At 69.3% G+C, this 43,111-nt stretch carries 35 protein-coding genes and 2 pseudogenes; 18 read left to right on the forward strand and 19 right to left on the reverse strand.

Features of this window, described 5'->3' with window-relative positions:
- Positions 1-32: 32 nt before the first annotated feature.
- A complete protein-coding gene (locus STRIP9103_RS39240; RefSeq protein WP_009337249.1) occupies positions 33-6,299 on the reverse strand; it encodes a DNRLRE domain-containing protein in 6,267 nt (2,088 codons plus the stop codon).
- 239 nt (positions 6,300-6,538) lie between these two features.
- On the opposite strand from STRIP9103_RS39240, the pseudogene STRIP9103_RS52440 reads away from it, so the two are divergent.
- Positions 6,539-6,750: pseudogene (locus STRIP9103_RS52440) on the forward strand (FmdB family zinc ribbon protein).
- A gap of 193 nt (positions 6,751-6,943) precedes the next feature.
- On the opposite strand, the gene STRIP9103_RS39245 reads toward STRIP9103_RS52440, so the two are convergent.
- Positions 6,944-8,278 carry a hypothetical protein gene (locus tag STRIP9103_RS39245; protein ID WP_009337278.1) on the reverse strand — a complete coding sequence of 445 codons (1,335 nt, stop codon included), beginning with the start codon at positions 8,276-8,278 and terminating at the stop codon, positions 6,944-6,946.
- Between the two features lie 26 nt (positions 8,279-8,304).
- Complete coding sequence (locus tag STRIP9103_RS39250) at positions 8,305-8,784, reverse strand: LOG family protein (RefSeq protein WP_048821806.1); 480 nt, start codon at positions 8,782-8,784, stop codon at positions 8,305-8,307.
- A 529-nt stretch (positions 8,785-9,313) separates the two neighbouring features.
- On the opposite strand from STRIP9103_RS39250, the gene STRIP9103_RS50365 reads away from it, so the two are divergent.
- Genes STRIP9103_RS50365 through STRIP9103_RS39260 form a run of 3 tightly spaced genes read left to right on the forward strand, consistent with a single transcriptional unit; the run spans position 9,314 to position 10,298 of the window.
- Positions 9,314-9,580: a hypothetical protein gene (locus tag STRIP9103_RS50365; RefSeq protein WP_141595519.1), complete on the forward strand. Its 267-nt coding sequence runs from the start codon at positions 9,314-9,316 to the stop codon at positions 9,578-9,580.
- A 2-nt stretch (positions 9,581-9,582) separates the two neighbouring features.
- The gene (locus STRIP9103_RS39255; RefSeq protein WP_086019380.1) at positions 9,583-9,807 is read left to right on the forward strand and encodes a hypothetical protein; all 225 of its coding nucleotides are present in this window, start codon (positions 9,583-9,585) and stop codon (positions 9,805-9,807) included.
- A gap of 23 nt (positions 9,808-9,830) precedes the next feature.
- The gene (locus STRIP9103_RS39260; protein WP_048821807.1) at positions 9,831-10,298 is read left to right on the forward strand and encodes a DUF6415 family natural product biosynthesis protein; all 468 of its coding nucleotides are present in this window, start codon (positions 9,831-9,833) and stop codon (positions 10,296-10,298) included.
- Positions 10,299-10,845: 547 nt separating this feature from the next.
- Here the strand turns inward: STRIP9103_RS39260 and STRIP9103_RS39270 are convergent.
- The 3 genes from STRIP9103_RS39270 to STRIP9103_RS39280 all read right to left on the reverse strand — a co-directional run bounded on the left by STRIP9103_RS39270 (position 10,846) and on the right by STRIP9103_RS39280 (position 15,501).
- Positions 10,846-11,664 carry an HAD family hydrolase gene (locus STRIP9103_RS39270; protein ID WP_009337210.1) on the reverse strand — a complete coding sequence of 273 codons (819 nt, stop codon included), beginning with the start codon at positions 11,662-11,664 and terminating at the stop codon, positions 10,846-10,848.
- A complete protein-coding gene (locus STRIP9103_RS39275) occupies positions 11,664-14,201 on the reverse strand; it encodes a phosphoribosyltransferase (protein WP_048821810.1) in 2,538 nt (845 codons plus the stop codon). The genes STRIP9103_RS39270 and STRIP9103_RS39275 overlap by 1 nt, the downstream gene beginning before the upstream one ends.
- A 133-nt stretch (positions 14,202-14,334) precedes the next feature.
- Positions 14,335-15,501: an HpcH/HpaI aldolase/citrate lyase family protein gene (locus tag STRIP9103_RS39280; protein WP_009337244.1), complete on the reverse strand. Its 1,167-nt coding sequence runs from the start codon at positions 15,499-15,501 to the stop codon at positions 14,335-14,337.
- A gap of 200 nt (positions 15,502-15,701) precedes the next feature.
- Here STRIP9103_RS39280 and STRIP9103_RS39285 point away from each other — a divergent pair, with 200 nt between their 5' ends.
- Positions 15,702-16,523 carry a TerD family protein gene (locus tag STRIP9103_RS39285; protein ID WP_009337274.1) on the forward strand — a complete coding sequence of 274 codons (822 nt, stop codon included), beginning with the start codon at positions 15,702-15,704 and terminating at the stop codon, positions 16,521-16,523.
- 57 nt (positions 16,524-16,580) lie between these two features.
- Here the strand turns inward: STRIP9103_RS39285 and STRIP9103_RS39290 are convergent, their stop codons facing one another.
- The 8 genes from STRIP9103_RS39290 to STRIP9103_RS39325 all read right to left on the reverse strand — a co-directional run bounded on the left by STRIP9103_RS39290 (position 16,581) and on the right by STRIP9103_RS39325 (position 22,996).
- The gene (locus tag STRIP9103_RS39290) at positions 16,581-17,318 is read right to left on the reverse strand and encodes a TerD family protein (RefSeq protein ID WP_009337267.1); all 738 of its coding nucleotides are present in this window, start codon (positions 17,316-17,318) and stop codon (positions 16,581-16,583) included.
- A 162-nt stretch (positions 17,319-17,480) separates the two neighbouring features.
- Positions 17,481-18,626, reverse strand: a complete 1,146-nt coding sequence (locus STRIP9103_RS39295; protein ID WP_009337283.1) for a DUF475 domain-containing protein — start codon at positions 18,624-18,626, stop codon at positions 17,481-17,483.
- Between the two features lie 137 nt (positions 18,627-18,763).
- A complete protein-coding gene (locus tag STRIP9103_RS39300) occupies positions 18,764-19,339 on the reverse strand; it encodes a TerD family protein (RefSeq protein WP_009337240.1) in 576 nt (191 codons plus the stop codon).
- A gap of 204 nt (positions 19,340-19,543) precedes the next feature.
- Positions 19,544-20,419: an SgcJ/EcaC family oxidoreductase gene (locus tag STRIP9103_RS39305; RefSeq protein ID WP_009337247.1), complete on the reverse strand. Its 876-nt coding sequence runs from the start codon at positions 20,417-20,419 to the stop codon at positions 19,544-19,546.
- A gap of 5 nt (positions 20,420-20,424) precedes the next feature.
- A complete protein-coding gene (locus STRIP9103_RS39310; RefSeq protein WP_100244103.1) occupies positions 20,425-21,048 on the reverse strand; it encodes an MPN domain-containing protein in 624 nt (207 codons plus the stop codon).
- Positions 21,049-21,263: 215 nt separating this feature from the next.
- Positions 21,264-21,839 carry a TerD family protein gene (locus STRIP9103_RS39315; RefSeq protein ID WP_009337254.1) on the reverse strand — a complete coding sequence of 192 codons (576 nt, stop codon included), beginning with the start codon at positions 21,837-21,839 and terminating at the stop codon, positions 21,264-21,266.
- A gap of 112 nt (positions 21,840-21,951) precedes the next feature.
- Positions 21,952-22,410, reverse strand: coding sequence for a peroxiredoxin (locus STRIP9103_RS39320; RefSeq protein ID WP_009337272.1), 459 nt, complete (start codon positions 22,408-22,410; stop codon positions 21,952-21,954).
- Positions 22,411-22,549: 139 nt separating this feature from the next.
- The gene (locus STRIP9103_RS39325) at positions 22,550-22,996 is read right to left on the reverse strand and encodes a DUF3052 domain-containing protein (RefSeq protein ID WP_009337216.1); all 447 of its coding nucleotides are present in this window, start codon (positions 22,994-22,996) and stop codon (positions 22,550-22,552) included.
- A gap of 401 nt (positions 22,997-23,397) precedes the next feature.
- On the opposite strand from STRIP9103_RS39325, the gene aceE reads away from it, so the two are divergent.
- Positions 23,398-26,145: a pyruvate dehydrogenase (acetyl-transferring), homodimeric type gene (aceE, locus tag STRIP9103_RS39330; protein WP_009337220.1), complete on the forward strand. Its 2,748-nt coding sequence runs from the start codon at positions 23,398-23,400 to the stop codon at positions 26,143-26,145.
- 123 nt (positions 26,146-26,268) lie between these two features.
- Positions 26,269-27,027: a potassium channel family protein gene (locus STRIP9103_RS39335; protein WP_048821813.1), complete on the forward strand. Its 759-nt coding sequence runs from the start codon at positions 26,269-26,271 to the stop codon at positions 27,025-27,027.
- A 13-nt stretch (positions 27,028-27,040) separates the two neighbouring features.
- Here the strand turns inward: STRIP9103_RS39335 and STRIP9103_RS39340 are convergent, their stop codons facing one another.
- Positions 27,041-27,346: a hypothetical protein gene (locus STRIP9103_RS39340; RefSeq protein ID WP_009337253.1), complete on the reverse strand. Its 306-nt coding sequence runs from the start codon at positions 27,344-27,346 to the stop codon at positions 27,041-27,043.
- Between the two features lie 269 nt (positions 27,347-27,615).
- Positions 27,616-29,245: pseudogene (locus tag STRIP9103_RS39345) on the reverse strand (MFS transporter).
- A gap of 100 nt (positions 29,246-29,345) precedes the next feature.
- Between STRIP9103_RS39345 and STRIP9103_RS39350 the strand changes: the two are divergent.
- From STRIP9103_RS39350 to STRIP9103_RS39360, 3 genes are all read left to right on the forward strand, one after another.
- Positions 29,346-30,005, forward strand: coding sequence for a TetR/AcrR family transcriptional regulator (locus STRIP9103_RS39350; RefSeq protein ID WP_009337208.1), 660 nt, complete (start codon positions 29,346-29,348; stop codon positions 30,003-30,005).
- Between the two features lie 122 nt (positions 30,006-30,127).
- Entirely contained in the window at positions 30,128-31,336 is a 1,209-nt protein-coding gene (locus STRIP9103_RS39355; protein ID WP_009337271.1) for an alpha/beta hydrolase, read from the forward strand.
- 75 nt (positions 31,337-31,411) lie between these two features.
- On the forward strand, positions 31,412-32,263 hold the full coding sequence (locus STRIP9103_RS39360; RefSeq protein ID WP_009337214.1) for a DUF4429 domain-containing protein: 852 nt from the start codon (positions 31,412-31,414) through the stop codon (positions 32,261-32,263).
- 34 nt (positions 32,264-32,297) lie between these two features.
- Here STRIP9103_RS39360 and STRIP9103_RS39365 read toward each other — a convergent pair whose 3' ends face one another.
- Both STRIP9103_RS39365 and STRIP9103_RS39370 read right to left on the reverse strand, forming a co-directional pair.
- Positions 32,298-33,311, reverse strand: a complete 1,014-nt coding sequence (locus tag STRIP9103_RS39365; RefSeq protein WP_009337281.1) for an aldo/keto reductase — start codon at positions 33,309-33,311, stop codon at positions 32,298-32,300.
- The gene (locus tag STRIP9103_RS39370) at positions 33,308-33,784 is read right to left on the reverse strand and encodes a MerR family transcriptional regulator (protein ID WP_048821815.1); all 477 of its coding nucleotides are present in this window, start codon (positions 33,782-33,784) and stop codon (positions 33,308-33,310) included. The genes STRIP9103_RS39365 and STRIP9103_RS39370 overlap by 4 nt, the downstream gene beginning before the upstream one ends.
- Before the next feature lie 98 nt (positions 33,785-33,882).
- On the opposite strand from STRIP9103_RS39370, the gene STRIP9103_RS39375 reads away from it, so the two are divergent.
- From STRIP9103_RS39375 to STRIP9103_RS39385, 3 genes are all read left to right on the forward strand, one after another.
- Entirely contained in the window at positions 33,883-34,353 is a 471-nt protein-coding gene (locus tag STRIP9103_RS39375; protein WP_009337212.1) for a GNAT family N-acetyltransferase, read from the forward strand.
- A 19-nt stretch (positions 34,354-34,372) separates the two neighbouring features.
- Positions 34,373-35,194, forward strand: a complete 822-nt coding sequence (locus STRIP9103_RS39380; protein ID WP_048821817.1) for a serine hydrolase domain-containing protein — start codon at positions 34,373-34,375, stop codon at positions 35,192-35,194.
- 88 nt (positions 35,195-35,282) lie between these two features.
- Positions 35,283-37,151 (forward strand): serine/threonine-protein kinase, encoded by a 1,869-nt coding sequence (locus STRIP9103_RS39385; protein WP_009337227.1) that lies wholly within the window; start codon positions 35,283-35,285, stop codon positions 37,149-37,151.
- 7 nt (positions 37,152-37,158) lie between these two features.
- Here STRIP9103_RS39385 and STRIP9103_RS39390 read toward each other — a convergent pair whose 3' ends face one another.
- The gene (locus STRIP9103_RS39390; RefSeq protein ID WP_086019381.1) at positions 37,159-37,818 is read right to left on the reverse strand and encodes a pirin family protein; all 660 of its coding nucleotides are present in this window, start codon (positions 37,816-37,818) and stop codon (positions 37,159-37,161) included.
- A 244-nt stretch (positions 37,819-38,062) separates the two neighbouring features.
- Here STRIP9103_RS39390 and STRIP9103_RS39395 point away from each other — a divergent pair, with 244 nt between their 5' ends.
- From STRIP9103_RS39395 to STRIP9103_RS39415, 5 genes are all read left to right on the forward strand, one after another.
- Positions 38,063-39,265 (forward strand): PucR family transcriptional regulator, encoded by a 1,203-nt coding sequence (locus STRIP9103_RS39395; protein ID WP_048821818.1) that lies wholly within the window; start codon positions 38,063-38,065, stop codon positions 39,263-39,265.
- Between the two features lie 89 nt (positions 39,266-39,354).
- On the forward strand, positions 39,355-40,293 hold the full coding sequence (locus STRIP9103_RS39400; protein ID WP_009337288.1) for an ACP S-malonyltransferase: 939 nt from the start codon (positions 39,355-39,357) through the stop codon (positions 40,291-40,293).
- Positions 40,294-40,313: 20 nt separating this feature from the next.
- Positions 40,314-41,345 carry a ketoacyl-ACP synthase III gene (locus tag STRIP9103_RS39405; RefSeq protein WP_009337206.1) on the forward strand — a complete coding sequence of 344 codons (1,032 nt, stop codon included), beginning with the start codon at positions 40,314-40,316 and terminating at the stop codon, positions 41,343-41,345.
- A gap of 100 nt (positions 41,346-41,445) precedes the next feature.
- Positions 41,446-41,694, forward strand: a complete 249-nt coding sequence (locus tag STRIP9103_RS39410; protein WP_007381745.1) for an acyl carrier protein — start codon at positions 41,446-41,448, stop codon at positions 41,692-41,694.
- Between the two features lie 135 nt (positions 41,695-41,829).
- Positions 41,830-43,101 carry a beta-ketoacyl-[acyl-carrier-protein] synthase family protein gene (locus tag STRIP9103_RS39415; protein WP_048821819.1) on the forward strand — a complete coding sequence of 424 codons (1,272 nt, stop codon included), beginning with the start codon at positions 41,830-41,832 and terminating at the stop codon, positions 43,099-43,101.
- Positions 43,102-43,111: the final 10 nt, after the last annotated feature.

Here is a 43,111-nt window from a genome sequence, read left to right on the forward strand (position 1 = left end):
ACCGTGCACTCACCGGTTATGTTCGTGACCGGTTACTTCTTCTTGCAGTTCTTGTTCTTCTTGCTCACATTGCCCGGATAGGCATACCAGGTGATGCCCAGGCCGACGTTGGCTCCGACGGTGAAGACGAAGCAACCACCGCGTTCCACCGCGCTGTTGACGTGGTGCACGGACCACCAGGTGTAGGACCAGGCGAGCAAGGTGCAGCCGACCTTCGCGACCGCGTACGGGATCTGCGAGCACGCGTATGCCTCGGCGATCGCGACACCCGCGCCGCCCATGGTGGAGATGTCCTCCTTGATGATCTTCGTCTTCTGCCTGGTGAAGTAGAACTTGCACTCGAACCTGTAGCCGCTCCAGGTCCAGCCCCGGCTGCACTTACGGACCCACGAAGCCTGCCCGGACAAGTCGTACTGGTTCCCGGGGTCCTGGTTCGCGTAGTCGTACGCGGTGGCCGAGCCACCGTACACCGGGTCCGTCTGGAGGAACCGGCCGGTCGATGGGGTGTACATGCGCACGCCCATCAGGACGGCGTCCCCGCCCGCGGTCTCGGCAGAGCGCTGCTTGGCGCCGAGCCACCCGTACCGCTCGGTCGACTGACCGGCCCGGGGGTTGCCGTACTCGTCGGCGTCCAGGGCGGTCGGTGCGACTGAGGTGTCCAGCGGGAGAAGCAGCGCCACGTCACCGTGGATGGTGGTGAACTGGAGCGTCACATCGCCCGTCGCGCTCGTGGTGGCCGCGAGGTCACCGGTGAGCGAGCTGACGTTGCGGGAGACAGCGCCGGTGGCGGTGTCCTCCACGATCCAGCGTGGGTTGTCGTCGTCCCCGCCGTAGTGGTTGACCTTGGACGCGGTCTGCGTCCAAGTGCTGCCGTCGCCGGACTCGACCGTCCAAGAGCTGAACCGCTGGGCGGGGTCGAGCTGCCAGGTCTGGCGGGTGCTCCCGGTGGTCTGCCGGTGGACCAGGTCGTTGGTGTAGTAGTCGAGCGTGCTGCCCGGCTCGGTGGTGGTCCGGCCGAACTCGTCGTAGGCGTACCCGGAGTCGACGAGGCGGTCGGCGCTGTCGTAGGAGTGGTTCGCGGTAGTGGCTCCCGAGGTGGAGCACGCGGCGCCGGGCGTGCCGACGGCGGTGCTCAGGGAGGTGCGGTTGCTGCGCTTGTCGAAGGTGTAGTCGCGACGGGTGCAGACCGTGCCGACGGTGTCCTCGACGCTGGTCAGCCGGCCGGCGTCGTCGTAGGCGTAGGTCTGGTCGGACCAGCCGGCGTGGGTGACGACCTGGCCGTGCACGGACTCGCTGACGGTGTCGCTGTAGACGAGTGTGCCGTCGCTGTCGCGGGTGTACGTGCGGTTGGTGATCTCCCCGTCCGGGTTCTCGGACTGAGTGAGGGTGTAACCGCCAGGCAGCTTCTGGCTGCTCAGCGAACCGTTGGCGTCGTAGGTGCCCGTCATGGCGCCCGCCACCGAGTCGGTGACCTTGACCGCCAGGCCGCGCGGCTCGGCGGAGTGGTCGTAGGTGTAGGTGACGGTGGACGGGACGCTGTCGCTGACCTTCACGAGCCGGTTGAACAGGTCGTACTCGTAGGTGGTGGTGCCACCCTCGGCGTCCTTGTACGAGATCAGACGGCCGAGCTTGTCGTACGCCTTGGTGATCTCACCCGCACTGGAGCTGATCTTCGTGACCTGTCCAGTCGCCGGGTCGTACTCGGTGGTGGTCGCGGGGACCGCCTTGCCGATGCCGTCCGTCGTCGTCACGGTCTTCGGCCGTCCGGCCGCGTCGTACGAGGTCGTGGTGGTGCGGGCCGCGCCGTTCGCGGTGTCGGTGGCCTTCGTGACCTGGCCGTAGTAGCCGTACTCGTAGGTGGTGTCACGCAGTTCGGAGGGGTTGGAGCCGCCGCCGGTGATGGCACCGGCCGGGCCGGTCCAGCACACCAGGCCGGCCCATTCGGGCCTGCCTTCGCACGAGCCGGTTCCGTCGGCCTTCCAGTACTCGGTGATCCGGGTGGCGGCGTCGTTTCCGGTGCCGTCGGGGAGGACCTGGGAGACCACTCGGCCCTGGGCGTCGTAGTCGGTGGAGGTGGTCAGGTTCAGTCCGCCGGAGTCCTGGATGTGGAGGGTCGGCAGGCCCTTGGCCCAGTCGTACTGGGTCTCGATGACCCGCTTCTCCGCCATGATCGAGTAGTAGTCGCGGATCCGGGCACCGGTGATCTCCAGGGTCACCTGGTTCTTGACGCTCGCGCTGCCGTCGGTGGGCCGCCCTTCGTCGTACTCCTTGACGGTCCACGACCGGGCCGGAACCGAGGTGCCCGCCTCGACCAGGACGGTGTCGCCGTCCTTGAAGTCCTCGGTGAGGGTCGCCCGGTGGATGGGGCCGAACTCCTCCGTCTGGCGGGTGCCCGACTCGTTGAACAGCCAGCGGGTGGAGAGCAGTTCGGCGCGCTCGGCGCTGTCGAGGTGGGAGATGCCCAGCTCGGCCAGCTCGGCCTTGTCCTCGTCCGTCTTGCCGAGGGCGAGGATCCGGTTCGACGCGCTGAGCTCCCGGACGGTGTTGCCGAACCGGTCGTACTCCGTGGCGGTGATGTGTCCGCCCGGGGCGGCGGTGTTGGTCCGCTCCCCCGACACACCGAGGTAGTGCACGCCGGCCCGACGGTAGTCGGCAGCGGCGAGACCGCTCCCGGAGTGCGACGACGGGGCGCTGTCGGTCGGGAAGAGGGCGGTCGCGTCCATGGGCGCGTCCGCCTGACCCCATGCGGCGACATCGCTGTTGCCCATGGCGTAGGGCGCCTTGTCACCGGTCAGCGGCACGTCGTAGACCACGTACGAGGTCGCGGTGCCCTCCTCGGTGTCCGCGGTGCCCTGCTTCAGCCCGCTGCGGGCCATCTTCAGCAGCATGCCCTCGCCGGCCGCGGCCGAGTCACCGGCCGAACCGTAGGTGAAGGTGTACGGAAGCTGCCCCGACGGCTGCAGCCAGGTGATCCGGCCCTCGTGGTAGGCGTACTGGGTCTCCGTCTGCTGGCCGACCCGCGGGTCCCAGGCCTGACGCAGCCGGCCCTGAGAGTCGTAGCGGTAAGTGGCCACGGTGGTCGGGGTCGCGACAGCCGCGCCGGGCTCGGTGGCCCACACGCGGATCTCCTGCACCTGACCGGCGAAGTAGCCGAACTCGGCGTCGGACTGCGTGCCGGTGGCCGTGGTGGTCGTGGCGTAGATGTACTGCAGCACCCGGCAGCCCTTGGTGGCCGGTGTCTCGCCACACGTGGCCGCTGACACCGCCGACGTCGGGGCGATGACCAGGGTCGGACGGGCGAGCTGCTTGCCGTCCACCTCGACGGTCTCGGAGACGACCGTGTTCGTGGACTGGGAGACGCCGTCCACCTTGGTGGTGGCGACCTGCCAGGTGGTGGCCTGCGGGTCGGGCTTGACGAACTTCGTGCTGGTGCCCTCGGTGTCCGTCAGGGTGAAGGTGCCGCTGAAGGCGCCGATGAGGGTCAGGCTCTCCGAGCCGGGCTCGGGGATCCAGCCGTCCTGCGCGGCGTTCGCGGTGAAGTGGATGGCGTCGCCCTGAGCCGTCACCACGTCGACGGCCGTGTCGGTGACCTTGCGGAGGTGGTTGTAGGCGGAGTCGGTCGCCTCCGCGACCGTGCCGGATGCCCACTCCTTGCCGAAGATGGGCGCCTGTCCCTCCTGCTGGGCAGCCTGGTCGGGAACCCTCGACGAGGCGCTGCGCGTGACCGAGAGGCCGAAGGCCGAGGCGTCGGTGGCGGAGAGCGTGTAGTCGCCGGTCAGCAGGTTGAGCTCACCGGGGCCGACCTGGTCGGTGGCGGCTCCCTCCGCGTCGCGGTCGACGACGACGGTCAGCGGCTCGCTGCTGCCGGAGGCGCTGCCGGGGCCGGTGAAGTCGGCCTTGATCTGGATCGTGCCGTCGGGGTCGACGGTGTCGGTGGCCTTCCACACCAGTGCGGAGTTCTTGCCGTTGGTCAGCGGCACCGGCCACGCGGCCAGCGGGTCGCCGCCGGAGGTGACGTGGGCCTTGGGGATCTCCGCCCAGTCGTCGGCCGCGGAGCGGCGCCAGAAGAAGGAGACGCTGTCGTACTTCTGTCCGTCCGTCTCGACGGCCAGCTGCAGCCGTCGCGCGGTGTACTCCCCCTCGGTGGGGGTGATGAACCCGCCGGGACCGGCGTGGAAGGTGTACTCGAGCGGCTCGGACTTGTTGTCCGCCTTGTCCACCGACCGCACCTGGAGGGTGTGGGTGCCGTTCTGCGGCGGGGTCACGCTGATGTCCTTGTCGGCGGCGGCGCCGTCCGTGGTGACCTTGGTCCAGGTTGCTCCATCATCCAGGGACCACTCCAACCACTGGTGGTCCGAGCCGGAGGGCAGGGTGACCGTGAAGGTGCCGGCCTCGCCCTCGCCCTTGACCCACTGGCCGCTCGGATAGTCACTGGAGACGATCTTCGCCGGGGCGGAGGGGGCGCTGGTGTCGACGGTGAACGTCTTCCACGCCGACCAGTCGAGGTTGTAGTGCACCCCGTCGTACGGCGAGGTACGGAACTTGTAGGTCTTGCCGTTGGTCAGCAGACCCGAGGGAACCTTCACCGACGCCGGCAAGCCGGAGGCCACGAAGTCGGAGGTCAGGATGTCGCCGACCTGTGAACCGCTGGTGAAGTCGGCGACCTGGAAGGCACCGAGGACCGTGTCACCGTTGACGTCGACGAAGGTGTCCCGCAGCGTCGGCGTCGTGGTGTTGACGACGTAGTCGCCGCCGTAGGAGAAGAACGGCGGACCGGCTTCCCGGTTGGTGCCCGTCTTCGGACGGAAGTTGTACGTCACCGTCAGCTTCGGCGGGTTCGTCGCCGCGTTGGCGGAGTTGACCTGCTTCCACTGCGCCTGGGCCGCCGAGATCGAGCGCAGACCCATGTGCGAGCGGGTGTTCTTCGCCGAGGCCCAGTCCTGGACCAGCGTGGTCACGTTCGCGTTGATCCAGCCGTCGCCGCCACAGGCGTCCCGGCCGGCGGTCTCGGTGGACTCCGCGTACTGCTGGATCCACTCCGGCTGAGCGGTCCACCGGGAGGAGGTGGACGCCGCGCCGGTCGCCCATACCGTCCACGGCGCCGCGGCGCAGTCCGTGTTGCCGGAGTGGAAGTTGTACAGGCTCAGCTTCGCGTCCGACACGAGCGCGTCACGGACGGGGGTGGTGTCCCAGGTGATGAAGGAACGCGCGTAACGGGGTGAGCCGTCGGCGTTGACCGTGCCCGGGTTGCCCAGGTCGAGTTCGGTGTCGCTGGACCAGTCGACGGTCTCGCCCTGCTGGACGTAGGTGTCGAAGACGTTGGACAGCGAGGAGGTGGACGGGTCGACGGTGACCGGGTACTGGGTCTTGGGGTCCGCGAGGAACTTCGCGTCCGGGGTGACCAGCAGGTCGACCGCGCCGCCCTTCTTCTTCACCACCTTCATCTTCACCGGCACCCGGCGGGTGTGCTCGCCGGAGCGCTCGTCGACGGTGGAGTCCCACATCACTGGCGCGGGCATGACAGCCCGTTTCTTGTTCTTCTTCCCGCTGGTGAACAGCACGCTGCCGTCCTTCAGCTGCTTCACCTTCAGGCCCTCGGCCTGCAGCGGGAGGGTGTACGAGAAGCCGTCCGTCGAGGGCTTCTCCTTGATCTCAACGTACTGCTCAAAGCCGGTACGCGTGGCCTCGACCACCACGTCCGCGCCGGGTACGGCGTTGACGTACTCCGCGCGTGTCCCCTTGACCTTCGGCGCGGGCAGTCCGCCCTTCCACTGCAGGGTGATCTGCTCGTCACCCTCGCCGAGCGTCACCAGATCGACGGCCTTGGCGTCCTGCGCCGCCTCCAGCGACTTCGCCGGAGTCCCCGTCTTCCCCGCCAACGCCAGCCCGTTGGGGTGCGCCACGGGCTCGACCCCACCGCCGGACTCACGCAGCTTCACGTCGACGTCGACCCACTTGCCGTCCCGCTCGAAACGGACCGGCCCGGCCGACAGCTCCGTGGTGAGACTGCCGTCCTTGTTGACCCACGTCGTCGACGTCTCGGTGCGCTCCGACAGCGCCTCGACACGTTTGCCCGACAGTCGGGCCGCCACTTTCGCCGACGCGATGTCGGCTGCCTGGGGCGCCGCCGCCTTCTTCTTGGGCGCCTCAGGCACCTCAGGTGGTGCCGCTACCGCGTTACTTGTCGCGTTGACCAGGCTGATCGCCGTTGCGAGCGCGAGACCACCGGCGAGGGAGCGAAGTCCCGCGCCTTGTCTGGGCCTTTTGCGCTGCCGTGCCAGAGATATCCGAGGTTTCATAGCCCTCAGCCCCCTACAGATCTAAAAGGATCACTTATGTGATCTTCATGTGAAGGTATCGCGTAAGTAAAGACGCGAAATCCCCCCTTGTCAGACCAAGATCGACTTCACGAAAAGTAAACATCTTGTGATCTATTTCACTCGCTCGCGGCGTACCTCTGAAGGGACCGGGAAGCGTGCCTGACCAGCTGAAACTTCCCGTGATTCTGCTGTGCCCTCGGCGGCGTTAGCCTGTCGCCATGCCTCGCTGTGAGTGCCGTTGTCGGACCTGCGGCGACACCTTCGAACGAGCCGTCAGATTGCCGAGTGTCCGCCCCCGCAGACTGTCCGTCGTGCCACTCAGCTACCGTCACTCCTGTCGACAGTCGCTGTGGGCTGCTCCGCCACGGCGCCCACGACCGCGCCTCGGACAGGCGGCGGTGGCGGATGCAGCGGCAGCTGGTGCGGTTGACCAACACACTGCCAACAACAGCTCCCGAGCCGTGCGTGTTCACCCCGCTCTCGTCGACATGGCTCCAGCCGCCGTCCACGCACACCTGCCTGTGACAACGCGGGAGGCACCACTGAGGAGGAAGGCGACCGTCGGCCACCGGCTTTTGGGCGCTGCGGTGTCGATGGCCTTGAAACGGCCTCAGCCGGGCTTGTCAGGACCCCAGCACATCCATGAGGTGATCATCAAGATCCGCCACCCAGTCCTCCCGCCGCCACGGCCGCAACTCGTGCCGAACCCGTCGCAGTCGCAGCGCCGGCACGCGGCCTCCCGTACTCGACGCCTCAGCCACGCACTCGTGCAGCAGGTCCGCCGCGGCGTGGGGTTCACCGAGCCGGATCCGAGCCAGCGCCTGGTCGGTCGTGACGATCGCCCGCTGCACCTGCTCGCGGGGCGCCGACAGCGCCACCGCTGACCGGGCGAACCGGTCATGCGCCGCCGACGGGTCCCCGACGTACAGCTCGCACACACCCTCGAAGCCACGCAGGTGGGCCGGTGAGAAGCTGGCCGGAGCGGGGTCGTCAACGTGGTCCGCTTCCATGTCGTACCAGGCGAGACCGAGCGCGGCCTGTGCCTGCCGCTCATGCCCCGCCCGTGCTGCCAGCTCCGCCTGGAGGGCGTGCGCCCGAGCCCGCACCAGCGTGCTTTCTCCCGTGCGCGCGGCACGCACGGCTTCGTCGACCAGGCGCCGCGCGCTATCCAGGCCTTGCTTGGAGTAGAGGGTCGTCAGCGCCTGACTCATGTGCACGATGGCCTGCCGCCACGGCTGTGCGAGACACTCCGCCTCCCGCGATGCCTCGGCGTACAGGGCACGCGACACGGCATCGTCCCTCGTCTCGAAGGCCAGCCGGGCTGCCAGCGTCATTCCCGCGACCGCCACGCTCCGCAACTGCGGCACGAGAGGCTCCGGAACCGGCCCCGCGAGGAGGCACCGCGCGGCCTCCACCCCCGGCGCAAGCAGCAGTTGGAGCCGCACCATCGGCAGCGAGCCGACCTGGGCGTTGACATCTGCCACGACCGAGGCGAGCCCGGCCAGGGTCTGCTCGTCCGTGCACGTCGGATTCGTCAGGGCGGCGGCGAGGCCGACATGGGCGCCAGGTGCGAGGAGTGCGAGCATGCCGCCACCGGCGTCGGTGGCGGCGCGCAGCACGGTGGTGCGGAGTTCGGCGGTGCGGCGCTCGCTCTCACCGAGCAGCCCGAGCGCGTGGAGGTACTCGGCGAAGTCACTGCCGGAGCCGAGAACAAGGCCGCCTGCCGGGGTTCGGGCGTAGAGGTGGGCGAGGAGGAGCTGATAGCGCTCGTCGGGCATCGTGGGCCGCGCAGCCTCCCATCGGGACACCGACCTCTGGACGCTGGTCACGGCGGGGAGGGCGGGCTGGTGCAGTTCGTCGGCCAGCGTGATGAGGGCGCGAGCGAGCGCGGCAAGGGACAGGCCGCGACGCTTCCGCAACGCCTTGAGTGCTGCCGCCCCTACGGCTCTGTCCTCCATACCGCCCATCGTGCAGCAACAGACTGCTACACGGGGACAACGAGGTGTGGTTTCCCCCGATCGCGTGTGTAGTTGAGGGTCTGCCAGGTGCCGGACGTGAGTTGTCCAGCTCGGGGGAAACCGATGGTCATCTCGGTGCGGTCGACCATCCACCTGTTCCGGGCGTGAAAGGCGGCGGTGCACAATTCGTCGGCGCCGAGCTCCACGATCTCCTTGATGCGGTCGCGAACTCGGGCGATCGTCTGCCGGGCTTCGGCAGGCTGCTGGTCGACCGTGCCTGGGACGACGACCGTGAGATCGGCCGCGGTGTTTCCAGCGAGCCACAGCAGCGACAGGGAGTCGATGCCCTTGGCGCCCCCGACGTAGAAGTGGTCCCCTTTGGCGAAGGGGCAGAGATAGTCGGCGAAGAGCTGGGCGTACTCGTCGAGGCTCCTGTGGCTGGTGTTTCGGGTGCCTGTGATCGTCACCGCACGAGTCAAGATCCACTCCGTGTCATAGGTTGTCATATCCCGCCCTTGGGTTCACTGCTGGGATCGTCTGCGTGTGGACACCAGCGCCCTGCGACAACTAACCGGTCGCCTGGAGAGAATCGGTCTCCGGGTCGCCATGGACGAGGCCGGGCCACGGCTGAACGTCATGAATCCCTCAACAGCCGCCTCGCCGAAGAGATTGTCGCTGCCGACGGCCGATACGTCACCTCGTTCGACTACGAGATCGGCATACGCGGAGACGAAGCGGCATGCGCGGAGCACATCGCGCGCATCCTCACCGCCAGCGCCACACCTGGAGCACTGGCGTGAGCGTGAGCACCAGCCGCTGCCGCACGGCCAGGACCTCCGCCTCCACTTGCACGACGCCCCTCGCGTCATGCCGCACGAGGCGGCCACCACCGCCGTACAGCCGAAGTGACAAGTAACAGACCCGCCGCACAGAAGAACCCTGGCGACCGCTAGCGACGGTCCCAGGGCGCGGCCTGAACGGAGCAGATCGACAATGCACCTTCTATCACACGCCCTCGCTTGGGCGAGAGCACTCTTGTTCGGACCGCCCAAGTCCGGCCGTACCTCCCGCAGCACGGTCCCGGAGGCTAACCGCACCGCCCACGACACCTACCCGTCGCCAGGAATGTGGGGCGCGATCCTGGCCGGGGCACGCCGTCGCCGGGCCCCGCACCTGTGGCCGTCCCCCGAACTACCCGCCGTCGAGGACGACGCGATCACCAGCGTCCTGGTTCGCGCCTACGTGCTGCAGGAGGACGAGCGGACCCGGCGTCTGGCCTCCCCGCTGAGGGGGGCACGGTGACGATGCCCGGGTACGAACCGAAGCTCGGCGACACCGTCGAGGACACCGGCTGCAAGAGGGTCGGCAAGGTCATGGGCTTCGAGGGCCCGTACGTGCAGCTCCGGCCGATCGCGGGCGGCATCGAGTGGGACGCGTGCGCGGAGAAGCTGAGGCCGCTCACCGTCGTCGAGGCCCTTGGCGCGGGCATGGCGGTGGTCAACGCCCGGTCGAGGGGTGAGCGGCTGTGAGCAACTTTCAGAGAACTGGTTCGATGGCGCTCACGGGCCAGCGCTGGGAGGGCTTTTTGGCCTATACCTTCAAATGCAAGCGCTGCGCCACGATGCCGGTCGGCCAGGGCTGCGTGGAGGGGGACAGGGTGCGCCGCGGTCTTCCGGCGGATGCGGCGCGCCAGGTCGAGGGCGCCCCTGTGGAGTCCCTGCCCGTGGACACCGAGACGATGCGCGCTACCACAGCCCGTCTGCTCGCCGAGGACGCCGAACTGCCCACCACCGGGGAGCTGGACGACCCGGCACTGCTGATCCCCGAGGTCGAGCGGGCCGCCTGCGCACTGCCGAACGACAACAGGCCGAGGGCGCGTGCGCTGGGCAGGGTGAGTGAGGCCCGCGCGCGCCTGGGCATCAAGCCGGGCCGGACCCCGGCGGGCCAGATGGTCCATGCCGAGCGCCTCGCCCGCTCGGTGATCTGCCTGCTCGGCCATCTGGAGAAGCTGGGGGGGTGAGTGCTCGTGAGCGTGGAGTTGTCGGCGGAATGCGCGCTCGGGCAGAAGCTCGACTACGCGGACGTGTACAAGGAGTGCGCCCAGGGAGTGGTGCCTCTTTCCCATGGGATGGGCATTCTCCTTCAGTGGCAGTGCGGTTGCCCGTGTCACCCGGCGAAGAGGCCTCAGAAGGTGAGGCGGCCATGATCTGCGTACGCTGCCAGCAGCCCATCCAGGACGGCGAGGACTACGAGTCACACATCCCGCACGTGGCGACAGGCGCCGCGCCAACCGTGTACCTGCACATAGGCCCGTGCAAGCGGGTGCCGTCTCAGACGTACCCGTCCCGGGCGCCCAAGCGCCGCTGAGAGCCCCTGCTGTCGGAACCCGGAGCTCGGCGCCGGTGGCAGGACGGGCCGCCCCACGTCCCCATCCGGGGTGGCCTGGGCCCGCCGCCGGTTACCCCTGTGCGGACGGCGGGCTTCACGGCCTTCAGCCGTAGGCGGCAGGTGCCGGGGAGCACCTACAGGAACGAGTCACGTCCGCGGACGTGACCACGAAACCCCGCTCAATACTCCCGCGCAGCCTTCAGGAACTCCCTGAGAATCCGCTCCCCCGCCATGACCCCCCGCTCGGGAAGAGCGGTGACCTCCGGCCCGACCCACCCCGCGTCGGCCAACTCCCCATGCCCGGGCCGCCAGCCCCGATCCGCCGCCAGCAACAGATCCGCGTCCAACAGGGAGTCCCCCGCGGCCACGGTCAACGCGGCCCCGGTCCGCCGCGCGACCTCCCGCATCGCCGCCGACTTGGTGAGCGGCTTCGGCACGGCGTACAACTTGCGCCCCTGAAGGGACACGGTCCAGCCCCGGTTCTCGGCCCACACCGCCAGCTCCTTCACCCAGTCCTCGGGCAGCAGCTCCCGCTCGACGACGAGATAGGCGAACAACTCCTCCGCGACCCGCTGCTTGCGCACCCAGGCCGGATCGGAAGTGGCCATCAGACGATCCCGCACCTCGTCCAACGGCGCACACTCATCGGCGAGCCGAGCCGTCACGCTCTCGTACCAGGCGACGTCGGTGACGCCGTCCACCAGCAGATGCCCGCCATTCGCACAGATCGCGTACTTCGGCGTGGGCCCCGGCAGATTGATCCGCTGGTACTGCTTGCGCGTCCGGGTGGTCGTCGGCACGAACACCGCCGCGTCACTCAGATCGGCGAGCAGCTGAGCGGCGGTCTCGGTCATGTAGGACAGCGGCTTGCTCTCATGGACCTCCACCGTGAGCAGCCGGGGCGCCCGCGCGTCCGGCATGGTCAACGCGAGAGCGGCGGACGAATAGATGAGCGTACGGTCGAGATCGCTGGCGACAAGCACCTGGGGCCCGGACATCAGACGGCCACCGCCTTGCCGTCGGCACCGGTCGCTCCGCGCGTGAACCTGGGATGGATCAAGCCCACGCAGGTGTACGGCAGTTCCGCCACCTCTTCCACCGGTACCCCTCTCTGTTCGGCGAGCAGACGTACGTGGTCGAGGTCCGCGCCCGCCCCGGCCCGCGCGAGGATCTTCCACGGTACCCGGCGCAACAGCACGCGAGTGGTCTCACCGACACCGGGCTTGACCAGGTTGACGTCATGGATCCCGTACTCCTCGCTGATCCGCTCGACGGCCGCCCACCCCTCCCAGTTCGGCGTGCGATCGGCGGCCAGCAGCTCCTTGGTACGGGCGTCGACGGCGTCCACGACGTCACCGAAGGACGCGGATATGACGTCCAGGAAGTCCACGGAGACATCGGCGCCGGCCAGCTCCCGATAGAACTTGGCGCCGTGGAAGTCGTTCGGCCCGACCAGGTCCGACCGCAGCACGGTCCGTGAAATCAGCCCGGAGACGGTCGAGTTGAGACAGGCGGACGGAATCAGGAAGTCGTCGCGAGTGCCGTACGTCCGCACACACGACCCGGGGTCGGCCAGCACGGCGATCTCCGGATCGAACCCGGTGATCCCGTCCGACTCCTCGAACTCCAGCAGCGCGGCCGCGAGTTCACGTGTGATGGCGCCCTTGCCGGTCCACCCGTCGACGAAGACGACATCCGCCGGGTCATGGTGCGCCGCCAACCACCGAAGCGCGTTGGCGTCGATCCCGCGCCCCCGCACGATGGAAACGGCGTAATGCGGCAGTTCGATCCCGTGCCGACGCGACGCCCAGCGCCGCATGAGCACCCCCACGGGCGTACCCGCACGCGCCAACGACACGATGACGGGCCGCGACGACCGCTCGGCGAGCACCGTCTCGGTCACCACCCCCACAGCCACCGCGATCCGCTCCGCGGACTCCTCGAGCGCGCTGCGGAAGAGGGCCTGGTACTGCTCGCTCGGCTGGTACTCGACCGGCAACGACTCGGCGTAGTGGGCCCCACCGCTCTGGATGGCCTCCTCCCGCTCCTCGGTGGGCGCCTCCAACGTCACATCCGACAGATCCTGCAACAGCCACCCCACCTCGTCCGGCGCATAGGAGGAGAACTCGGGGCCACGGAGGGGCTCGGGGAGCATGGGGGACCTTTCGGAGTGGTGCGGGGTGGAGTGCGTTCCCACCAGGGGGTACCTTCCTTCCGCCGCGACGGCGCTCGACCGGGACGGCGCGTCCCGGCCGTGCCGAACCGGTGGGACGTACGACGGCACGACGGCGAGGAGCACGCTCGGTGTGTGGGCGGCGAGCACGGCCAGCAGGCCGTCCTCCGCGTGCAGCGCGGGTGTGTCGGCGACCGAGTCGACGACCACCACGACCGCGTCGAACCCGGCCCCGGCCACGTTGTACGCGTACCGCTCCCCGGGCCCGTCCGCGGGCTCGTCGTGCGCGGGGAAAACGATCCGGCTGCGTATCGCGTAGCCGGGGTCGTCCACGGCGAGCACCGGCGACCGCGTGGTGGTGGAGAACCGTATCTCCGCCTCTCCCGCAAGCCGCTCCAGCTCCCGGGCCAGACGCAACGGCGCGTACATCAGCTCTTCGAACCCGAGCACGAGCACTCGCCGGGCGCCCACCGGCAGCGCGTCGGCGACCCGCGCGGCCATCCCCGGCAGCGCGCCCTCCAACCGCTCCCGGTGCGCGGGGGTGAACCCGTGCCGGCCCCCGTCGGGCACCCCGACCGGCCAGCCGAGCTCGACCCGGGTGACCCGTGACGTCCCGTTTCCCCGGGCCACACCCTCAGCCGCGGCCTCGTACTCCGCGACCAACGCCTGCCCCTTCTCCAGCACCCCCTCCGGCAGCCGCACGGTCCCTTTCGCCGCGGCCACCAGATCCACCCGCGCCCCGATCTCCCGGGCGAACTCGGCGAGGCGCCCCTGGTCGGCGGCCGACCTCATGTCGACCAGCGCCACGACGACGTACCGCTCACGCGGATACCGCTCGTGCAGCGCGCGAATGGTGTTGAGGACGGTGTTCCCGGTGGAGAACTCGTCGTCGACGAGGACCAGCGGCCCCCGCCCCGCGAGCAGTGTGGGGTCCTCCGGCAGCAGCAGATGCGACGTCGCGTGGGAGTGGGCCTCCTCGAAGCCACCGGCCTGGTCCACACCGTCGACCGGCCGCCGGGTGGAGTGGAGGTAGGGCGCGTCGCCCACCCCGTCGGCGACGGAGTGCCCGAGCCCGGTGGCGGTCTCGGCGTACCCGAGGACGACGGCGCCCCGTGCCCCGTCGGCCCCCAGCAGCTCCCGTACCCGCCGCCCCAGCCGGAACCCGGCCCCGTACACGATGTCCGGCGACTGGGGCACATGCTTGCCGAGCACGTTCGACACCAGCAGATGCGCCCGCTTGGGGTTGCGCCGCAACGCCAGCCCCAGCAGAGAGCTCAACTCCTCGTCGCCCACCAGCTCGACGCCGAGCCGCTGGGCGACCCAGGTCCCGGACCAGATCGTGTCGTTCACTGCGTTAGTCATCGATTCCTTAGACGGTACGACGCGGATGCGGACGTAGGAACTCGAACCGGCACTCGAACCGGCACCAGAACCGGATCACGAACCGGATCTCGAACCGGATCTCACCGGCTCTCCACCGGGTCCCAGTCGTCTCTCAGTCGGGCAGACCGGCGGCCAGCAGGTCCACGAACCCGATGTCCTCCCTCGCCACACCGAACACCTCGGCGCGCTGCAGAACCCTTTCGGCCCAGGCGCGGTGCGGCTTGACCTCGTTCATCTTGTTGCGGGAGGCGGAGCGCAGGACCCCGCCGCCGTTGCGCTCGGGCCGCAGGATGTCCTGGGCGTCGCCGAACTCCTCATGGCTGACCACGGACAGCGCGTGCACCGGCAGGACGTGCGAGGGGTGGATGCAGGTCTTGCCGAGGAGCCCGTTGGCGTGGTCGAGGGAGATCTCGCGGAGCAGACCGTCGAGGGCGTGCTCGATGAGCGCCTCGCGCAGATCCGCGGCCCGGTTCGCCACGAAGGGGCTGGTCCGCAGCTGCGGCTTGAACATGCGCTCCTGGACCCGGAAGTACTCCCACACCGGCCCGGTGACGGTGAACCCGGTGCCGTCGGCCCGCCCCAGCACGTTCACCACGTCCGCGATCACCGAGGCGACGATCTGGACGTCGTACGCCGTCATGTCGGGCGCCCGGCGCAGCGCGTACGAGGAGCAGAAGTCGGTGACACCGAGGCGCAGCGCGAGAACGCGGTCGCGGTACTTGTCGACGGTGTGGGCGATGCCCTGGAGGGCATCTACACGCGTCTCCCTGTACATCAGCTCCGGCGACTCCAGCACCGGCATCGCGAAGAGCCGCCGCCCGCTCGCCGACTCGGCGGCGGTCAGCGCCTCCAGGAACGCGACACCGCGCTCCTCGGTGAACTTCGGCAGTACGAATCCGGACAGCAGCCGTACGGTGGGGCCGAGGCGCCGTACGAGGTCGGGTATCTGCTCGGGGAGACGGACCCTTATGAACAGCAGCGGAAGCTCGACGTCCGGTCGCCCGGCGAGGTCGGTGAACTGCCTGACCAGGTTCTCCTCGGCGCCCACGACCTCCGCGTCGTCGATCGAATCCTCCAGGCAGAGCACCATGGAGACCACTCCGCGCCCGGCCTGCTTGACGATGTCGTCGGCCAGCCGCTCCCGGGTGGCGGGGCTGTACAGCGTGGCACCGAGGGCGACGGCGAGCACGCGGGCCGGGGAGTCCGAGTGGAACTCGACCGGCTCCCGGTGGAAGAGGCGCTGGCGCTCCTCGGGGGCGAGGTGCCCGAAATGACGCATAGGAATCCCCGTGACTGCTGGACGGCCGACCGTGAACGTGGCCGGTAATAGTACGTACAAAGGTGTGTCATCAGTTCCCGCCGGGCGTGAAGTTCTGGTAACCCGGCCATGGCAGGCATACGACGGTTTCATCCGACTTCATCCGACGCTTCGTCGCCCCCGCGTTGTCGTGATCAGGACCGAGAAGGCAGGATGACCGCATGACGCACGCGATGCTGAAGGGGTCGAACGTCCCGATCGAAGCCACGGCGGTGCGCGCCGTGCTGCGCTGGGCCCCCGGGCAGGGCGCCCCGGTGGTCGACGCCTCGGCGCTGCTCCTCGGCCCCGACGGACGCGTACGGTCCGACGAGGACTTCGTCTTCTACAACCAGCCGCGCCACCCCTCCGGCAAGGTGTGGCGTCTCGGCCAGAAGCGCGTGGCCGAAGGCCTCACCGACACCATCCAGACCGACCTGGCCGGTGTCGAGTCCGCCGTCAGCCAGATTCTCATCGTGGCCTCCGCCGACGACGTCACCTTCGACCGCGTACGTTCCCTGTGCGTCCTCCTCTACGACGCCACGGTCCCCGACTCCGAACCGCTGGCCTACTTCGAGATCAAGCCCGAGACCGGCGAGGAGACGGCCCTCATCTGCGGCGAGCTCTACCGCCGGGGCGGCGGCTGGAAGTTCCGCGCCCTGGGCGAGGGCTACACCAACGGCCTCCAGGGCCTGGCCACCGTCTACGGCATCTCGGTCGACGAGTCGGAAGCGGCAGCCGCCCCGCCCACGCCCCCGACCCCGGAACCATCGGCTCCCCTCCCCCCGGAGCAGCCCGCCCCCGGCGTCCCGTCCCAGCCCGCGTACGGCTATCCCCCGGCCGCCCCCACGCAACCGCCGGCCCAGCCGGCTTACGGCTACCCGCACCCCACCCCCGCGACCACGGCGGCCCCGGCCTACGGCTACCCCCACCAGCCGACAGCGGCCCCGGCCCTGGACCCGAACTTCCGCCTGCCCCCGCAGGGCCCGCAGTTCATCGGCCGCTGAGGGGCTGGTAACCGGGGGGCAGGTGGTCTTTCAGGGGCTCGGGGAACCGGACGAGGCTCAGCGTTCCGCCTTGCTCTTGTATCCCCGCCCCCACTGCAACCCCCACCCGTACAACCGGTCGAGCTCCGACTGGAACCCGTAGACGAACTTCACTTCCCGGCGCACGATGATCTCCCCCTTGACGTTCTCGATCATCACCACCGCACAGGACCGCGCCTGCGAGTGCCGCTCGTCCAGCGGTATCTCGATCCGCGGCCCGTTGCTGGGGTACAGCGTGACGACGGCGTGCGTACGGTCGAACGCCGGCGTCTGGTCGTAGATGTAGACGAAGACGAGCAGCCGCTTGAGGTCGTCCCGGTGGTCGAGGTTGATGTACATCGTCTCGCCGGACCCCGACCCGAACCGGTCGTCGCCGCTGAGCCGCATGTACGGCGGGTCGTTGATGTCGCCGAGGAAGCCGCCCAGTGGCTGGACGACGCCCTTGGTCCCGTCGGCCAGCTCGTACAGGCAGCCGAGGTCGAGGTCGACGTTGACCATGCTCTGGCTGTGCGCCTGCACGGGCTCCGGCCGCAGCGCCTGGAAGGGATGCCGCAGCACACTCTGCCGTTTGGGCCCGCCGATGTCGGACGTCCGCATCCGCCAGGAGAGATTGACCCGCAGATGTCCCACCGCGGCGTTCTGCTTGCTGAGCGACACCTTCTGGTGCCGTTTGGTCAGCTCGATCGCATTGGTCGCGGCGTTGCCCGCGTCGAACTCCGAGGCCCGCCCGCCGAAGAGGTTGTCCAGGAAACCCATGCCCGCCCCACACCTGCCGTGTCCGTCGTCGCGTCAACCGCCGCGGGGCGGCCGACGGTGTCCTCGTCGACCGCCCCGCTGAGAGCGTTCCCTCACCCGTGGGGCCGTCACACTCCGGAACCGGTCACACCGGCCCGGGCGCCGCCCTACGGGGTTTCCGGGTCAGACCCCGGAGGAGACCTCCGCCTTCTCGGCGGAGTCAGCTTTTCCCGCCTCGGCCTCCAGCGCCTTGTTGCGGCGGACGGAGGACCAGAAGGAGGCGCCGATCAGGACGACGCCGATGAGGCCGGTGATGATCTCGTTGATCTCGTACTGGATGGTGACGAGGAGGATCGCGGCGAGGGCGCCGATGGCGTAGTGGGCGCCGTGCTCCAGGTAGACGTAGTCGTCGAGGGTGCCCTGGCGGACCAGGTAGACGGTGAGGGACCGGACGTACATGGCGCCGATGCCGAGGCCGAGGGCCATCAGGACGATGTCGTTGGTGATGGCGAAGGCGCCGATGACACCGTCGAAGGAGAAGGAGGCGTCCAGGACCTCCAGGTAGAGGAACATGAAGAACGCGGCCTGGCCGGCCAGGGCGACGGCCGATCGCGGCTTGCCGCTGCGTTCGGCCTCTTCCTCCTCCTCGTGCTCACGCTCCTCCTCTTCCTCCAGCTTGTCCTCGAAGTAGCCGGAGAGGCCGCCGACGACGAGATAGGTGATCAGACCGGCGAGGCCGGAGATCAGGACCGTCTGGGCCTTGTCGACGTGGGCGCCGCCGTGCTGGTGGGCGTTGGTCGCGAAGGTCATCGAGGTGATGAGCAGGACGACCATCGCGATACAGGCCGACAGCATGTCGACCTTGCCGAGTTTGGCCAGCGGGCGCTCCAGCCAGGCGAGCCACTTGATCTCCCGGTCCTCGAAGACGAAGTCCAGGAAGATCATCAGCAGGAACATGCCGCCGAAGGCGGCGATCGCCGGGTGGGCGTCGGTCACCAGCTCCTGGTAGCGGTCCTTGTCGCTGAGCGCGAGGTCGACGGCCTCGATCGGGCCCAGCTGGGCGCTGATGGCGACGATGACGACGGGGAAGACCAGCCGCATGCCGAAGACGGCGATGAGGATGCCGACGGTGAGGAAGATCTTCTGCCAGAAGGCGTTCATCTTCTTCAGGATCCCGGCGTTGACCACCGCGTTGTCGAAGGACAGCGAGATCTCGAGGATGGAGAGGATGGCCACGATGCCGAAGGCCGTCCATCCTCCGAACAGAACCGCTGCGACCAAGCCGAGCGCGGTGACCGCGAACGACCAGCCGAAGGTTTTCAGAACCACTGGCTACCCAATCGTGTTAGTACGGGGCTCCCCCGCGCCACGCGCGGCTTTACGAAACTTTGAATCCGAAGTCTAGTCGGGTGCCCCGCGCACCCCATGCGGCCCCTGCTTTTGCGCATATTGCGCGACGGGATGCGCTACGACACGTTCACACCGAAGTCCAGTGCGATGCCGCGCAGACCGGACGCGTACCCCTGTCCGACCGCTCGGAACTTCCACTCCCCGCCATAGCGATAGACCTCGCCGAAGATCATCGCGGTCTCGGTGGAGGCGTCCTCGGAGAGGTCGTAGCGGGCGAGTTCCTGGCCGTCGGCCTGGTTGACGACGCGGATGAAGGCGTTGCTGACCTGGCCGAACGTCTGGCCGCGGTTGTCCGCGTCATGGATGGAGACCGGGAAGACGATCTTGTCGCACTGGGCCGGCACCTTGGAGAGGTCGATGATCAGCGACTCGTCGTCACCGTCGCCCTCACCCGTCAGGTTGTCCCCGGTGTGCTCGACCGAGCCGTCCGGGCTCTTGAGCTGGTTGTAGAACACGAACCACTCGTCCCCCAGCACCCGCCCGCCCTGGCACAGCAGCGCGCTGGCGTCCAGGTCGAAGGGGGCGCCGGTGGTGGTCCGGACGTCCCAGCCGAGCCCGACCATCACCTGGGTGAGGTTCGGTGCGGCCTTGGAGAGGGAGACATTGCCTCCCTTGGCAAGCGTGACGCCCATGGTGCTGGTCCTCCCCTGGGGTGAAACATCTGCGGTTGTCCTACACGTCCGGCGCCGCCCGTAAACGGTGCGGCGCCGAACGAATGTCGCAATCAACGGCCATGGGGAAGGGCCGAGCGCTGTTGTTCCACCGGTACTCCCCCGCGTCCACCGCCGACCATACCTCCGGTCAGGTGACACGCGGGGGAACGACGCCGGTCGGGGTCACCAGGGAGCCGGGCCTCCGTAGCCGTGCTCGGAGAGGTCGAACCAGTTGCCCTCGGGGTCCATGGCCCGGTACTCGGCGAACGGGCGGTCGGTGAACCGTTCGGCGGGCTTCGGAGTGCCCGCCGCCACCAGCGCTTCCGTGGTGGCCGCGGTGTCCTCGATGTGAAAACCGAAGTGATTCACACCGGTCGGGGTGTCGCCGTCCAGCCTGTGCTTGATGAGAGCGAGGCTCAGATACCCGTCGGAGAGGAAGCAACTGCCGTCGGGGTCCCGGTGGAAGAGCCGCATGGAGAACACCGTGGAGTAGAAGTCGGCCATCCGCTCCGGATCCCGGGCGACGATCGCCAGATGCCGCAGCGCGGGACGCCGGACGCCACCGGCGGGCTTCGACGCGGCCGGCGTCTCCGGCGCGCTCGCGGCCTCCTGTGCGAGCGGGGACTCCTGTGCGAGCGGGGACTCCTGTCCCTTCGGGGACTCCTTCGGGGCGGCCGGGACCATGTTGTGGAAGGCGATGATCGTCCAGGTGCCGTTCGTGTCGCGTTCGACGACCGCCAGGGCGTCGGTGGTGGCCAGTTCCGTGCCGTCCGGAGCGCTGATCGTGGACGCGGCGTCGACCGTCGCCAGGTCCGGGCGCGGGTGCCGTACGGACCGGACCCGGGCGGTCAGACGGGTCGAGGCGTACCGGGTGCGGAACAGTTCGGCGTGGCCGGCCTCGATGCCCTTACGGCCGGCCGGTTTCTCCCCGCGTACGGTCGTGAAGTCGCAGTCCGGCGCGAAGACCGACGCGAAGAGCGCCGCGTCGCCTTCCGCCCAGCCCCGGGCCATGGTCTCCCAGAGGGCGTGGATCTGTGCGTCGTCGTGGGTGTTCGCCATCGTCGTCAGACTCCCGTCGTGGTTCGGGTGCGGATACGCAGGGGAAGTTCGGTGCCGCCGCCGGGAGCCCAGGCCGCGAGCGCGTGGTAGAAGACGTCGCCGCGGCGTTCCAGGTAGCAGATGATGTTGAGTGGCCACCCCGTTTGACCGAACACATGTCTGTCCATGGGGGTGGGCCGCTCGCTCAGCACGAGGCCGCGTTCCCGTGGCGGGCCGAGGCGGTGCCAGTCGGGGTGCATATGGATGGAGCCGAGCAGTTCGAGGCCGAGGGCGTCGGCCTCCCGGGAGGCCTTGAGCAGATCTCCGGAGTCGATCCACCAGGCGCGGTGCTCGTTCTCGTACGCGGCTCCGAAGCGCGGCACGATCGTCTCACTGAACTCCAGCAGGGCCGCCGGATCCGTCCTGCGCGCGTTGCGGCCGAAGGCCACCCGTTCGACGTGGAGGGTGGTGTGCCCGGGCCCAGGGTGCTCGGCGCTGCCGAGCAGGAGCGCGAAGCAGGGCAGCGGGGGTTCGGGGGTGATGAGCTGGTACTCGCCGACGGCGGCGGCCAGGAACTCGTCGAGCGCCTCGTCGTCCATCAGGACGGTGGGGAAGGTGTCCGCGGAGTCCTCACCCGATAAGTCGGGCATGCCTGACATGGTCATCTACTCCGTTGCTTGTGGGGGGTGGTCGAGTGGGGAGCCCAGGGACGGACACTTCAAAGTTGCAGTACCTCGCTCGACGCATGGGGAAATCCCTCTGTGCGAAACAGACATGGGCCCGGATTCGGACCGACCACGGGCAAACGAAGAGCCCCCCGACCGGTTTCCCGGGCGGGGGGCTCTTCGGCCCGTCAGGGTATGACTCAGACGTTCACACCGAAGTCCTGGGCGATGCCGCGCAGGCCCGAGGCGTAGCCCTGGCCGATGGCGCGGAACTTCCATTCGGCGCCGTGCCGGTACAGCTCGCCGAAGACCATGGCGGTCTCGGTCGAGGCGTCCTCGGAGAGGTCGTACCGGGCGATCTCGGCGCCGCCGGCCTGGTTCACCACGCGGATGAACGCGTTGCGGACCTGGCCGAAGGACTGCTGGCGGTTCTCGGCGTCGTAGATCGAGACCGGGAAGACGATCTTCTCGATCTGGGGCGGGACGGCGGCGAGGTCGACCTTGATCTGCTCGTCGTCGCCCTCGCCCTCACCGGTGAGGTTGTCACCGGTGTGTTCGACCGAACCGTCCGGGCTCTTGAGGTTGTTGAAGAAGACGAAGTTGGCGTCGGTGCCGACCTTGCCCGTGCCGTCCAGCAGCAGGGCACTGGCGTCCAGGTCGAAGTCGGTGCCGGTCGTGGTGCGGACGTCCCACCCCAGACCGACGATGACCGCGGTCAGGCCCGGAGCCTCCTTGGTCAGCGATACGTTGCCGCCCTTGCTGAGGCTGACTCCCACGAGTCCTCCCTTTGGTTTCAGGGGCGGGGAGCCCCGTCGTGCGTTGGTATCGGATCAACGAGTCGATCCTAGTGACGGGTTCCCGTTCGCCGCAGGCCTTGGCGCCGACAAATCACAGGGTGTCGAGGGCGGCGACGTACTCGTTCAGGTCACGGGCGTCCGGCAGGGCGTTGACGACCGTCCAGCGGACCACGCCCTCCTTGTCGATGATGAACGTGCCGCGCACCGCGCAGCCCTTGTCCGCGTCGAACACGCCGTAGGCGCGGCTGACCTCGCCGTGCGGCCAGAAGTCCGACAGCAGCGGGTACTCGAGGCTCTCCTGCTCGGCGAAGACGCGCAGCGTGTGGATGGAGTCGTTCGAGACGGCCAGCAGCTGCACGTCGTCGTTGACGAACTTCGGCAGGTTGTCCCGCAGCTCGCACAGCTCCCCGGTGCACACCCCGGTGAACGCGAACGGATAGAACAACAGCACCACGTTCTTCTCCCCCCGGAAGTCCGAGAGCTTCACCGTGGCACCGTGGTTGTCCTTGAGCTCGAAGTCGGGGGCCTTGTCGCCGACCTGGATCGCCATGATTCTCCTGCGTCCCTTCATGGACTGTTCGGGGGGCCCAGCCTACGCAGCAGACAGAACACCCCTGGAAGGTGGCCCCGAAGGGCACCCTCCAGGGGCGCGGGCTCTCAGGCGGACAGGCCGCCCCGAAGGGCCGGGTTCACCTCTTGCCGCCGCCGGACTTGGCCGCCTTCGGCGTCACCAACCGGCTCCCACTCCAGTCCTTGCCGACGCTGACGCTCTTCGACGCGGACAACCCCGCAGTCGTCGCGGCTTCCGAGATGTCACTGGGCTCCACATAGCCGTCCCGCCCGGTCTTGGGCGTCAGCAGCAGGATCGAGCCACCCTCCTCGATGTACGTGGTGGCGTCCACCAGCACATCGGTCAGATCGCCGTCCTCGTCGCGGAACCACAGCACGACGGCATCGGCCACGTCGTCGTACTCCTCATCGACGAGATCGCTGCCGATGACTTCCTCGATGGCCTCGCGGAGCTCCTGGTCGACATCGTCGTCGTAGCCGATCTCCTGGACCACCTGCTCGGGCTGGAACCCCAGCCTCACGGCAGGGTTCGTCCGCTCCTCCGCGTGGTCCGCGGTCGCGCTCACGGGTTGCCTCCTGATCATGTTCGGGTGGGGTTGCCCCCGGGGAATCAGCCACGCGCGTACGCGAAGCGTTGGCCGTAGTCCACACGGGCGGGACGGATCGCGCAAGTACCCAGCCTCGGAGACCGCCGAAACGGTGACGATCCGGGCTGTGTCACCGCAACTCCCTGCGTGGATTCACAGCTCCAGGTGACGCACGCCACACCGATATGCCCGATTTGCACATTCCGCAACCATCCGGGAGCACGATAGCCGAACGGCTTTACTACCTTTATCCCGCAAGCCACCGTCCCCGTTACCTCTCAGTAGAGGTGACGTAGACGCGCCCGAGGTACACGATGGGGAACGGTGCAGGCACCCATAAGAACCCATGAAGAGTGGCCCTCTGACAGCTAAGGAACAGCGTGGCTTCCGGATCCGATCGCAATCCGATCATCATTGGCGGCCTTCCGAGTCAGGTCCCTGACTTCGACCCCGAGGAGACCCAGGAGTGGCTCGACTCGCTCGACGCCGCCGTGGACCAGCGCGGCCGTGAGCGCGCGCGCTACCTGATGCTCCGGCTCATCGAGCGAGCCCGCGAGAAGCGCGTGGCCGTGCCCGAGATGCGCAGCACGGACTACGTCAACACGATCGCCACCAAGGACGAGCCGTTCTTCCCGGGCAACGAGGAGATCGAACGGAAGATCCTCAACGCGACCCGGTGGAACGCCGCCGTCATGGTGTCGCGCGCCCAGCGGCCCGGCATCGGCGTCGGCGGACACATCGCGACCTTCGCCTCCTCCGCCTCCCTCTACGACGTGGGCTTCAACCACTTCTTCCGGGGCAAGGAGGAGGGCGACGGCGGCGACCAGATCTTCTTCCAGGGGCACGCCTCCCCGGGCATCTACGCCCGCGCGTTCCTCCTCGACCGGCTCGGCGAGCCCCAGCTCGACGCCTTCCGCCAGGAGAAGTCGAAGGCGCCCAACGGTCTGTCCAGCTATCCGCACCCGCGGCTGATGCCGGACTTCTGGGAGTTCCCGACCGTGTCCATGGGCCTCGGCCCGCTGGGCGCGATCTTCCAGGCGCGCATGAACCGGTACATGGAGGCGCGGGGCATCGCGGACACCTCCAAGTCGCATGTGTGGGCGTTCCTCGGCGACGGCGAGATGGACGAGCCGGAGTCGCTGGGCCAGCTCACGCTCGCCGCCCGCGAGGGCCTCGACAACCTCACGTTCGTCGTGAACTGCAACCTCCAGCGCCTCGACGGCCCGGTGCGCGGCAACGGCAAGGTCATCCAGGAACTGGAGTCGGTCTTCCGGGGCGCCGGCTGGAACGTGATCAAGCTGGTCTGGGACCGCACCTGGGACCCGCTGCTCGCCCAGGACCGCGACGGTGTGCTGGTCAACAAGATGAACATCACGCCGGACGGCCAGTTCCAGACGTACGCCACCGAGACCGGCGCTTACATCCGCGACCACTTCTTCGGTGACGACCACCGACTGCGCGCGATGGTCGAGAACATGACCGACGACCAGATCCTGCACCTGGGCCGCGGCGGTCACGACCACCGCAAGATCTACGCGGCGTACAAGGCGGCCGTGGAGCACAAGGGCCAGCCGACGGTCATCCTGGCCAAGACGATCAAGGGCTGGACGCTGGGTCCCAACTTCGAGGGCCGCAACGCCACGCACCAGATGAAGAAGCTGACGGTCGCCGACCTCAAGGGCTTCCGCGACCGCCTCCACCTGCCGATCTCCGACAAGGAGCTGGAGTCCGGCCTGCCGCCGTACTACCACCCCGGGCGGAACTCGGAGGAGATCCAGTACATGCACGACCGCCGGAAGTCGCTCGGCGGTTACGTCCCCACACGTGTCGTGCGCGCCAAGCCGCTCGCGCTGCCGGACGACAAGACGTACGCGGGTGTGAAGAAGGGCTCCGGTCAGCAGTCGATCGCCACCACCATGGCGTTCGTACGGCTGCTGAAGGACCTCATGCGGGACAAAGAGATCGGCAAGCGGTTCGTGCTGATCGCGCCGGACGAGTACCGCACCTTCGGCATGGACTCGTTCTTCCCGAGCGCGAAGATTTACAACCCGCTCGGCCAGCAGTACGAGGCGGTGGACCGCGATCTGCTGCTCGCGTACAAGGAGTCGCCGACGGGCCAGATGCTGCACGACGGCATCTCGGAGGCCGGCTGCACGGCCTCGCTGATCGCCGCCGGTTCGGCGTACGCGACGCACGGCGAGCCGCTGATCCCGGTCTACGTCTTCTACTCGATGTTCGGTTTCCAGCGCACCGGCGACCAGTTCTGGCAGATGTCCGACCAGCTGGCGCGCGGTTTCGTCCTGGGCGCGACCGCCGGTCGTACGACGCTGACCGGTGAGGGGCTGCAGCACGCCGACGGCCACTCGCAGCTGCTGGCGTCCACCAACCCGGGCTGTGTCGCGTACGACCCGGCGTTCGGGTACGAGATCGCGCACATCGTGAAGGACGGTCTGCGCCGGATGTACGGCGAGACCGCCGACGGCAAGCCGGGCGAGGACGTCTTCTACTACCTCACCGTCTACAACGAGCCCATCCAGCACCCGGCCGAGCCGGAGAACGTGGACGTCGAGGGCATCCTCAAGGGCATCTACCGCTTCAGCGCCGGCGAGTCGGGCTCGATCCCGGCGCAGATCATCGCCTCCGGTGTCGCGGTGCCGTGGGCGGTCGAGGCGCAGCGGATCCTCGCCGCCGAGTGGAACGTCAGGGCGGATGTCTGGTCGGCGACCTCCTGGAACGAGCTGCGCCGCGAGGCGGTCGAGGTGGAGCGGTACAACCTGCTGCACCCCGAGGAGGAGCAGGGCGTCCCGTATGTGACGAGGAAGCTGAGCGGCGCGGAGGGGCCGTTCGTGGCCGTCTCCGACTGGATGCGGTCGGTGCCGGACCAGATCTCGCGGTGGGTGCCGGGCACGTACCAGTCGCTCGGCGCGGACGGCTTCGGCTTCGCCGACACCCGGGGCGCGGCCCGGCGCTTCTTCCACATCGACGCCCAGTCGATCGTGGTCGCGGTGCTGACGGAGCTGGCCCGCGAGGGCAAGCTCGACCGCTCGGTGCTGAAGCAGGCCATCGACCGGTACCGGCTGCTCGATGTGGCGGCGGCCGACCCGGGTGCCGCGGGCGGCGACGCGTAAGCGTTGTGTTGACAGCGGTGTTGTGTTGACAGCGGTACAGACCGCCGCATAACACGCTTGTCGGTGTCAAGGGGTGGTGAATCTCCGGGTTCACCACCCCTTCACGTTTTCTACGATGCGGCCATGAAGCTGCGATCGGGCTCGGGGCGGGCCCGTTGGGAAGAGCTCACGGAGCGACCGTTGTTCGGGCTGGCCGCGGCGTTCGCCGTCGCATACGCCGTGCCGATCGTGTGGCCCGACGCCGACGCGGACGTGAAGCGGTGGTGCGAGGTCGTCGAGTGGGGGGTGTGGGGCGCGTTCGCGCTCGACTACGTCGTCCGGCTCGTCCTCGCCGAGGACCGGCGGGAGTTCGTACGGAGACGGTGGCTGGACCTGTGCGCGGTGGTGCTGCCGATGCTCCAACAGCTGCGGTTGCTGCGGCTGGTGGCGACGCTGCTGCTGGTCGGCCAGCGGGCGCGGATGGCGTCGCAGATAAGGCTCACGACGTATGTCGGCGGGTCGGTGATCGGGCTGTTGATGTTCGGGTCGCTGGCGGTGCTGTCCGTGGAGCGGGACTCGCCGAACGGGAACATCCACACGCTGGGCGACGCGGTGTGGTGGTCGTTCACGACGATGACGACCGTGGGGTACGGCGATCACGCGCCGACGACCGGGCTGGGGCGGGTGTTGGCCGTCGGGCTGATGCTGGCGGGGATCGCGTTGCTGGGTGTGGTGACCGCGAACATCGCGGCGTGGTTCATAGCCCGGTTCGAGAAGGACGATGCGGAGGAGCGGCGGCAGACCGCCGCGATCGCCGAGTTGGCGGAGGAGGTTCGGCTGCTGCGGGCGGAGGTCGCGGCGCTGCGCTCCGCGGCGGGGACCGTGCCGAAACAGCACCGCTGACGGCCCGGCCGCGTCAGAGGACGCCGCTTCCCGGTGTGGCTGCTCCTGCCAGCCAGACGATGGCCAGGAGGGTGTCTATGGCGCCCAGGACCACCGCTGTCAGGGCGGGGACGGGGCGGGTGCCGGACCAGGTGCGGTTCATGGCCAGCCAGCCGCAGACGATCGCGACAGGGCCGAGGATGATGCCCAGGACGAAGAATCCCGCGATCGCGCAGATGACTCCTATGACGCCGAGGGTCGCGCGATCCGGCCCGGTCCGTGACCACGTCCGGCCACGTGAGCGGGGGTGCCTGCGCGAACTGTGTCCGAAACCCGCCATCGTCGACAACTCCCTGAACTTGGTGGTCAGTTCGGGTTCGATGGACGAGTACCCCGGTGGCGGGGACGAAACAGTGGAATCCGTACGGCCTGCCCGCGGCGCGCTGTCCCCCTCCGGCAGCGCGCCGCGGGCCCCGCTTCGAACGGGTAGGCCGTACGGAGGGCTTGACCCACTGTGACCTGCGGCGCGTGTCGGTGGAAGCGATCTTCAGGGTTGTCACCCTGATGAGGGAACGCGGGCCGAAACCCGCGCATGGAGCGAAGGAGGTGTCAGATGTGCGCCGCCCCGGCGCCCGCCTCCGCGTTCTCGCCGCGCTTGGTCAGGAACGCCACGAAGACGGCGACGGTGGCGACACCGGCGGCGACCAGGCAGGCGAGCCCCATGCCGGAGATGAACGTGTCGTGCGCGACCGTGGCGATCTTCGCGGCGATCTCGGTCGGTGTGCCCTCGGGCACCGGCGCGATGCCCTGCTGAACCGCCTGCGCGGCCTGGGTGAGCTGGGTGTCGGTCAGCGGCGGAAGACCGGCGTTCGTCCAGTTGCCCGGGAGGTCGTTGTCGACCTTGGACGTCATCACGGCGCCCAGCACGGCCGTACCGAGGCTGCCGCCGATCTGCATCGCGGCCTGCTGGAGGCCACCGGCGACACCGGACAGCTCCAGGGGCGCGTTGCCGACGATGACCTCGGTGGCGCCGACCATCACCGGGGCGAGGCCGAGGCCGAGGAGGGCGAACCAGAGGGACATCACAGCGCTGCCGGTGTCGGTCTCCAGCGTCGACATGCCGTACATGGCGATCGCGGTGAGCGCCATGCCGCCGGACAGCGGGATGCGCGGCCCGGCCTTGGTGATCATCGCGCCGGCCAGCGGTGAACCGACGATCATCATCCCGGTGAGCGGGAGGAGGTGCAGACCCGCGTCGATGGGGCTCATCCCATGCACGTTCTGCAAATAGAACGTGACGAAGAAGAGGCCGCCCATGAAGGCGATGGCCATGAGGACCATCAGGACGACACCGGCGGACATCGGCACCGAGCGGAACAGCGCCAGCGGGATCAGGGGCTCCTCGACCTTCGTCTCCCAGAAGGCGAAGACGGCGAACAGGACGATGGACGCGGCCAGGAAAGTCCAGGTCAGGCCGTCGCCCCAGCCCCACTCCGGGGCCTTGATGAGCGCCCAGACCAGGCAGAACATGGCCGCCGCCGACAGCAGGGCTATGCCGAGGACGTCGAAGGAGCGCGGGGCGTTCTCCGCGCGGTGGTCCAGCAGGATCAGGACGCCCAGGACCACGGCGAGGACGCCGACCGGGACGTTGATCCAGAACACGGACTGCCAGCTGACGTTCTCCACGAGGAAGCCGCCGAGGATCGGACCGCCGGCGGTGGAGGCGCCGATGACCATGCCCCAGATGCCGATCGCCATGTTCAGCTTCTCGGCGGGGAACGTGGCACGGAGCAGGCCGAGCGCGGCCGGCATCAGCAGCGCGCCGAACAGGCCCTGGAAGGCGCGGAAGGTCACCACGAAGGCGACCGAGTTCGACAGGCCGATGGCCCCGGAGGCACTGGCGAAGCCGACCACGCCTATGAGGAAGGTCTGCCGGTGGCCGAAGCGGTCACCCAGCTTGCCCGCGGTGATGAGCGTGACCGCGAGGGCGAGGAAGTACGCGTTGGTGATCCACTGGACGTCGGCGAAGCTCGCTTTGAGGTCGTCCGCGATCGCCGGGTTGGCGATCGCGGACGATGGTGCCGTCGAGGGCGACCATCATGACGCCGACGGCCACGGTGAGGAGGGTGAACCAGGGATGGCCGCGCAGTCCCCGATCCTGGTTCGGTGTCGGGTCCGACGGGACGACTGGTGCCTTGTCCCCCGGTCCCGTCTTGTCGACAGTGGTCTGACTAGTCATGCGTTCGAGGCTAGTGACAGCCACTGACAGTTGACAAACCAATTCACAAGTCGGTAACTGTCACGTCACTCGGCGCGGGTCCGGGTGGAGACGAGGGTTCATGGAGACGGCGGCCGAGGCCACCCCGCAGGAGCGGCAGGGGCTGCGCGAGCGGAAGAAGCAGCGCACCCGCGACGCACTGATGCGGGCGGCCCTGGAGCTGTTCACGACACAGGGGTACGAGGGAACGACGGTCGACGAGATCGCCGAGGCCGTCGACGTCTCCCAGCGCACCTTCTTCCGCTACTTCGCGGGCAAGGAGGAGGCCGCCCTCGCGGTCCTCGACATCGCGCAGGAGCGCTTCCTCGCGGCGGTACGCGCCCGGCCGGCCCATGAGCCCCCGCTGGAGGCGCTGCGCAACGCCGTCCTGGACGGCTGGGACAGCATCAGCGACGCCGTGCAGCAGGCCGTTCCCGTCGACCTCTATCTGCGCTCCTACCGCATGATCGAGTCGACGCCCGCGCTGCTCGCGGCCCATCTGCGCCGCTCCGACGAGGTCGCGGAGGAGATGGCGCGGATCATCGCCGAGCGCGAGGGCCTCGATGTGGACGCCGACCCCCGCCCCCGGGTGGCGGTGGCCCTCTTCGCCGGGGTCATCCGGGTCACCGAACACCAGTGGGCCACACGGGGCAACCTCAGCCTGGACACGATGCATGAGCTGACCAGGTCATATCTGGACGCCATACGACCGTCATTGACCGAAAAGTGGCGTACTGACTGAAAAGCGACGGAATGCATCAACAGGACGTTCTCGGCGCACTGTACGGAACGGGCGCGCCCGAAACGTGATCCCTGCCACTTGGTCAACGCGAGACCCTTCCGTTCTCTTAGTGTGTCCTTTCAGTGACTTCCTTCGACTCCTCCCCGCAATTGAACGTCTGGCGCGCACTGCTGGCGCTGGCCGTGGTCTTCGTGATGCTGGCGACCACCGGCTGGACCGCGCTCCGCAGCCATCGGGGGGAGTCGCCGATGCAGGCGTCGCTCTCCGCCTGGCGGCACGGGCACATCGACGGGCGCGAACTGCCGGACGCCGAATCGTCCCCCGCGCGGCTGGCGGCCTTCTTCGCCTCGCTCACCGGGGCCCAGCGCTCCCGGCTCGCCCACCGCTATCCACTCGCGGTCGGCAACATGAACGGCGCCCCCGTGAAACTGCGCTACAAGGCCAACCGCATCGCGCTGAAGCAGCAGAGCAGGCGTGAACGCGCGCGCATGCACGACCAGCGGCTCTCCGCGGTCGGCCAGCACGAGGCGGGCCGCCGGATGCACCGCTTCGACATGCTGACCGAGAAGGGGCGGAAGATCCTCGCCTTCGACCCCGCCGGTGCCGGTCGGGCCGCCGAGGTCTTCGGCGACCTCGACAAGGCCGACCGCGTCTCGGTGGTCGTCCCCGGCGTCGACACCAACGTCCTGAACTTCCAGCGCACCAACCGCCCGTACTCGGCACCCGTCGGCATGGCCAAGGCGCTGTACAAGGCGGAGCGGGCGGCGAACCCCGGGACACGGACGGCCGTGATCGCCTGGGCCGACTACACCGCGCCCGACGGCCTCGGCCTGGACTCGGCCACCGCGCTCCGCGCCGAGCAGGGCTCGGTCCGGCTGAACGCGCTGGTACGGGCCCTGCCGGGTACGTCCACGGTCGCGCTGCTGTGCCACAGCTACGGCTCCGTGGTGTGCGGGGTCGCCGCGCCCGCGCTGCCGTCGCGGGTCACCGACATCGCGGTCGCGGGCAGCCCCGGAATGCGCGTCGAGAAGGCCTCCCAACTGCGCACGTCGGCCCGGGTGTGGGCCATGCGGGACGCCGACGACTGGGTCCAGGACGTGCCGTATCTGGAGGTCGGCGGGCTCGGCCACGGCGCCGACCCGGTGTCCGCGGAGTTCGGGGCGCGCATCCTGTCGGCGGCCGACGCCCAGGGGCACAGCGGCTATTTCGAGCCGGGCACCGAGAGCCTGCACAACTTCGCCGAGATCGGCGCCGGCGCCTACGGCTCGGTGCACTGCGCACAGGAGGATGACGCATGTCTGGCGGGTCTGTCCGACACCAGCGCGGCCTGACGCGCGTAGAGGACGGGAAAAGTGCGGTTCGCCTCGGTCGGGACTTCACCGCGTCGCACGCATACGATGAGCCGCATGGGTGACGTACTGGCCGGATTTCATGCCGCCTGGGAATTCGAGTCCGACTCCGTGCTCATCCGCTTCGAACGGGGGATCCGTACGCCGAAGCTGTTCCAGGCGCTCGGCGAGCGACGCGTCCCCCTCGAGGCGATCGCGGACGTGACGCTCACGCCCGGGAAGCGGGGCACCGTCGTACTGCGGGCCGTACCGAGACCGGGCGCCGATCCGCTGATGGAAGCGGCGGCCGACCAGCTCAAGGAGGGATCCGACCCGTACCGGCTCGTACTGCCGGCCGAGCGGGAGACGCTCGCGGAGTACTACGCGGACGAACTGCGGGCGCGGTTGACCCAGTCAGCGCCCGCGGAACGGTTTCTGGTCGCGGCGCCCGATGTGCCGTTGCAGTTCAAGGCGTACGACGGGAAGGCGTCGTTCGACGGGCGGTCCGTGTCCTTCCGGTGGTTCTGGACGGGGGCGTCGTCCGCCAAATGGAAGGCCGGGGACCAGAGTTTCCCGGTGGGCGCGCTGAGCGGGGTCGAGTGGCGGTCGCCCGAGTTGTTCGAGGGGTATCTGCGGTTGCTTCGCCGTGACGCGGAGCAGCATGCGCAGCCCGACCACGATCCGGCGACCGTGGTGTTCGGGCTGGGGTACGGGCCGGTGCACGAATCACTGCCGTTCGCGGCGGCCGTGCTGGCGGCGGTACGGACCGCCGGGCCCGTGGAGGCCACGGCCCTGGCTGCCGTCGGGCCTCGCCGGGATCCGGCCGACATCGCCGACCGGATCCGGCATCTGGGCGAGCTGCACAAGGCGGGGTTGGTCACGGATGAGGAGTTCAGTGTGAAGAAGGCGGAGCTGCTGGCTGAGCTGTGACAGCGATTCAGCCCCGCGTCCCCGAGAACTCGCGCTACTCCCTGGCCGCGGATGTGAACGTCATGTCCGCGTAGCGGTCTCCCGCCACCTTCTCCGCTATCGGCTCGAGCAGGGCCAGGTCCTCCTCCGTCAGCGTGATCCTCGTGGCCGCTACGTTCTCCTCCACCCTCCCCGGCTTGCGCGTGCCCGGGATCGGGACCAACGGGAGGTTGTGCACGGCCGTCTGTTGGTGGACCCAGGCCAGGGCTATCTGGCCGAGGGAGGCGCCGTGGGAGTCGGCGATCCGGCGGATCGGGGCCAGCAGAGCCGTGTTGGCCGCCGCGTTGTCGCCTGTGAAGCGGGGCTGCTGGCGGCGGAAGTCGTCAGCCGTCAGGTCCTCCGCCTTGGCGAAGGAGCCCGTGAGGAAGCCTCGGCCCAGCGGGGAGTACGGGACCAGGGTCACGCCCAGGTCGCGGGCCGCCGGGACCACGTTCGCCTCGATGTCGCGGCTGAACAGGGACCACTCCGACTGCACGGCCGCGATGGGGTGTACGGCGTGGGCGGCGCGCAACTCGCTGCCGGTGACCTCGCTGAGGCCGAGGTGCTTCACCTTGCCCTCGCGGACCAGGTCGGCCATGGTGCCGACGCTCTCCTCGATCGGCACGTCCGGGTTGCGGCGGTGCATGTAGTAGAGGTCGATGGCCTCCACGTCGAGGCGCTTGAGGCTGGCCTCCACACAACTGCGGATGTACGGCGGGTCGTTGCGGATGACGCGCCGTGTGGGGTCGTCCGCCGGGATCGCGAGGGCGAACTTCGTGGCGATGACCACCTCGTCCCGGTGCGCCTTGAAGAAGGGGGACAGGAACTTCTCGTTCTCCCCCGCGCCGTACGCGTCGGCCGTGTCGTAGAGCGTGACGCCCAGTTCCAGGGCCCGCTCCAGGGTGGCCCTGGACTCGTTCGCATCGGCGGGGCCGTACGCGAAGCTCATGCCCATGCAGCCGAGGCCCTGTACGCCGACCTCGGGGCCGTCGGTGCCCAGCTGTGCCTTCGCGATGGTGCCGTCCGTCATGAGGCCCTCTCCGACGCCAGGGCGCGCCCGGCGTCCGCATAGAAGTTGATCTTTCGGTCCAGGAAGTCGAGGGTGTCCTGGAGTTCGGCGATCCGGGACAGGACGTCCTCGCGGGTCGCCTTGAGCAGCTCGAAGCGCTCGGCGTAGGTGTGGTCGCCCTCGCGGACCATGTCGGCGTAACGGACCATGTCGGCGACCGCCATACCCGTGAGGCGGAGCTTGCCGACGAGGTCGAGCCAGTCGAGGTCGCGGTTGCGGTAGCGGCGCTGGCCGGTGTGGGAGCGGTCGATGTGCGGCATCAGACCGATCCGCTCGTACCAGCGCAGGGTGTGCGCCGTCAGACCGGTGAGCTCGGCGACCTCGCTGATCGTGTACTTGTCCTGCCCGTCCGGCCGTCGCGGCTTGAGCGGCGGCCCGGCACAACCGTCGTCGGTGGCAGTCCTGGGGGTACTCGTGGTCTCCATCACCGTCATGGCCCCCACGCTAGAGCCTTGGAGTGCGCTCCAAGCAAGCGGAATTCGGTGAGAAAACACGAGGACACGATGCGATCACGCCGGTTAGCGTGCGCGACATGGGTCTCGTACGACGTGCCACCCCCGAGGACGCCGAGGAAGTGCTCCGGTTGCGGCAGGTGATGATCGACTCGTTGTGGGGAGCGGACCGCTCCACCGACTGGCACCGCGAGTCCCTGCCGACCATACGCCGCAGACTCGCCGACCGCGACGGGGACTTCGCGGCCTTCGTGATCGACCGTCCGCAACGGCCGGGCGCGCTCGTCGCGCTGGTGGCCGGGACGGTCGAGTACCGGATCGGGCGGGCCGGGAACCCGCACGGCTCGGTCGGGCACGTCTTCAGCGTCGCCACCGACCCGGACGCCCGCCGCCGGGGCCATGCCCGCGCCTGTATGGAGGTGCTCCTCGACTGGTTCCGGGAGAAGGGCGTCGCCCAGGTCGATCTGAACGCGTCCGCCGAGGCCGAGCCGCTCTACGCCTCCCTGGGCTTCGTACGCAAGCCGGACCCCTCGATGCGGCTGAACCTCTGAGGCGCTTAGGCTCGTGAGCATGTCCTTGCAGAGCCTCGCGTTGATCGAGAACTGGCCGGTTCCCACCGCTGCCGCCGCTGTCGTGCGGGCGGACGGCACCGTTCTGGGGGCGCATGGGCCCCTCGGGCAGCGGTTCCCGTTGGCCTCGGTCACCAAGCCGCTCGCCGCGTACGCCGTGCTCGTGGCGTATGAGGAGGGGGCGATCGAGCTGGACGAGCCCGCGGGGCCGGCCGGGTCGACCGTGCGGCATCTGCTGGCGCACACGTCGGGGCTGGCCTTCGACGAGCACCGGGTGACGGCGGCGCCCGGGGAGCGGCGGCTGTATTCGAACGCCGGGTTCGAGGTGCTCGGGGACCATGTCGCCAAGGCGACGGACATCCCGTTCGGGGAGTATCTGCGGCAGGCGGTGCTGGAGCCGCTGGGGATGGCGTCGACGAGCCTTGAGGGATCACCGGCCAAGGACGGGGTGTCGACGGTGGACGACCTCGTGCGGTTCGCCGCCGAGGTGCAGGCGCCGCGGCTGCTCGACCCGCGTACGGTCGCCGAGGCGATGACCGTGCAGTACCCGGGCACCAAGGGTGTACTGCCGGGTTACGGGCACCAGAACCCCAACGACTGGGGGCTCGGCTTCGAGATCCGGGACTCCAAGTCGCCCCACTGGACCGGGACTTCGTCGTCGCCGGGCACGTTCGGGCACTTCGGGCAGTCGGGCACCTTCCTGTGGATCGACCCGGTGGCCCAGGTGGCCTGTGCGGCGCTGACCGACCGGGCCTTCGGGCCGTGGGCGGTCGAGGCGTGGACGCCGTTCACTGATGCGGTACTTACCGAGATCAATCGGTAACCACAGGCCATAGGACGGCGGTTGATTCCGTCGGATACCCTCCCCCTGCACACATGCCACAGCAAACGCAAAGCCTCGGGGGACAGCGATGGTCGAGGGACGACCGGGCGGGCAGTTCCGCCCGCTGGACGACAGCGATCCGAAGGTCGTGGCCGGCTACCGGCTCGCGGCACGGCTCGGCTCGGGCGGCATGGGCACGGTGTATCTGTCGTACACCCCGGGCGGGCATCCGATCGCGCTGAAGACGATCCGGCCGGAGCTGAGCGAGGACCCCGACTTCCGCCGCAGGTTCAAGCAGGAGGTGCAGGCCGCCCAGCGCGTGCAGGGCCTGTACACCGCGCCCGTCCTCGACCACGACACCGACGGCGACCAGCCGTGGCTGGCCACCGCCTATGTACCCGGCCCGTCGCTGCACGCGGCCGTCGCCGAGCACGGCGCGCTGCCGGTCTCCTCGGTCCTGCTGCTGCTCGCCGGGGTGGCGGAGGCGCTGAAGGTGATCCACGCGGCGGGCATCGTCCACCGCGACCTGAAGCCCGCCAACGTGCTGCTCGCCGCCGACGGCCCCCGCGTCATCGACTTCGGCATCGCCCGCGCCGCCGACGCCACCGCCCTGACCGGCACCGGCGTCTCCATCGGCACCCCGGCGTTCATGTCACCGGAGCAGGCGGCCGGCAAGCCCGTCACGCCGGCGTCGGACATCTTCGCCCTCGGCCAGGTGGCGGCGTACGGGGCGCGTGGCAGCGGCGCGTACGGCGACGGGCCCTCGCACGCCGTGCTGTACCGCATCGTCCACGAGGAGCCGGACCTCTCCGGGCTCCCGGACGAACTCGGCTTCATCGCGCGCTGTCTGGCGAAGAACCCCGAGGACCGGCCCACGCCCGACGAGGTCATCGAGCTCTGCCAGGCAGCGTCGCCCACCCCGCTGATCCAGTCGGGGTCCTGGCTGCCGGACGCGATCGGCGCCGACATCACCCGGCGGACCTCGGCGTCGGCGGAGCTGCTGGCCGAGCGGAACAAGGCGGCAGAGACCCCGATCCCGGCGACCCAGTCCCCGCCGCCCACCGCCCCGGGGACCCATCCGGCGACCCAGCTGAGCGCGCCGTCCGTCGACCACGCCGCGCCCACCATGCACGCGGCGCCGACGATGCACTCCGGGCCGACGACCCCGCCCCCGCCGGGTCCGGCCGGGCCGCCGTCGACGCCGTACCCCCCGCAGCCGGTGCCGTCGGGACCGCACACCGTGCCGCCGGGGTACCAGACCCCGCACCCGCAGCCGCACACCTGGCAGCAGCATCCGCAGACCCATCCGCGCCCGCTGCCGGTTCCGCCGCCCCGCAGCAATGTCGGCAAGTGGATCGGGATCGGCGTCGCGGTGGTCTTCGGCCTGGGGCTGCTCGGCAGCTGCGCTTCGCTGCTGAAGGGCCTCACGGATTCGTCGGACAGCTCGTCCGGTTCGTCGAGCAGTTCGTCGGGCGGCTCGTCCAGCGACTCCTCGACCGGGTCGGACAGCGGCTCCGGCGACGCCAAGCAGCCCGACCCCAAGCCGGCCACCTACAAGGGCATCAACATCCCCGCCAACTACTACGTGCGCTTCGCGGACGCGCCGCCCAAGCCCCTCGACACCGAGATGGGTCCCTCGTACGAGGACGACGGGGACTTCTACTACTACTCGGACTCGCTTTTCGACGACAAGCGGCTGGGCAGCAGCAGCCAGAAGCTCGTCCTGCTGAACAGCTCCCAGAAGGGCTCCCTGGAAACCTGCCGCAACGAGACCCGGTACACGGACTACGTCAAGATCGGCCAGGTCTCCAAGGGCTCCCAGATGTGCGTGCGCACCAACACCGGCCACATCGGGCTGGTCACCTTCCAGGGTTCGGCCCCGAGCGGCGACCCCAGCGACTACGTCTCGGTGGACATCACGGTGTGGCGGAACGCCGAGGAGCCGACCAACAACTGACGGACCGTCACTCGCCCAGCTCCCAGATCAGCACCTCGACCGGCCCGTCCACCCCGACCAGCTCCAACCCCTTCTCGCCCTCCGCCCGCAGCGAGTCCCCGGGCCCCAGCCCATGGGGCCCGACCCGAACCGTGCCGCGCACGACGTGCAGATACGTCCGCGGCGCGTCCGGCACGGCGATCCGCTCCCCCGCCGTACCCAGCCGCCGTACATGCAGCATCGCGCCCGCCTCCGGGACGGCGTACGGCGTGGAGTCCGCGATGCCGCGCACGATCTCGTACGACGGGTCGCCGCCGGGGTCGAGGGGTGCCAGCCACATCTGGACGAAGGTGAGCGGGGTGTCGCCGTCGTTGCGTTCGACGTGCCGTACCCCGCCCGCCGAGCTGAGGCGTTGGACGTCGCCGGGGCGGACGAGCGTCTCGTGGCCGGTGGTGTCACGATGGGTCAGCTCGCCCTCGACGACCCAGGTGACGATCTCGGTGTGGCTGTGGGGATGTTCGTCGAACCCGGCACCGGGCGCGAGACGCTCCTCGTTGCAGGCGATCACCGCGCCGAAGCGGAGGTTGTCCGGGTCGTAGTGCCCACCGAAGGAGAAGGCGTGCCGGGAGACGATCCCGGCCTCGGGGTCACCGCCGGGGTAGCGCGTGTCGGCGCGCCGCACATCCATCACGGACCCAAGGTATCCCTGGTCGGCATCCTCAGCACCGGCCGGCGCAACCCAGCCCGTCGTGGGGGTCCCCCGCTCGAGCGAAGCCGAGAGTGGGGGAGCTCGAGGACGAGGCCGTTCAGGCCGAAGCGGGGGTCCGGGGGCGGCGGCCCCCGGCAAACCCGTATCCCCGGCCCACGACCCGATACCCCGCCCCCGACCCCTCCGGCACAAGCCGGCGCAGCGATAAGGCAGGCTTGGTAACGTGCCCCAACCAGAACCCAGCAAGTCCCGAGCCGTCTCACGCGTCCATCCGCATGCCGGGACGTTGCGACGGCTGGAGAAGTCGTCCGGAAGCCTCGCCGCGCAGGCCATCGCGCGGATGGACGAGACGCTGCCCTGGTACCGGGCGATGCCGCCCGAGAACCGGTCGTGGATCGGACTGGTCGCCCAGGCCGGTATCGCCGCGTTCACGGAGTGGTTCCGGCGTCCGGACGCCCCGCAGGCCATCTCGACGGATGTGTTCGGCACGGCGCCGCGTGAGCTGACCCGGGCGATCACGCTCCGGCAGACCGTGGAGATGGTGCGCACCACCATCGAGGTCATGGAGTCCGCCATCGACGAGGTGGCCGCCCCCGGCGACGAGGCCGTGCTGCGTGAGGCGCTGCTCGTGTACGCGCGGGAGATCGCCTTCGCCACCGCCCAGGTGTACGCGCAGGCCGCCGAGGCCCGGGGTGCCTGGGACGCCCGCCTCGAGTCACTGGTCGTGAACGCGGTGCTGAGCGGCGAGGCCGACGAGGGCGCGGTCAGCAGGGCCGCCGCCCTTGGATGGAACTCGCCGGAGCATGTGTGCGTGGTCCTCGGTACCGCCCCGGACGGCGACAGCGAGCTGACCGTGGAGGCGATCCGGCGGGCGGCCCGGCACGCCAAGCTGCAGGTGCTCACGGGTGTGCTGGGCGACCGGCTGGTGGTCATCGCGGGCGGCAACAACGACCCGCTACAGGTGGCGAAGTCGCTGATCGGGCCGTATGCGGCGGGGCCGGTGGTGGCGGGGCCGATCGTGCCCGACCTGCTGGCCGCGACCCGGTCCGCGCAGGCTGCCGCCGCGGGGCTCAAGGCCTGTTCCGCCTGGCAGGACGCGCCCCGGCCGGTGCTGGCGGACGATCTGCTTCCGGAGCGGGCCATCGCGGGTGACCCGAGCGCCCGTGAGCAGTTGGTGGAGGAGATCTACAGACCGCTGGAGGAGGCCGGCTCCGCGCTCCTGGAGACCCTCAGCGTCTATCTCGAACAGGCCTCAAGTCTCGAAGGCGCGGCGCGGATGCTGTTCGTCCATCCCAACACCGTCCGCTACCGGCTTCGACGTGTGACTGACGTCACCGGTTGGTCGCCTTCCGATGTACGCTCTGCGTTCACACTGCGGATCGCGCTGATCCTGGGGCGTCTGGTGGATGGGGATCCCCAGCTCTAGGGTTTTGTCGGGGGGCTACAAAACCCCCTGCGGTTCTTCGTCCCTGTCCTCACGGGCGGTGTCAGCCGTCCCCAAGAGAGAGTGTGAGAGTGCTCGTACTCGTCGCTCCCGGCCAGGGCGCCCAGACGCCCGGCTTCCTGACTCCTTGGCTCGAAATCCCCGGTGCCGCCGACCGCCTCGCCGCGTGGTCGGACGCCATCGGGCTCGACCTCGTCCACTACGGGACCCAGGCCGACGCGGACGAGATCCGGGACACCGCCGTGGCCCAGCCCCTGCTGGTCGCGGCCGGCCTGCTGTCCGCCGCCGCCCTCGGCGACGTGGCCCCCGGCGTGGTCGCGGGCCACAGCGTCGGCGAGATCACGGCCGCCGCCTTCACCGGTGTCCTCGACGACACGGCCGCGCTGACCCTCGTGCGCAAGCGGGGGCTGGCCATGGCCGAGGCCGCCGCGATCACCGCGACCGGGATGTCCGCGCTGCTCGGCGGCGACCCCGAGACGACCGTGCCGCATCTGGAGAAGCTGGGGCTGACCCCGGCGAACGTGAACGGCGCGGGCCAGGTCGTGGCCGCCGGCACCCTGGAGCAGCTGGCCGCGCTGGAGGCGGACAAGCCCGAGGGCGTCCGCCGGGTCGTGGCGCTCAAGGTGGCCGGCGCCTTCCACACGCACCACATGGCCCCGGCGGTCGACGCGCTCGCCACGGCCGCCGCGGATCTCACGCCCGCGGACCCGAAGTTCCGTTACGTCTCGAACAAGGACGGGCAGGCCGTCGCCACCGGCGCCGACGTGCTCTCCCGGCTCGTCGGTCAGGTCGCCAACCCGGTCCGCTGGGACCTGTGCATGGAGACCTTCAAGGAGTTGGGCGCGACCGCGCTCATAGAGGTGTGCCCGGGCGGCACGCTCACCGGTCTCGCCAAGCGGGCGCTGCCCGGTGTGAAGACGCTGGCGCTGAAGACCCCCGACGACCTCGACGCCGCGCGCGAGCTCATCGCCGAGACATCCACACCTGCCGCCGACGCGGCGGGCGCCTGACCCCGAGGAGCCAGACAGCAATGTCGAAGATCAGGCCGAGCAAGGGCGCCCCGTACGCACGCATCCTCGGTGTCGGCGGCTACCGCCCCGTGCGTGTGGTCCCCAACGAAGTGATCCTGGAACGGATCGACTCCTCCGACGAGTGGATCCGCTCCCGCTCCGGCATCGAGACCCGGCACTGGGCGAACGACGAGGAGACGGTCGCCGCGATGTCGATCGAGGCGTCCGGCAAGGCGATCGCCGACGCCGGTATCTCCGCCGAGCAGATCGGCGCCGTCATCGTCTCGACCGTCTCGCACTTCAGCCAGACCCCGGCCGTCGCCACCGAGATCGCCGACAAGCTCGGCACCGCCAAGGCCGCCGCCTTCGACATCTCGGCCGGCTGCGCGGGCTTCGGCTACGGCCTCACCCTCGCCAAGGGGATGGTCGTAGAGGGCTCGGCAGAGTACGTACTTGTCATCGGTGTCGAGCGGCTGTCCGACCTCACCGACCTGGAGGACCGTGCCACGGCGTTCCTCTTCGGTGACGGCGCCGGCGCCGTCGTCGTCGGTCCCTCCCAGGAGCCGCACATCGGCCCGACCGTGTGGGGTTCCGAGGGCGACAAAGCCGGAACGATCAAGCAGACGGTGCCGTGGAACGAGTACCGGATCGGTGACCTCGACAAGCTCCCGCTGGACAGCGAGGGCAATGTCAAGTTCCCCGCGATCACTCAGGAAGGCCAGGCGGTGTTCCGCTGGGCCGTGTTCGAGATGGCGAAGGTCGCTCAGCAGGCGCTGGACGCGGCCGGGATCAGCCCGGACGACCTGGATGTCTTCATCCCTCACCAGGCCAACGAGCGGATCATCGACTCGATGGTGAAGACACTCAAGCTGCCGGAGCATGTCACGGTCGCCCGCGATGTGCGCACCACCGGCAACACCTCGGCCGCCTCGATCCCGCTCGCGATGGAGCGGCTTCTGGCGACCGGCGAGGCGAAGAGCGGCGACACCGCGCTCGTCATCGGCTTCGGGGCGGGTCTCGTGTACGCAGCGACGGTCGTTACCCTCCCCTAGGCAACCGTGCCGGATCTCGTGGTCCGGGACGGTCAACGCAACACCTGCCGCTGACGCGGCGGGCGCCACACCCTCTGGATATCTACGAAGGAGCGCCGACATGGCCGCCACTCAGGAAGAGATCGTCGCCGGTCTCGCCGACATCGTGAACGAGATCGCCGGCATCCCGGTCGAGGACGTCCAGCTGGACAAGTCCTTCACCGACGACCTGGACGTCGACTCCCTGTCCATGGTCGAGGTCGTCGTCGCCGCCGAAGAGCGCTTCGACGTCAAGATCCCGGACGACGACGTCAAGAACCTCAAGACGGTCGGCGACGCGACCGACTACATCCTCAAGCACCAGGCCTGATCGGACAGGATCGGGGCCGGACGCGTCCGGCCCGGTCCCCGGATCAGGGCCAGGTCCGGTCCCCGGACCGGACTCGTTGCCCCGCCACCCGGCGGTGGCGCCGCTGAATCCTCGTAACCGTTGGAGAACATTCCCGTGAGTTCGACCAAGCGCACCGTGGTCGTCACCGGTATCGGCGCAACCACACCGCTGGGTGGCGACGCGACTTCGACCTGGGAGGGTCTGGTCGCCGGACGCTCCGGTGTCCGTGCTCTGGAGCAGGAGTGGGCCGCCGACCAGGCGGTCCGTATCGCGGCGCAGATCGCCGTGGAACCGACCGAGGTCATCCCCCGGCCGCAGGCCCGCAAGCTGGACCGCTCGGCGCAGTTCGCGCTGATCGCGGCCAAGGAGGCGTGGGCCGACGCCGGTTTCACCGAGACGTCCGCCGACGACGGCACGGTCGACGCCGACCGCGTCGGCGCGGTCGTCGCCTCCGGCATCGGCGGCGTCACGACCCTGCTCGACCAGTACGACGTGCTGAAGGAGAAGGGCGTACGCCGTGTCTCCCCGCACACCGTGCCCATGCTGATGCCCAACGGGCCGTCCGCCAACGTCGGTCTGTACGTCGGCGCGCGCGCCGGTGTGCACACCCCGGTCTCCGCCTGTGCGTCGGGCGCCGAGGCCATCGGCTACGCCATCGAGATGATCCGCACCGGCCGTGCCGATGTCGTGGTCGCCGGTGGGACCGAGGCCGCGATCCATCCGCTGCCGATCGCCGCGTTCGGCAACATGATGGCGATGTCCAAGAACAACGAGAACCCGCAGGGCGCGTCCCGTCCGTACGACACCGGCCGTGACGGGTTCGTCCTCGGCGAGGGTGCGGGCATCGTCGTCCTGGAGTCCGCGGAGCACGCCGCCGCGCGTGGCGCCCGTGTCTACGCCGAGGCCATCGGTCAGGGCATCTCCGCCGACGGTCACGACATCGTCCAGCCCGAGCCCGAGGGCCGGGGCATCGCCCACGCCCTGCAGAACCTGCTCGACCGGACCGACCTCGACCCGGCCGAGATCGTCCACGTCAACGCCCACGCGACGTCGACTCCGGCCGGTGACATCGCCGAGTTGAAGGCGCTGCGGAAGGTGTTCGGCGACCACACCGATCACATGGCGGTCTCCGGTACGAAGTCCATGACCGGGCATCTGCTGGGTGGCGCCGGTGGTGTGGAGACCGTCGCGACCGTGCTCGCGCTGTACCACCGGGTGGCTCCGCCGACGATCAATGTGGAGGACCTCGACCCCGAGGCCGAGGCGAACGCCGATGTGGTGCGCGGAGAGGCTCGCAAGCTTCCCGTCGAGGGCCGTATCGCCGCCCTGAACGACTCGTTCGGGTTCGGCGGGCACAACGTGGTGCTGGCGTTCCGGACGGTCTGATCCCCCGTCG

The organism is Streptomyces ipomoeae 91-03 (genome assembly GCF_000317595.1).
GTDB lineage: Bacteria > Actinomycetota > Actinomycetes > Streptomycetales > Streptomycetaceae > Streptomyces > Streptomyces ipomoeae.

Coding starts and splice junctions, on each gene's coding strand:
- STRIP9103_RS39240 (WP_009337249.1), bottom strand. CDS start 6,299: ATGAAACCTCGGATATCTCTGGCACGGCAGCGCAAAAGGCCCAGACAA.
- STRIP9103_RS39245 (WP_009337278.1), bottom strand. CDS start 8,278: ATGGAGGACAGAGCCGTAGGGGCGGCAGCACTCAAGGCGTTGCGGAAG.
- STRIP9103_RS39250 (WP_048821806.1), bottom strand. CDS start 8,784: ATGACAACCTATGACACGGAGTGGATCTTGACTCGTGCGGTGACGATC.
- STRIP9103_RS39255 (WP_086019380.1), top strand. CDS start 9,583: ATGCCCGGGTACGAACCGAAGCTCGGCGACACCGTCGAGGACACCGGC.
- STRIP9103_RS39260 (WP_048821807.1), top strand. CDS start 9,831: ATGGCGCTCACGGGCCAGCGCTGGGAGGGCTTTTTGGCCTATACCTTC.
- STRIP9103_RS39270 (WP_009337210.1), bottom strand. CDS start 11,664: ATGTCCGGGCCCCAGGTGCTTGTCGCCAGCGATCTCGACCGTACGCTC.
- STRIP9103_RS39275 (WP_048821810.1), bottom strand. CDS start 14,201: ATGACTAACGCAGTGAACGACACGATCTGGTCCGGGACCTGGGTCGCC.
- STRIP9103_RS39280 (WP_009337244.1), bottom strand. CDS start 15,501: ATGCGTCATTTCGGGCACCTCGCCCCCGAGGAGCGCCAGCGCCTCTTC.
- STRIP9103_RS39285 (WP_009337274.1), top strand. CDS start 15,702: ATGACGCACGCGATGCTGAAGGGGTCGAACGTCCCGATCGAAGCCACG.
- STRIP9103_RS39290 (WP_009337267.1), bottom strand. CDS start 17,318: ATGGGTTTCCTGGACAACCTCTTCGGCGGGCGGGCCTCGGAGTTCGAC.
- STRIP9103_RS39300 (WP_009337240.1), bottom strand. CDS start 19,339: ATGGGCGTCACGCTTGCCAAGGGAGGCAATGTCTCCCTCTCCAAGGCC.
- STRIP9103_RS39305 (WP_009337247.1), bottom strand. CDS start 20,419: ATGGCGAACACCCACGACGACGCACAGATCCACGCCCTCTGGGAGACC.
- STRIP9103_RS39310 (WP_100244103.1), bottom strand. CDS start 21,048: ATGCCCGACTTATCGGGTGAGGACTCCGCGGACACCTTCCCCACCGTC.
- STRIP9103_RS39320 (WP_009337272.1), bottom strand. CDS start 22,410: ATGGCGATCCAGGTCGGCGACAAGGCCCCCGACTTCGAGCTCAAGGAC.
- STRIP9103_RS39335 (WP_048821813.1), top strand. CDS start 26,269: ATGAAGCTGCGATCGGGCTCGGGGCGGGCCCGTTGGGAAGAGCTCACG.
- STRIP9103_RS39340 (WP_009337253.1), bottom strand. CDS start 27,346: ATGGCGGGTTTCGGACACAGTTCGCGCAGGCACCCCCGCTCACGTGGC.
- STRIP9103_RS39350 (WP_009337208.1), top strand. CDS start 29,346: ATGGAGACGGCGGCCGAGGCCACCCCGCAGGAGCGGCAGGGGCTGCGC.
- STRIP9103_RS39360 (WP_009337214.1), top strand. CDS start 31,412: ATGGGTGACGTACTGGCCGGATTTCATGCCGCCTGGGAATTCGAGTCC.
- STRIP9103_RS39365 (WP_009337281.1), bottom strand. CDS start 33,311: ATGACGGACGGCACCATCGCGAAGGCACAGCTGGGCACCGACGGCCCC.
- STRIP9103_RS39370 (WP_048821815.1), bottom strand. CDS start 33,784: ATGACGGTGATGGAGACCACGAGTACCCCCAGGACTGCCACCGACGAC.
- STRIP9103_RS39375 (WP_009337212.1), top strand. CDS start 33,883: ATGGGTCTCGTACGACGTGCCACCCCCGAGGACGCCGAGGAAGTGCTC.
- STRIP9103_RS39380 (WP_048821817.1), top strand. CDS start 34,373: ATGTCCTTGCAGAGCCTCGCGTTGATCGAGAACTGGCCGGTTCCCACC.
- STRIP9103_RS39385 (WP_009337227.1), top strand. CDS start 35,283: ATGGTCGAGGGACGACCGGGCGGGCAGTTCCGCCCGCTGGACGACAGC.
- STRIP9103_RS39390 (WP_086019381.1), bottom strand. CDS start 37,818: ATGGATGTGCGGCGCGCCGACACGCGCTACCCCGGCGGTGACCCCGAG.
- STRIP9103_RS39405 (WP_009337206.1), top strand. CDS start 40,314: ATGTCGAAGATCAGGCCGAGCAAGGGCGCCCCGTACGCACGCATCCTC.
- STRIP9103_RS39410 (WP_007381745.1), top strand. CDS start 41,446: ATGGCCGCCACTCAGGAAGAGATCGTCGCCGGTCTCGCCGACATCGTG.